Origin of the sequence: Streptomyces sp. NPDC048191 (genome assembly GCF_040652655.1) — a bacterium.
Taxonomy (GTDB): Bacteria; Actinomycetota; Actinomycetes; order Streptomycetales; family Streptomycetaceae; genus Streptomyces.
Genome location: NZ_JBEZMO010000002.1, coordinates 1 through 54,751, shown reverse-complemented (window position 1 = coordinate 54,751; position 54,751 = coordinate 1). Strand labels below are relative to the sequence as shown.

Here is a 54,751-nt window from a genome sequence, read left to right as displayed (position 1 = left end):
CACCCTCTCCGGTGGTCAGCGCCGCCGTATCGAGCTGGCCCGCATCCTGTTCTCCGACGCGGACACCCTGCTGCTGGACGAGCCGACCAACCACCTCGACGCGGACTCGATCATCTGGCTGCGCGACTACCTGAAGACCTACCGCGGCGGCTTCATCGTGATCTCCCACGACGTCGACCTCGTCGACACCGTGGTCAACAAGGTGTTCTACCTGGACGCCAACCGGTCCGCGATCGACGTCTACAACATGGGCTGGAAGCTCTACCAGCAGCAGCGCGAGGCCGACGAGAAGCGCCGCAAGCGTGAGCGGGCCAACGCCGAGAAGAAGGCCGCCGCGCTCAACGCCCAGGCCGACAAGATGCGCGCCAAGGCCACCAAGACGGTCGCCGCGCAGAACATGGCCCGCCGCGCCGAGAAGCTGCTCTCCGGCCTCGAAGAGGTCCGGATGTCCGACAAGGTCGCCAAGCTCCGCTTCCCCGAGCCCTCGCCCTGCGGCAAGACGCCGCTGATGGCCGAGGGCCTGTCGAAGTCCTACGGCTCGCTGGAGATCTTCACCGACGTCGACCTGGCCATCGACAAGGGCTCCCGCGTCGTCATCCTCGGTCTCAACGGCGCCGGCAAGACCACCCTGTTGCGCCTCCTCGGCGGCGTCGAGAAGCCGGACACCGGTGAGGTCGTCCCCGGTCACGGTCTCAAGCTCGGGTACTACGCCCAGGAGCACGAGACCCTGGACCCCGACCGCACGGTCCTGGAGAACATGCGCTCGGCCGCCCCCGACATGGACCTGGTCGAGGTCCGCAAGGTGCTGGGCTCGTTCCTGTTCTCCGGCGACGACGTGGACAAGCCGGCCGGTGTCCTCTCCGGCGGGGAGAAGACCCGTCTCGCCCTGGCGACCCTGGTCGTCTCCTCGGCGAACGTGCTCCTCCTCGACGAGCCCACCAACAACCTCGATCCCGCGAGCCGCGAGGAGATCCTCGGCGCCCTGCGCACCTACAAGGGCGCGGTCGTCCTCGTCACGCACGACGAGGGCGCCGTCGAGGCGCTCCAGCCGGAACGGATCATTCTGCTGCCGGACGGCGTCGAGGACCTGTGGGGCTCCGACTACGCGGACCTCGTCGCCCTGGCGTGATCAACTGCGTATGGATCATTCGGCTCATCCGTGATCCATCATCTGTGTGAGATCTCCTCGTATCGCGGTGTGTCGTACACGGATTTCGCGGCCGATCCCTTGCGTGCCAAGGGTTCGGCCGCTTCGCTCCGCTGACCTGGCACTTCGCGAATCCACCCGTTCGGCCCCGTCGACACCACCCGATGGAATCCCGTATTCCGCTTGTGGGGATCCCCTCCTGTCGTCACAACGATGTCTCACGGACCTTGCCGAATGGGTGGCCATCACGCCCAAGAGGGGTGATCATGAGGAGACCAGAGCGCACTTCCCATGAGGAGGCACGGGTGGCCGAGACTCTGAAGAAGGGCAGCCGGGTGACCGGCGCCGCGCGCGACAAGCTCGCGGCAGACCTGAAGAAGAAGTACGACTCCGGTGCGAGCATCCGGGCGCTGGCCGAGGAGACCGGCCGCTCGTATGGCTTCGTACACCGGATGCTCAGCGAGTCGGGCGTCACGCTTCGTGGGCGTGGCGGAGCGACCCGGGGCAAGAAGGCCGCTTCGTCCTGACTCCGGGCGGCCCATCGGCTTCGATGGTGGCCACCCGGTCGGCCTCTTCCCGGGCCCTTGAGGGGCCCGGGCGGACTCCCAGACCGGCCGGGTGGTTACTGTGCAGTCACTTACGCATGCTCACGGCATGCCCGGATGACCGCACCCATCGGAGGCGCCCCATGGCTTCGCCCGCCCAGGACCTCGCTCCTGTACTCGACAAGGACGGCGTACGGCTCACCGTAGACGACGCGCTCGCCACGGTGACGCTGACCAACCCGGCCAAGCGCAACGCGCAGAGCCCCGCCCTGTGGCGTGCGCTCACCGAGGCCGGCCGGCTGCTGCCGGGCTCCGTCCGTGTCGTCGTGCTGCGCGGCGAGGGCAGGTCCTTCTCCGCCGGGCTCGACCGGCAGATGTTCACCCCGGAGGGGATCCCGGGCGAGCCGAACTTCATCGAGCTCGCGCGCCGTGACGACGCCGGGCTCGACGCGAGCATCGCCGAGTTCCAGGAGGCGTTCACCTGGTGGCGGCGGAACGACATCGTGTCCATCGCCGCGGTCCAGGGGCACGCCATCGGGGCCGGCTTCCAGCTCGCGCTCGCGTGCGACCTGCGGGTCGTCGCGGACGACGTGCAGTTCGCCATGCGCGAGACCAGCCTCGGTCTCGTCCCCGACCTGACCGGCACGCACCCGCTGGTCGGGCTGGTCGGGTACGCCCGCGCGCTCGAGATCTGCGCGACCGGACGGTTCGTCGGCGCCGAGGAGTCCGTCGCGTCCGGGCTGGCCAACGTCGCCGTGCCCGGCGGTCAACTGGACGAAACCGTACGGGACCTGGCGGCGGCGCTGCTCGCTGCACCGCGGGACGCGGTCGTCGAGACCAAGGCGTTGCTGCGGGGTGCGGCGGATCGCACGTACGACGAGCAGCGGGCGGCCGAGCGCGCCGCTCAGGCACGCCGGCTCAGGGACTTGGCCGGCGTGGGCGAGTGAACCCTGCGGCCGACGCGGGGCGCACGCTGGCGTGGTCAGCCGACCGCCGTCACCAGCACGGCCACCGTCGGCCGGCCCTCCAGCGCGTCCCGCACGGCCGTGCGGACCTGCCGGGCCACGTCGACGGCCCGGCGGTCGGCGCCGGTCGTCAGCTCCACGCGCACGTGCCGGTGCGGCAGCGCCGCGTCGGCCGTGCGCTCCCGCACGTGAACAGCCCGGCCGAGGCCGCCGAGCGAACCCGTCAGCCCGGTCACGCCGGGCACGGACAGCGCGGCCTCGGCGGCCCTCGCCTCGTCCGGGTCCGTGGCCTCCCGCGCGGGCAGCGGTCGCGGCACCCGCACCTCCGGGACCGGCTCCTCCGAGTCCAGCAGGTCGGTCACCCGTAGATCGACCTCCGTCACCACGAGTCCGAGCCGCTCCGCCGCGGCCGTCGCCAGCGTCAGCCGCAGCCGGGACGCCACCTCCGGCAGCGGTTCGGCGGCCGTCGCCGCGAAGTCCGCCGTCAGCCGCAGCGGCCCCGGCGGCAGCGCGCTCGGGGGAGCCGGCACGACCGGCTCGGGTGCCGCGTCGGGATCGGCGAGCATGAGTCGCAGCGCGTCCAGCCGCAGTCCCGGAACCCCGTCGGACGCCGCCCGTGCCAGCACCGCACGGGCCGCGCCCTCCGTGATCCACACGCCGTCGCGTGGCCCGCCGAGCGGCAGCAGCCTGCCGAGTCCCACCTGGTGCCGTACGACCTGTGTCCACCCGTCCGCCGTCGTCATTCCTCCAGCCTGCCGTATCTCCGGCGCGCTGCCGGGGAACCATGCATACGGTAGATGGAGGACGGTCCAAGGGGACGACGAAAGGGACGTACGGCGATGACCGACATGACGACGACCCCCGAGGGCGACTTCGAACCGCAGGTTTCGACCCGCAAGACCACACGGCGCGGTGGCGGCGATCCGGCCGCCCGCGGACGGACGACCATCGCCGACGGCGTCGTGGAGAAGATCGCGGGTCTCGCGGCCCGGGACGTGGTCGGCGTCCACGCCATGGGCAGCGGCCTGGCCCGCACCTTCGGCGCCGTGCGCGACCGGGTGCCGGGTGGCTCCAAGTCGGTGACACGGGGTGTGAAGGCCGAGGTCGGCGAGGTGCAGACCGCGCTGGACCTGGAGATCGTCGTGGACTACGGCGTCGCGATCGCCGATGTCGCCCACGCCGTGCGGGAGAACGTGATCGACGCGGTGGAACGCATGACCGGCCTCGAGGTCGTCGAGGTCAACATCGCGGTCAGTGATGTGAAGCTGCCCGAGGAAGAGGACGAGGAGCCCGAGCCGCCCCGGATCCAGTGACCCGCCGAAGCCCCGACACCGCACACCCGACGAGCTGAGGAGCGCTGCATGAGCATGGCCGTGGTCGGCATGATCGCCGGGATGGCGCTGGGCTTCGCCGGGTACTTCGGCGGCTTCGGTGCCTTCCTGCTGGTGGCGGCGCTGGGCGCCGTCGGGTTCGTCGTCGGCAGGTTCTCGGAGGGCGACCTGGAACTGGGTGAGTTCTTCCGCACCCGCGACGTCCGGCGCGACCGACGGCGGTGACCCGGTGACCGCCGAGACCGGCGCGGCCCGCCCGCCGTCGGCCCTCGTACCACCGGGCGAGCGCGGCGCCACCCGGATCGCCGACCGGGTCGTGGCGAAGATCGCCGCGCAGGCCGCCCGCGAGGCCGTGCGGCCGCTGCCCGCCGACGCGGCCACCCCGCACGCCACGGTCGTCCTCCTGCACGGGTCGGCCCGCGTGCGCGTTCACCTCGAACTCGGCTACCCCGGCGACATCGGCGCCCACTGCGCCGCCGTGCGCCGTCATGTGGCCGAGCGGGTGAGCGCGTTGGCGGGCATGGAGGTGTCCGAGGTCGCCGTCCAGGTCGAACGGCTGCACCCGGCACCGCACGGGAGGGCGTGATGAGCGAGCCGCCGACGACCACCCCGGCCCTCGGCAAGGACCCCGGCACCACCCCGCCCGCCCCCGCCGAGGGAAGCGGCCGGTTCTGGTCACCGCGCCGCGTCCCGGCCGCCGTGGTCGCGGTCGTGCTGCTGGGCGGCGCCGGCCTGCTGCTGTACGACATCGCCGCGGTGCGCGCCCACCACCCCGCGATGCAGTGGCGCCGCGCACTCGCCCGGCAACTGGCCGAACGGCCCCTGGACGACATCTGGGTGCTCACCGGCGCGGCCGTCGCCGTCGCGCTCGGCGTGTGGCTGATCGCCCTCGCGGTCACGCCCGGTCTGCGCGGGCTGCTGCCCATGCGGCGCCCGCACCCCGACCTGCGCGCCGCGCTCCGGCGCGAGGCGGCGGCGCTCCTGCTGCGCGACCGGGCCGTCGACGTCACCGGGGTCCGTTCGGTCCGGGTGCGGATGCGCCGCAGGCGGGTCGAGGTCCGCGCCGTCTCGCACTTCCGTGAGCTCGACGACGTACGCGCCGACCTGCGGAACGTCCTCACGGACGCGATCGAGGGCCTCGGCCTGGCCCGCCCGCCCGCGCTGTCCCTCCGTGTGACACGGCCCGGACGGAAGGGGTGACGTCGATGCGCAGGGGTGTCCTCCACCGCGTCCTGCTGGCCCTCGCCGGCCTGGTCCTGCTCGTGCTCGGCGGCGCGGTGCTGGCCGTCGGCCTGGGCGCGCCGCCGCCGTCCTGGTGGATCCACACCGGCCCGCACGACGTGCTGCTGACCCAGGCCGAACGCACCCACTGGCGGGGCGCGAACTGGTGGTGGGCCACGGTCCTCGCGGCCCTGGCCGTCGTCGTCCTGCTCGCGCTGTGGTGGCTCACCACCGTGCTGCGCCGCCGCCGGCTGACCGACCTCGTGATCGACACCGGCGACGGCGAGTCCGCCCTCCTGCGCGGCCGGGCCCTGGAAGCGGCGCTGGCCCAGGACGCCGTGCGGCAGGAGGGCGTGGCCCACGCGGAGGTCTTCCTGCGGGGCAGCCGTACGGCACCGGCGGCAAGGGTCTGGCTCCAGTTGGAGCCGGGCGTGGACCCGGCGAAGGCGCTGCACGGGTTCACCACCCGGGCCCTGGCCGACGCGCGCCGGTCGGCGGGCCTGGCGTCGCTGCGGACGGAGGTACGCCTGAGCACCGTCAGGCACCGTGCGGAAAGGGTGACTTGAGCGCTCGTCCGGGGCCGGCCCTCAGAACCCGTGCCGCATGCCCCCGTCCACCGGCAGCATGACGCCGCTCAGATAGGACGCGGCCGGAGACAGCAGGAACGCCGCGACCTTCCCGAACTCCTCCGGCGCCCCGTACCTGCGCAACGGGATCCGGGACTCGTTCGCGGCCCGGGTGGCCTCGGGGTCCGCGGACAGACCGTCCAGCTCCCGCACGCGATCGGTGTCGATCCGTGCCGGCAGCAGCCCCAGCACCCGGATCCCGCCCGGCCCCAGCTCGTCCGCGAGGGACTTGGCGAACCCGGCGAGTCCGGGCCGCAGTCCGTTGGAGATGGTCAGCCCCGGAATCGGCTCGTGCACCGACCCGGACAGCACGAAGCCGATGACCCCGCCCGGCTCCAGCTCGGCCGCCGCCGCCCGCGCGAGCCGTACCGCACCGAGGAACACCGACTCGAACGCGTCGCGCCACTGCTCGTCGGTGTTGTCCGCGACGAACCCCGGCGCCGGACCGCCCACGCTCACCAGCACGCCGTCGAACGCGCCGAAGTGCTCACGGGCGGCCGCGATCAGCCGCTCCGGCGCCTCGGGGTCGGCGTTGTCCATGGCCACGCCCACCGCGTTCGGGCCCAGTTCGGCGGCGGCCTCGGCCACCCGCTTCCCGTCCCGGCCGCTGATCACGACCCTCGCCCCGTCGGCGACGAGTTCCCGCGCGGCGGCGTTGCCGAGCCCGCGGGTCGCCCCGGTGACGACGTACACCCGGTCCTTCAGTCCAAGATCCATGGCCCCTATCCTGCCTGGTCGTCCCCGAAGAGCGTGAGGGCGGTGTTCACCAGCCCGATGTGACTGAAGGCCTGCGGGAAGTTGCCCAGGTGGCAGCCGTCGACCGGGTCGTACTCCTCGGCCAGCAGGCCCACGTCGTTGGCCAGGCCCACCAGGCGGTCGAACAGCTCCCGCGCCTCCTCCTTCCGGCCGGTCATGTACAGGGCGTCGGCCAGCCAGAAGGAGCAGGCCAGGAAGGCGCCCTCGCCGCCCGGCAGCCCGTCGATCACCGAGTCCTCGGTGTCGTAGCGGCGCAGGAAGCCGCCGTGCCCGAGGTCGTCGCGGATCGCGTCGACCGTGCCGACGACCCGCGGGTCCTTCGGCGGCAGGAAGCCGACGCGCGGGATGAGCAGCAGCGACGCGTCGAGTTCACGGGAGCCGTAGTACTGGGTGAAGGTGTTGCGCTCGGGGTCGTACCCTTTCTCGCACACCTCCTGGTGGACCTCGTCGCGGAGCCTGCGCCAGCCCTCCAGGTCACCGTCGAGGTCCTCGTACCGCTCCAGCGTCTTCACGGCCCGGTCGGCGGCCACCCACACCATCACCTTGGAGTGCACGAACTGCTGCCTGCCGCCGCGCACTTCCCACAGGCCCTCGTCCGGCTGCCGCCACGCCGACTCCACGAAATGCATCAGCGAGCGCTGCATCGCCCACATGTGCGGCCGCGCGGACAGGCCCGAGTCGCGCGCCAGCGCGAGCGAGTCCATCACCTCGCCGTACACGTCGAGCTGGAGCTGGTCCACGGCGCCGTTGCCGATGCGTACGGGGGTGGAGCCGGAGAAGCCGGGCAGCCAGGGCAACTCGGTCTCCGGCAGCCGTCGCTCGCCCGCGACGCCGTACATGATCCGCAGGTCTTCCGGGTTGCCCGCGACCGCGCGCAGCAGCCAGTCGCGCCAGGCGGAGGCCTCGTCGTGGTAGCCCGCGGTGAGCAGGGCGCCGAGGGTGAGGGTGGAGTCGCGCAGCCAGCAGTAGCGGTAGTCCCAGTTGCGCACGCCGCCCGGCTGCTCCGGCAGGGAGGTGGTGGCCGCGGCGACGATCCCGCCGGTGGGGGCGTAGGTGAGGGCCTTGAGAGTGATCAGGGAGCGGACGACCGCGTCCCGGTAGGGGCCGTGGTAGCGGCACTGCCGGGCCCACCGCCGCCAGTCCTCGACGCTGCTCTCCAGGGACTCGCACGGGTCGTTGAGCGGCGGCCGGCGCTCGTGCGACGGGTGCCAGGTGAGCACGAACGCGACCCGGTCGCCCTCGGTGACGGTGAACTCCGAGTGGGTGCCGAAGTCCTCGCCCCAGGTGCGCACGGCCGGCTCGGCGCGCAGCCAGACCGAGTCCGGCCCCGCGACCGCCACCCGGTGCCCGTCCGAGCGCCGCACCCACGGCACGATCGAGCCGTAGTCGAAGCGCAGGCGCAGGGTGCTGCGGACGGTGACCCGGCCGCCGACTCCTTCGACGATGCGTACGACGTCGGGGGTGCGGTCGCGCTGCGGCATCAGGTCGGTGACGCGGACCGTGCCGTCCGGGGTCTCCCACTCGGTGTCCAGGACGAGGGTGTCGGTCCGGTAGGCGCGGCGCGTGCAGGTGCCGGCGCCCTCCGGGGCGATCCGCCAGAAGCCGTGGTCATCGCCGCCCAGCAGCCGGGCGAAGCAGGCGCCGGAGTCGAAGCGGGGCAGGCACAGCCAGTCGATCGAGCCGTCCTTGCCGACCAGCGCGGCGGTCTGCTCGTCACCGATGAGAGCGTAGTCCTCGATGCGCGCGTTCACGGGATCCGGCTTCCCGGCGGACCAAGGGGCCAATCAGGTGGTGCGCCGGGGGAGTGACGCGCCCGTCCGCGTGGTCAGACGGCGGCCGGTTCCGTCTCCTCCGGCTTGGGCTCCGCCGCGGCCTCCTCCTGGTCGCGGATCTCCCGCCGGACCAGGAACCACCAGCCGACCGGGACACCCGCGGCGAACAGCCACCACTGGATCATGTAGGCGTAGTTCAGCGGGGCGTCCTCGCTGCCGGGGTCGGAGATCTGCTCCGGGGAGCCGCCCCTGGGCGTGGGTGCCGTCTGTTCGACGTAGCCGCCGAGCACCTGCGCACCGAGCCGGTGCGCCTCCGCCGTGCTGTTGATCAGCATGACCTGCCGGTCGGGGAGGCCCCGGACGTTCTTGATGCCACTCGCCGCGGTCGTCTCGTCGACCATCAGCCGTCCGGTGACGGTGGTCCGGCCGGACGGCGGGGCGGGGATCTTCGGGAAGGCGGTCTGTGCCCCGTCGGCGGGGATCCACCCGCGGTTGACCAGCAGCACCCTGCCGTCCGTGAGGACGAACGGGGTCAGTACGTGGAAGCCGACCTCGTTGTCGGAGTTGGTCCGGCGCCGGACCACTTCCTCCCTGGCGGTGTCGAAGGTGCCGGTCGCGGTGACCGTGCGGTACCGCTCGGTGCGGGTCACGGCGTGCCCCGGTGAGGTCAGCCTCTCGACCGGGACCGGCTTGGCGTGCAGCGCCGAGGAGACCAGGTTGTTGCGCGCGGTGCGCTCCTCGTAGCGGTGCTTCTGCCAGAAACCCAGCTTGATCATCGTCGGGATCAGCGCGATCGCGACGAGGGTGAGGATGACCCACTGCAGGGACAACAGGAAGCGGTAGCGGTGCACCCCACGACGGTACCTCCGCGCCATGGGGTGCATTCAGGCGGGTACCGGGTCACACCCGGTCGACGATTCCGACCTTTCCCTCGGCGCGGGCGCAGTGCGCCCCGCAGTACCACTTGCCGTCGGCCTCCACCCCCTGGCCGATGATCTGCACCCGGCAGTGCTCGCAGATGGGGGCCATGCGGTGGATCGCACAGGAGAAGCAGTCGAAGACGTGTACCGAGCCCTGTGCGTGGACCTCGAAGGACATTCCGTAGTCATTGCCGCAGACTTCACATTTCGCCATGCGCCACAGGGTGAGCCGTCGCCGGGGCCAGGGCGAGCCCGTTCCGGGTGAGTCGTGTGCCGATCACTCATTCGTACGATCACTCTTCGGCGGGCTCGACATCGCGCAGCAGTTGCCCGAACGCGGCCTCGTCGACGACCGGTGTGCCGAACTGCCGCGCCTTGGCCACCTTCGACGTGCCCGAGTCGGGGTCGTTGGTCACCAGCAGGCTGGTCAGCCGGGAGATGCTGGACGCCACGTGCAGTCCGGCCTCGGTGGCCCGGTCCTCCAAGAGCTCACGGTCGACCGAGGTGTCCCCGGAGAAGGCCACCCGCATGCCCTGTTTGAGGCGTTTGCCGTCCTCGTACCGCCCAGGGTTGGGATAGGGGCATGCGGGCCTTTTGCGGGAGGGGCGCCAACCGCCCGTGCGGTAGCCGCCGTAGCCGCCGGACGACTGCCGCGGCACCGGACGGTCCGACCACTCCGTCAGCGGCCGGCACTCCAGCAGCGGCAGCCGCACGCCGCCCGCCGCCGCGGCCCGCAGACTGGGCCGGAACGCCTCCGCCAGCACGCGCGCGTCGTCCAGCGCGTGGTGCGCCCGCTGCTGTACGACCCCGTAGTGCGCCGCCAGCGACTCCAGCTTGAAGTTGGGCAGCGGCAGGCCCAGCTCCTTCGACAGCGCGATGGTGCACAGCCGCTGACGCACCGGCGCCTCCCGCTTCGCGCGCGCGTACTCCCGCGCGATCATCTGCCAGTCGAAGACGGCGTTGTGCGCGACCAGCACCCGGCCGTCCAGCCGGGCCGCGAACTCCTCGGCGACGTCCGTGAAGAGCGGCGCCCCTTCGAGCACCTCGCTCGTCAGGCCGTGTATCCACACGGGTCCCGGATCCCGCTCCGGGTTGACCAGCGTGTACCAGTGGTCCTCGACCTCGCCGCGCTCGTCCAGCCGGTAGACGGCGGCCGAGATGATCCGGTCGTCCCGGGCCAGGCCGGTGGTCTCCACGTCAACGACCGCGTATCCCTTCGGATACGCGGCCGGCCACTGGGTGGGGGAGGACACTGCGGTCGCACGGTCTTCGAGCATGGTCACTGAGGATACGGGCCACGACTGACACTCCTGACCTTCAGGGCGGTCCACGGACCGCCGGACTGCTCGGCCGCTCGAACCCCGCACGCGCGTGCGCTCGTATCCGTGCCTCTCAGCCGCCCGGGCCGGACCGCCGCGAGGGTGAGCGGTCCGCCGGCGCCAGCAGGGCCCGCACCAGCGCTCGTACGGCCGTCTCGAACAGCCGGTCGCTGTCCACCGGTCGGGCCAGCGCGCGCGCCAGCGCGGGGTCGCCCCCGGCGCTCTCGGCACTCCACAGCTCCTGCTCGCCGGGGTGCTGTGCCGGGGCCCGCTCGCGATTGCGTTCCACCAGCACATGCCCGACGACCTGGAACTGCACGGCCCGTACGAACTCGGCGGCCCTGATGCCGCGCAGCCCGGCGGCGTGCGCCTCGCCCACGAGGACCCGCTGGGCGGGCAGGAACATCCGCTCGGTCAGCCCCCGCTCGTGCACCAGCGCCACCAGATGCGGATGGCCGCGCAGTTGCCGGCGCAGGGCGTGCGCCACGCCGACCACGCGCTCCTCGGGTGTGACCCCGGACGGGCGGATCTCACCGAGCTCGGCCACGGTCCGCTCCACGAGGGCGTCGAGCAGCGCCTCACGGCCGCCGACGTGCCAGTAGATCGACGTCACGGCGGTGCCCAGCTCCGCGGCGAGCCCCCGCATGGTGAGCGCGTCCGGCCCGTGCCGCTTCACGAGTCCGGCGGCCGCGTCCAGCACGGCCTCCCGGGTCAGCGCGCTTCTCGTGCCGCTCGTCATGATCCCCCCGACTCCCGTCCGCACGCGTGCCTTTACCCCGCACGGAGACTGCTGTAACTGTGTTACAGGTGACGGTCCGTCAGGAGAAGGGCGGTACGGCGTATGGCACGCGTACGGTACGGAGCACGGACCGAGCGGGAGATCGCCGCCACGCGCACCGCGAGCGCGCGGATTCCCGGCGTCTGGTCCACCGGGGTGGTGGCCGTCTGGGAGACCGACCCGGACGCGGTCGCCGCGGTCCTGCCCCCACCGCTGAAGCCCACCGGCAGTCCGCTCGTCCGGGTGAACATCAGCAAGGTCGACCTGCCCGGATACCCGCTCGGCGCGGGCTCGTTCGCGGTCGCCGCCGCGCACGGCACGGTCGAGGGCTGGTACCCGCTGGTCATGCCGATGACCCACGAGCGCGCCCTCACCGGCGGACGCGAGGTGTTCGGCGAGCCGAAGAAGCTCGGCGAGGTGACGGTCGAGCGCGACGGCCCCGGCGTGCACGCGGCCCTGGCCCGGCACGGCGTCGCGTTCGTCGAGGTGCGCGGCACGGTGAGCGGGGAGCTGCCCGTGCCCGAGCCCGCCCGCAGGACCGACTTCTACTTCAAGTTCCTCCCCGCCGTGGACGGTTCCGGCTTCGACACCGGCCCGGTGCTGGTGCACTGCGTGCGCCACGAGGAGGTGCGCCGGCTGGAGCGGGTCGCCGGGGAGGTCGTCCTGCGCGAGTCGGCGTACGACCCCGTGGCCGACCTTCCGGTGCTGCGGCTGCGTGAGATCACCGTCGGCGAGAAGACCAGCGACCAGAGCGGCCGGGTCGTCGAACAGGTCGACGCGCGGGCCCTGTTGCCCTACCTCCACCAGCGCTACGACGATCCGCTGCAGATCCTCGACGCGCCGCCCGAGGGGAGCGCCTGATGGACCTCGGAGCCGGGCAGGTCGCCGTCGTCACGGGCGCCGCGAGCGGGATCGGGCTCGCGATGGCCCGGCGGTTCGCCGCCGAGGGGCTGAAGGTGGTCCTCGCCGACGTGGAGGAGGCCGCGCTCGGCAAGGCGGCGGCCGCCCTGCGCGCCGAGGGCGCCGACGTGCACGCGCGCGTGGTCGACGTCGGCGAACGCGCCCAGGTCGTGGAGCTGGCCCGGGCGGCGTACGACACCTACGGCGCCGTGCACGTCCTGTGCAACAACGCCGGCGTCGGCTCGGGCGCCGAGGGCCGGATGTGGGAGCACGACCCCAACGACTGGCGGTGGGCCTTCGCCGTCAATGTGTGGGGGGTCTTCCACGGCGTCCAGGCGTTCGTGCCCAGAATGATCGAGTCGGGTCAGCCCGGTCATGTCGTCAACACGTCCTCCGGCGACGGCGGCATCGCACCCCTCCCGACCGCCTCCGTGTACGCGGTCACCAAGGCGGCCGTCGTCACCCTGACCGAGTCCCTGTACGCCCACCTGAAGGCCGAGCACACGCGCGTGGGCGCCTCCGTGCTCTTCCCCGGCCCCCACATGCTGCGCACCGGCCTGTGGGAGTCGCACCGCAACCGACCCGCCCGCTACGCCAAACAGCGCCCGCGCACGACCCCGTACCGCAGCCTCGGCCAGTGGGAGGCGGCGATGCGCGCGGCCGGCGAGGAGGTCCGCTTCACGCCCGTCGAGGAGGTCGCCGAGCTGGTGGTGGACGGCATCCGCGCCGACCGCTTCTGGCTGCTGCCCGCGAGCGAGCACAGCGACGCCCAGATCCGCGCCCGGGCGCGGTCGATGCTGGACCGGGCGAACCCGTCGTACCTCGAAAGCTTCGTCCTGGACTGAGAGGGGGCCGTGATGAGCACCGACGACCCGTACCTGATCATCTCCTCCGACTGTCACGCCGGGCTGCCCACCGAGGAGTACCGGCCCTATCTGGAGTCCCGTTTCCACCGGGACTTCGACGAGTTCCTCGCGGGCCGTGACCGGCGCCGCGAGGAGATGACCCGGCTCGGCATCCGCAACGAGGCGTTCGCCGACCGGTGGTTCCGGGACAACGAGGAGGGCCTGCGCGGCGGCTGGGAATCCGCACAGCGCCTGAAGGAGCTGGACGGGGACGGCGTGGCCGCCGAGGTGGTCTTCCCCGACGCGGACGCCGTCGACAGCCGTACCGCGGCCCCCTTCGGTGTCGGCCTCGGCCTGTCCGGCGACCAGGACCCGGAACTCGGCATGGCGGGCGCGCGGGCGCACAACCGCTGGCTCGCCGAGTTCGTCTCCGAACACCCCGAACGGCACTGCGGAGTGGCCCTGCTGCCGGTCACCGGAGAGGTGTCCGAGGTCGTCGCCGAGGTCCACCGGGCCCGCGAGTCCGGTCTCGGCGCCCTGATGATCCCGGCGATGTGGGCCGGCAAGGAGCCGTACCACGACCGCCGTTACGACCCCGTGTGGGCGGCCGCCGCCGAGTGCCGCATGCCCGTGCTCACCCACTCCGGCGCCGCCCCGCGCGAGGAGTACGGCGACCACCTCGGCATCTATGTGAGCGAGGTGACCTGGTGGCCGGCCCGGCCGCTGTGGTTCCTGCTGTGGTCCGGCGTTTTCGAACGCCATCCGGGCCTGCGCTTCGGGGTCGCCGAGTCCGGGTGCTGGTGGCTGCCGAACCTGCTGTGGTTCATGGACCGCCTGTACCTCGGCGCGCACGGCGGCAAGAAGCTCTCCCCGTTCGAGGAGCTGAAACGCCCGCCGCACGAGTACCTCGACCGGCAGGTGTTCGTCTGCGCCACCAACACCAAGCGGCGCGAGCTGGCCCAGCGCTACGAGATCGGCGTCGACAACATCCTCTGGGGCAGCGACTTCCCGCACCCCGAGGGCACCTGGCCCGACACGCGCGCATGGCTGCGCCGCACCTTCCACGACATCCCCGTCACCGAGACCCGCCGCATGCTCGGCCTCGCCGCCGCCGAGGTCTTCGGCTTCGACGTCGACGAACTGGCGCCGCTGGCCCGCCGCATCGGCCCGACCCCGGCCGACCTCGGCCAGCCGGACGACCAGCCGGCCGTCGAGGCGTCCTGGGCCCGTTCCCGCGAGACGGGCCGGCACTGGCTGACGGACAACGACTTCCCGGTACTGGGGAGGGTCCGGTGAACGACGACCGCTACACGGTGATCTCCGCCGACTGCCACGCCGGCGCCGACCTCCTCGACTACAAGCCGTACCTGGAGAAGCGGTACCACGACGACTTCGACGCCTGGGCCGCCACCTACGTCAATCCCCACGAGGACCTGCTCTCCGACTCCGCCGACCGGAACTGGAACTCCGAGCGGCGCCTCGCGGAGCTGGAGGCGGACGGGATCGTGGCGGAGGTGATCTTCCCGAACACCATCCCGCCGTTCTTCCCGTCGGGCTCCCTCATGGCCCCGCCACCCGGCCCCGAGGACTTCGCGCGCCGCTGGGCCGGGCTGCGCGCCCACAACCGCTGGCTCGCGGACTTCTGCGCGGCCGCGCCGGGCCGCCGGGCGGGCGTCTTCCAGATCCTGCTCGGCGACGTCGAGGAGGCCGTCGAGGAGATCCGGTGGGCCGCCTCGGCGGGCCTGAAGGGCGGTCTGATGCTGCCCGGCACCCCGCCCGGCTCCGGGCTGCCCGAGCTGTACTCGCGGACGTACGACCCGGTCTGGGCCGCGTGCGCGGAGCTGGGCCTGCCCGTGAACCACCACGCCGGCTCGGCCTCCCCGCCGCTCGGTGAGGAACCGGCCGCACGCGCGGTGTTCATGGTGGAGACGACCTGGTTCTCCCACCGCGCCCTGTGGCACCTGGTGTTCGGCGGTGCCTTCCGCCGTCACCCGGAGCTGAGACTGGTCCTGACCGAACAGGGCTCGGGCTGGATTCCCGGCGTGCTCGGCATGCTGGACTACTACCACGGCCGTCTGGTCGCGGCCGCCTCGCGGGCCGACACCGCCGAGGCGAAGTTCGGCGTCGGCCTGGCCGACGGCATGGGCGCGCCGCCCTCGCAGGTGTGGCGGGACAACTGCTTCGTGGGAGCCAGTTTCATGCGCCCGCACGAGGTGCCGCTGCGGGACCGCATCGGCGTCGACAAGATCATGTGGGGCAGCGACTACCCGCACGACGAGGGCACGCATCCCCACACCCGCGAGGCCCTGCGGTTCGCCTACGCGGGCGTTCCGCGTGCGGAGGTCGCGGCCATGCTCGGCGGCAACGCGGCCCGCGTCTACGGCTTCGACCTCGCCGTCCTCGACCCCGTCGCGGCGAAGGTGGGGCCCGCGGTGACCGAGGTCGCCGAGCCGCTGACCGAACCCCCGGCGGACGCGACCAGTCCGGTGTTCGCCCGGGGCGCCTCGCTCCGGGTCTGGTGACGGCGGGCGGACCGGCCGGTGAGCGTCGGTGTGGCAGCGGCGGCCCCGGGGGTGGGATCCTCCCTGCTGTGACGCAACCCACCCACGACGAGGCCCACGGGGGTGCGCTCGGCTCGCGGCTGAACTGGCTGCGGGCCGCCGTGCTCGGCGCGAACGACGGCATCGTCTCCACCGCGGGAATCGTCGTCGGTGTGGCCGGCGCGACCCAGAGCCGGTCCGCCCTGCTCACCGCCGGGCTGGCCGGCCTGCTCGCCGGGTCGATGTCCATGGCGGCGGGCGAGTACGTCTCCGTCTCCACCCAGCGGGACTCCGAGATGGCGGCGCTGGCCGTGGAGAAGCGGGAACTGCGGGAGCAGCCGGAGGCCGAGCTGCGGGAGCTGACCGCGCTGCTCCAGGAGCGCGGCCTGTCCCGCGAGGTGGCCCGCGAGGCCGCCGAACAGCTCACCGCGCGGGACCCGCTGCAGGCGCACGCGCGCGTGGAGCTCGGCATCGACCCGAACGAACTGACCAACCCCTTGCACGCGGCCTGGGCGAGCTTCCTCGCCTTCACGGTGGGCGCGCTGCTGCCGCTGCTGGCCATCGTGCTGCCCCCGGCCGGCCTGCGGCTCGGTGTCACCGTCGGCTCCGTGCTGGCGGCGCTCGTCCTCACCGGATGGACCAGCGCCCGGCTCGGCGCGGCGGACCCGGGGCGGGCGGTACTGCGCAACGTGGTGGGCGGGGCGCTGGCGATGGCGGTCACCTATGCGGCGGGCCGCCTGCTGGGCGCGGCGGGCGTCTGACCCGCGCGGGGACCTGGGCGGCAAGGGGAGCCGGCGGTGCCGAAGGGGCACCGCCCGCACGCTCCTGCCCTCGGCGCGCGGTCCGCGCGGGCGGCGGCGTACCGTGAGGCTGCGCTCGACCACCCCCAGAGCGGCACCGTACGACCCCGCACGAGAAGGATCCTCGCCATGCGCGCCACCACCATCCACGCCCCGTACGACATGCGCGTGGAGGACGTGCCCGACCCCGTGGTGGGGGTGCCCACCGACGCCGTGGTGCGCGTGCTGCGTGCCTGCATCTGCGGCAGCGACCTGTGGGCCTACCGCGGCGAGGCGGCCCGGCAGCCGGGCCAGCGCATCGGGCACGAGTTCCTCGGCGTCGTCGAGGAGACCGGCTCCGAGGTGGCCACCGTCCGGCGCGGTGACCTGGTGGTGGCGCCGTTCATGTGGTCCGACGGCGTCTGCGACTACTGCCGCGAGGGCCTGACGACGTCCTGCGAGCACGGCGGTTTCTGGGGCTCCGTCGGCTTCGACGGCGGCCAGGGCGAGGCCGTGCGCGTGCCCTTCGCCGACGGCACCCTCGTCCGGCTGCCGAAGGACGCGGCCTCCGACGACCACCTGCTCTCCGCCCTGCTGACCCTCTCCGACGTCCTCGGCACCGGCCACCACGCGGCCCTCGGCGCGGGCGCCCGCCCCGGCGCCACGGTCGCTGTCGTCGGTGACGGCGCGGTCGGCCTGTGCGCCGTCCTCGCCGCCAAGCGGCTCGGCGCCGAGCGGATCATCGCGCTCGGTCGGCACGAGGTCCGCACCGACATCGCGTGCCGCTTCGGGGCCACGGACGTCGTCGCCGAGCGCGGGGACGCGGCCGTGGAGGCCGTCCGTGCGCTCACCCGCGGCCAGGGCGCGCACGCCGTGGTGGAGGCCGTCGGTACGGAACAGTCGATGCGGACGGCCGTCGGCATCACCCGTGACGGCGGCGCGATCGGTTTCGTGGGCGTGCCGCACGGCAGCGGCACCGGCCTCGACCTCGGCGTCATGTTCGACCACAACATCGCCCTGCGCGGCGGCGTCGCCCCGGTCCGCGCCTACATCCCCGACCTGCTCCCCGACGTCCTGAACGGCACGATCGACCCCTCCCCGGTGTTCGACATGACCGTCGGCATCGAGGGCGTGCCCGAGGGCTACAAGGCCATGGACGAGCGCACCGCCCTGAAGGTGCTCGTCACCAACGACCGATAGCCGGTCACGACCAGCGGATCGGCAACGGCAGCGCCGTCAGCAGCCCCGACACCGCGACGACCGCGCCCAGCGCGACCACCTCGGCCCGCGCGGGCACGGACGCGGTCAGCGGGTCGGCCGCGCGGCGCAGCCGGATCCGCGCCCACAGGGCGAGCAGCGCGACGGCGGCGACCAGGACCACCTTGGCCACCAGGGTGCGTCCGTACGCCGTCGTCGTCAGCTGCTCCAGGACCGTGGCCGGCGGCATGCGGCGCAGCGCACTGCCCACGCCCGTCGCGGTGACGGCCGCGAGCAGGACGGCCGCCACGCGCGCGTAGCGGCCGAGGAGCGCGGCCCCGGCCGGGCCGCGGCGCCACAGCCGGATCATCCGCAGGGTGTGCAGCAGGCCACCGGTCCACAGGGCCGCACACGTCAGGTGCACCGACGTCAGAGCGGAGCCGAGCAGCGGGCTCTGCTCGGTCGTGGGGTGGGCGCGCAGCGCCTCCGCCGCCACCACCGCGGCCAGCGGCCACACCTGTGCCGCCTTCCGCCGGGAGCACGCGCACAGGGCCGCCGCCAGAAAGGCGTTGACCTCCAGCAGGGCCACCTTGCCCTCGCGCGAGCCGTACAGGCCGCCGACGTCGATCTGGCCGGGACTGTGCGGGACCAGATCGCCGGCCGACACCACCGAGGCGAGCGCCAGCGCGGCCACGAGACCGGCGGCCGTGGTGAACGGGGCCCAGCTGCGCGGCCGTTCGGGCGGGACGCCGGGCAGACGGCGGGCGAGCCGGTGCACGAACAGCTCGCCGAGGGGCACGCTCAGGGCGGCGAACAGCACCGCGCGCAGCAGCCCGATGCCGCCGGTCCCCGGCGCGGCGGCCTCCCCGGTGCCGTGCAGCGCCGCCGACGGCCCGAGCAGGGGGATCAAGGCACCCGGCGCCACCAGGGCCAGCAGGGCGACGGCCCGTCCGGCGCCCGAGCGCCGGACGGGGCCCTCTTCGTCGGTCGCCTCGGCGGCCGGTCGTAACGAGCTCACCCCGTGATCTTCGCCAGCCGCCGCAGAACCGGGCAAGTCCCGGAAAACAACTGGCAGTACGGAATTCCACGGACACGTACGTTTCCGGCCGCCCCGGCGCTCACCGCCAGCGGGCGCCGTCCGACCCCCACGGCACCGGGGGCCGCGCCCAGTCGGCGGGGCCGCCCGCGAAGGACACCGGTGGCAGCGCGTGCCGCAGCCGGCCCAGCGGACCGTCCGTCTCCGCCAGCCAGGCGTCCGGGCCCGCGTACGGCGCACCCGCGGCCGCGGTCGGCCGGATCCCGTCGGTGAGCCAGTGCGCGGTCCGGGCCAGCGCCAGCCGCACCCACCGGCCGCCCCCGTCGTACGACTGCTCGGTCAGCGCCCGCAGCACGGCCGCCGCCAGGAGGTAGCCGGTGCCGTGGTCCAGGGCCTGCGCGGGCAGCGCGCCGGGCTCCCCGGCCGAGCCCTCGGTCGCCGCGATGCCGGTCGCGACCTGCACCAGGCTGTCGAAGCCGCGCCGCCCGGCCCAGGGACCGTACGCCCCCCAGGCCGAGACCTGCGCCACCACCAGCCCGGGCCGGCGCGCGAACAGCGCCTCGGGGGAGAGCCCGAACCGGTCGAGGGCGCCCGGCCGGTAGCCGGTGACGACGACGTCGGCCGAGGCCAGCAACTCCTCGAAGGTGTCGCGGTCGGTGCCCAGGTCGAGCGTGGCGGACCGTTTCCCGAAGCCCGTGTCGGCGTGCTGGTCGGGCAGTTCGGGCAGCCAGGGGGCGTCCAGGCGGAGCACGTCCGCGCCGAGCAGGGCGAGGGTGCGGGTGGCGACCGGGCCGGCCAGGACCCGGGTCAGGTCCAGCACGCGCAGCCCGGCGGCGGGCAGCAGGGGAGCGGCCGACGGATCCAGCGGTGCGAGTGCGCGCGCGGGTGCCGCGGTGGCCCGCTCGCGCTCGACGAGGGGCCGGGCGGCCACCTCGGCGGCCTGCTCGTGCGCCTGCCACTCCTTCGGGGTGCGCAGGGCCACGGTGAGACCGCCGCCGGCATGGACCGCGTCCTCGGCCTCCAGCGCGGACAGTCCGGCGAACCGGGCGGCCACCGCCTCCACCGAGGCGTCCGCCGGCAGGCCCAGCGCGCCGAGCAACCGGGCCCGGTGATGCGGGTAGTTGGCGTGGGTGCGCACCCAGCCGTCGGCCGTCCGCCAGAACCGCGACAGCGGCGCGAAGGAAACCGGAGCCCGCCCGTCGACCAGCAGGTTCCGTTCGCTGTGGAAGGCGGCCGCCACGGCGCCGTCGTCGACCCGGACGCCGGGCACCTCGGCGCGGCCCGCCCGGCGGGCCGCGAGTTCCGCGGCGGCCAGCGCGCAGGCGCCGACACAGGCACGGGCGAGCTCCTGTACGGGAAGGCGCGCCTGGAGCGCGCCCTCCCGCACCACGGTGGTGAGCCGCGTGAGACGGGCGGGATCGCCGCCCAGAGCGGACCACGCGAACTTGATAGCAGTCATGACTGCACTATGCAGTATTGACTGAATCAAGATATGGAGGAGCCGCCTCTACCCGGTCACCGCGGCCAGCGCGTCCGCCGTGCCGAAGCCGTAGAAGCCGTTGTAGTTCCTCGCCCCCTCGCACACCGCGTCGACCTTGCCGTCACCGTTGATGTCGTACGGGTCCGTGCACGGCGTGGCGTGGGCCTCCGCGTACAGCAGCGCCTTGACGAGCGAGGCCGGAGCGTGCGGATGGGTTGACTTGATCAACGCGGCGACGCCGACGACGTGCGGCGTCGCCATCGACGTACCGGCCATGTAGCCCCACTTGCCGCCCGGCAGCGGGCCCAGGATGAGACCGCTGGTCGCCGGGGGCTCCGGCTTCTGGTAGGCGGTCGAGTCGCCGCCGGGTGCGGCGATGTCGATCACACCGAGGCCGTAGTTGGAGAAGGACGACTTCAGGCCCTTCGCGCCGGTCGCCGCGACCGTCACGACACCCGGCAGCTGGGTCGGTATGTCGTAGCAGGTGTGCGGGTCGATCACGCGGTCCGACGGGGTGCCGTCGTTGGGGGAGACCGGGTCGGTGATCGAATGGGACGCGAGGTCGTAGTTCTCGTTGCCCGCCGCCGCGACGTTGACCGTGCCCTTCTTCTCCGCGTACCGCGAGGCCCGGGTGATGGCGTCCACCAGCGCCTTCTGGTCCGGGTCGGTGGTGCAGTTGAAGTACCACGGGTCGGTGTAATAGCTGTTGTTGGTCACGTCGACGTGGTGCTCGGCCGCCCACACGAAGCCGCAGACGACGGCCTCGGTGTAGAAGTACCCGTCCGGGTTGGCGACCTTGATGCCGGCCACCTTCACACCCGGCGCGACGCCCGTGATGCCCACGCCGTTCTTCGCAGCCGCGATCTCACCCGCCACGTGTGTGCCGTGCGGGCTCTCCGACGCGCTCGGACGCCAGGCGCCGTCCGTCGTGTCGGGCTTGCCGGAGACGCAGTTGGCGGACGCCGCGCGGTCGAAGTTGGGCGCGATGTCGGGGTGGGTGTCGTCGACGCCGGTGTCGATGACCGCGACCGTGACGTCCGGGCTGCCCAGGGTCTTCTCGTGCGCCTTGTCCGCCCTGATGGCCGGCAGGTCCCACTGCAGTGGCTCCAGCGGGTCCTGTCCGCCGGTGGCCTCGGCCTCGGCCCCGGCCACCTGCTCGGCGCTCAGCACCTTCGGGGTGCCGACGTCCGTGGTGGACTGGGCGGGCAGCGGCGCGTTGCGCGTGGCACCGGCCGAGTCCACCCCGCGCACCGCGCGGATCTCCTCGGCGAAGTCCGGATTGGCGGAGTGGGCGACGATCACACCGATCCGGTCGTACGCGATCACCACCGAACCACGGGCCTCGGTGATCGCCTTCTGCACGTGCGCCGAAACTCCGTTGCCCGGGCGGACGTTGACGACGTAGCTGAGCACGGGCCCGTCGGCGGTGGCCGTCGGGGTGGTGGTGTCGGCCGCGGAGGCGGTGACGTTCGGCAGGAACGCGAGTGCCGTGGCCAGGGCCATCCCGGCCGGGACGGCGAGGGCGCGGCGGTAGCGCGACTTGGGCGCTGTCATGGGTCAGTTCTCTCCAGTTCGTTCGCGGTACGAGCGTGCCGTGCGGGAAGTCCGGGAGGGACGCGGCTGCTTGACGGGCCAGGTGCCGGCTACTCGACCGCACGCAGCGCGTCGACCACGCCGAAGCCGTAGAAGCCGTTGACGCGTGTGCCGCCGACGCAGGTCGCGTCCACGACCCCGTCCCCGTCGCCGTCGTACGGGCCGCTCGGGCAGCCCGGGTTGTCCGCCTCGGCCTTCAGCAGTGCCTGCAACTGGGCCGGAGTGGCGTGCGGATGCGCCGACTTCAGCAGCGCGGCGACCGCGGCCACGTGCGGGGAGGCCATGGAGGTGCCCTGGAGGAAGCCGTACTGGCCGCCCGGCAGCGTGGACAGGATGCGGCCGTTCTTCGACGGCGTGTCCGGGATCTGGTACTTGTCGCCGCCCGGCCCCGCCACGTCGATCACGCCCTGGCCGTAGCTGGAGTAGTACGACTTGGCGCCCTTCACGCCCACCGCGCTCACGGTCACCACACCGGGCAGCTGGGTCGGCACGTCGAAGCACTCGTGCGGGTCGACCGTGCGGGTGGTGGCGGTCGAGTCGTCGGGACTGGAGTCGTCCGTGAGCGCGTGCGCGTCCAGGTCGTCGTTGGAGTTGCCCGCCGAGGCCACGTTGAGCGTGCCCTTGCGCTGTGCGTACAGCTGGGCCCTGTTGACCGCGTCAACGATGGCACGTTGATCCGGGTCGTCCATGCAGTTGTACATCCACGGGTCAACGTAGTAGCTGTTGTTGGTGATCTGGATGCCGTGGTCGGCGGCGAACACGAAGGCGCAGACCACGCTCTCCGGGTAGAACAGCTGGGTCGAGTCCGGCTGGGCCACCGTGATGCTCGCGACCTTCACGCCCGGCGCCACACCGGCCACGCCTATGCCGTTGCGGGCCGCGGCTATCTCACCGGCCACATGGGTGCCGTGGTAGTGGTCGGCGTCCGCCGGGCGCCACGCGCCGTAGGTCGTGTCCGCCTTGCCGCTCACACAGTTCGCCGACTGGGCGGCGGAGAAGTTCGGGGCGATGTCCGGGTGGGTGTCGTCGACGCCGGTGTCGATGACGCCGACGGTCACGCTCCTGCTGCCCGGGTCGATCCGGGCGGCCTTGTCGGCGCCGATCGCCCGCAGATCCCACTGGTCCGCCTCGAAGGGCTCCTCGCCCGCCGTGGCGCCGCCCGCGAGCTTCGCGGCCTGGGCCTTCGACAGGACCTGGACCGCGCCCTCGTCGGTCGTCCCCGCCGCACTCAGCGGCGCGGTGCGCGTGGCGCCCGCCGATTCGACCCCGCGCACCGCCCGCATCCGCGCGGAGAAGTCCGCGTTCGCGGAGTGCGCGACGATCACACCGATCTTGTCGTAACTGGCCACGACGGTACCGCCGTTGCGGACGATCTCGCGGCGCACCGACTCGATCGTGCCGTGATCCGTACGGGTGTTGACCACGTACGCGAGGTTCGGTCCGTCGTCCGCCGCCCGCGCCGCCCGGGCCGCGGCGGGCGCCGCGGACGCCGCCGTCGGCAGGAAGCCGAGCGAGGCGGTCAGCGACAACACGACGGGCACGGCGAGCGCGAGCCGGCGTCTGGAACGCAGATGAACCATGGGATCTCCACTTCATCCGGATACGAAACCGCCCGAGACACAGGTGGTTCTCGGGCAGGTACATGACGGGGTGGTGCAGGCAGAAGCTATCTCCACGGCTCACCGGACAGCAATGACTTGGCAATGGCTCTCCCAGACCGCTTGCGAAACAACTCATAGGACTTGAACCGGTTCTCGCGTGGCGCCGTGGACCTCGGACAGGGAGCGCCAGCACGATCGAGCTCCCCGTCCGTCATCGCATTCGCAACGCGAGGAGACTCCGTGGCCACCGAGACACCGCCCCCCGCGACACCGGGGGTCCCACTTCCGTCCACCGAGGAGTTCGCCGAGGTGCAGCACAGCGCGGAGTTCGGTGAACTGCGCCGCGCCCACCGTTCCTTCGCCTTCCCGCTGACCATCGCCTTCGCCGCCTGGTACCTGCTGTACGTGCTGCTGTCCAACTACGCGGGCGGCTTCATGGGCACCAAGGTGGCCGGCAACATCAACGTGGCCCTCGTCCTGGGCCTCGCCCAGTTCCTCACCACCTTCCTCATCGCCTGGTGGTACGCGCGGCACGCCGCCGCCAAGCTCGACCCCAAGGCGGAGGCCATCAAGTCCCGGATGGAGGGCGGCGCATGATCCCCGCAACGCACACCCTGCTCGCCGCCGGCGAGGCGAGCCAGCACCGGCCGCTGATCATCACGCTGTTCGCGGTGTTCGTCGCCGCGACCCTCGTCATCACCGTCTGGGCGGGCCGCCAGACCAAGGACGCCGCCGACTTCTACGCCGGGGGACGCCAGTTCACCGGTTTCCAGAACGGTCTCGCCGTCTCCGGCGACTACATGTCCGCCGCGTCCTTCCTCGGCATCGCCGGCGCCATCGCCCTCTTCGGCTACGACGGCTTCCTGTACTCGATCGGCTTCCTCGTCGCCTGGCTCGTCGCCCTGCTGCTGGTCGCCGAACCCCTGCGCAACTCCGGCCGCTACACCATGGGCGACGTGCTGGCGTACCGCATGCGCCAGCGCCCTGTGCGCACGGCGGCCGGCACGTCCACCATCGTGGTCTCGATCTTCTACCTGCTCGCCCAGATGGCGGGCGCGGGCGTCCTCGTCTCCCTCCTCCTGGGCATCACCAGCGACGGCGGCAAGATCGGCATCGTCGCCCTGGTCGGCGTCCTGATGATCGTGTACGTCACGATCGGCGGTATGAAGGGCACCACCTGGGTCCAGATGGTCAAGGCCGTGCTGCTGATCGCGGGCGCCCTGCTGCTGACCTTCCTGGTCCTGCTGAAGTTCCACTTCAACATCTCCGATCTGCTCGGCAGGGCCGCCGACAACAGCGGGAAGGGCTCCGCGTTCCTGGAACCGGGCCTGAAGTACGGCGCCACCGGCACGACGAAACTGGACTTCATCTCGCTCGGCATCGCCCTGGTCCTGGGCACCGCGGGCCTGCCGCACATCCTGATCCGCTTCTACACCGTGCCCACGGCCAAGGCCGCGCGTAAGTCCGTCATCTGGGCGATCGGCCTCATCGGCGCCTTCTACCTGATGACCCTCGCCCTCGGCTTCGGCGCGGCGGCCCTGATCAAGCCGGACGAGATCATCGCCTCCAACAAGGCGGGCAACACGGCGGCCCCGCTCCTCGCGCTGCACCTGGGCGGCGTCGACTCCGACTGGGGCGCCATCCTGCTCGCCACCATCTCGGCGGTCGCCTTCGCCACCATCCTCGCGGTCGTGGCGGGCCTGACCCTGGCGTCGTCCTCGTCCTTCGCCCACGACATCTACGCGAACGTCATCAAGCGGGGCCGGGCCACCGAGAAGCAGGAGGTCGGCGCCGCCCGCTGGGCGACCGTCGGCATCGGCGCGGTCTCGATCGTCCTCGGCGCCCTGGCCCGCGACCTGAACGTGGCCGGCCTGGTCGCGCTGGCCTTCGCGGTCGCCGCCTCCGCCAACCTGCCGACGATCCTCTACAGCCTGTTCTGGAAGCGGTTCACCACCGCCGGCGCCCTGTGGTCGATCTACGGCGGCCTGGTCACGGCGGTCGGCCTGGTGCTGTTCTCCCCGGTGGTCTCCGGCAGCCCGGCCTCGATGTTCCCCGACGTCGACTTCCACTGGTTCCCGCTGGAGAACCCCGGCATCATCTCCATCCCCGTCGGATTCCTGCTCGGTGTCGTGGGCACCTTGCTGTCGAAGGAGGTTCCGGACGCCGGCAAGTACGCCGAACTGGAGGTGCGCTCCCTGACCGGCACCGGAGCACACTGACGTTCCTACGACGGCCGCGTCGTGAAGGCGCTGTAGGGTCCTACGACGCGGCCGTGCCCCACCTCGTCGGATCGGGCCGCTGTCTATGTCGGCGGCGTCACGTAGGCTCGCCCATGACGGAACATAATGGCTCGGGATCGAGGGAGGGGGCCACGTGCTCATCGACACCTACGGCCGGGTGGCCACCGACCTGAGGGTCTCGCTGACCGACCGCTGCAATCTGCGCTGCACGTACTGCATGCCCGAGGAGGGCCTGCAGTGGCTGGCCAAGCCCGATCTGCTCACGGACGACGAGATCGTCCGCCTCATCGACATCGCCGTGCGGACGCTCGGCATCGAGGAGGTCCGCTTCACCGGCGGTGAACCCCTGCTGCGCCCGGGCCTGGCCGGCATCGTCGAGCGGGTCGCGGCCCTGTCCCCGCGCCCCCAGATGTCCCTCACCACCAACGGCATCGGGCTCAAGCGCACCGCGGCCGCCCTGAAGGCCGCCGGCCTGGACCGGGTCAACGTCTCGCTGGACACCCTCCGCCCGGACGTCTTCAAGACCCTGACCCGCCGCGACCGCCACAAGGACGTCCTCGAAGGCCTGCAGGCCGCGCGCGAGGCAGGCCTGACCCCGGTCAAGGTCAACTCGGTCCTGATGCCGGGCCTGAACGACGACGAGGCCCCCGACCTGCTCGCCTGGGCGGTGGAGCACGACTACGAGCTGCGCTTCATCGAGCAGATGCCGCTGGACGCCCAGCACGGCTGGAAGCGCGACGGCATGGTCACCGCCGGCGACATCCTCGCCTCCCTGCGCACCCGCTTCGACCTCACCCCCGAGGGCTCCGACGCGCGCGGTTCCGCACCGGCCGAGCGCTGGCTGGTCGACGGCGGCCCGCACCGGGTCGGCGTCATCGCCTCGGTCACCCGCCCCTTCTGCGCGGCCTGCGACCGCACCCGCCTCACGGCCGACGGCCAGATACGCACCTGCCTGTTCGCGACCGAGGAGACCGACCTGCGCGCAGCCCTGCGCTCCGACGCGCCGGACGAGGAGATCGCCCGCATCTGGCGGCTGGCGATGTGGGGCAAGAAGGCGGGGGCGGGCCTGGACGACCCGTCGTTCGTGCAGCCGGACCGGCCGATGTCCGCGATCGGCGGTTAGGCCCCTTCGGGCTCCTGCCAGTCCGCGAACCTCACCACGTCCTTCAAGAACCCCCGCACCCCCAGGAACTGCGAAAGATGCTCGCGGTGCTCCTCGCAGGCGAGCCAGGTCTTGCGCCGCTCCGGGGTGTGAATCTTCGGGTTGTTCCACGCCAGCACCCATACGGCAGCGGCTCGGCACCCCTTGGCGGAGCAGATCGGTGTCTCGTCACTCACAGGTTCGTCTCACAGAAAAGGGGCCGGAACAAGGCGACGCCGAGCAGCCACGGGGGGAGCTGCCCGGCGTCGGTCCGTCGCTCCGACGGGGGATGCGGAGCGCGTACGCAGTATGTCACGGGTACCCCGCCGCCCGGCACCGGAACTGCACGATTGATCTGAGCTTTTCTTGAGCTTGACGGCCGGCGGCATTCCGCTTCCGCCACGTCCGCCGGGGTCACACGGCGTCGGGCCGCTCACCGCCCGCCGCCGTCGGACGGGCCGCCGCATCCTCCGGAACGGATTCCGCCCGCGCCTCCTCGGCCCGTGGCGCGGTGATCATCGGCGGGGTCGGCGCGGTGATGAACGTCGAGGGGAGGGACGGCGGCCGCTCCCGGCCGGCGTTCGCGATCACGACGGCGATATAAGGGAGCAACGCACCGGCCACGAGGGCGACGACGGCGACATAGCGCTCGACGTTCCACAGGGAGACAGCGAGGATCACCGACGCCGTGCGGATCGTCATCGAGATGACATACCGCCGCTGCCGGCCCCGCACGTCCTCGGCCAGACCCGTCCGGGCGCCGGTGATCCGGAACACCTGGACGCCGCCCCCGTGCTGTTTCCGCATCACATTCCACCATCCGCCCGCATCGGACACTCCCCGGCCTTTCCACGTTACGCCGCGGCTGCGCCGCCTACGAGACCGGGTCGGCCGCTGCCTGCGGTAACGCCGTCGGCCCTGCCGCGCACGGGGTAACCCGACATGCGCCGTACGGCCCATCCGCCCACACTGGCCGTAATGCTCACGTCGAGCCGTACGAGGAGGCAGCCATGGGCTGGTTGTGGGCGATCATCGTGGGATTCGTGCTGGGTGTCATCGCCAAGGCCGTCATCCCGGGGAAGCAGCACAGCCCACTGTGGCTGACCACCATCTGCGGCATTCTCGGCGCCATCGTGGGCAACGCGGTGGCCCGCGCCGTGGGCGTCGCCTCGACCCGCGGCATCGACTGGAGCCGCCACATCTTCCAGCTGGTGGCCGCGATCATCATCGTCGCGGCGGTCGACGCCCTCTACATGGCGACCCTGGGGAAGCGGAAGCAGGAGAGAGCCGGAGCCTGAAAGCGCTCTGGAGCGCGGCGCCCCGAATGGGGCGCGAGGCCGTACCGATGTGCGGCTCCGCCGGGGGCGTGAGCAGCCACGACGAAGCCGCACTCCGCGGACCCCCCACGCCCCGACGGCGTTATCCGGCCACAACCTCCACCGCGGCAAGGTTCTTCTTCCCCCGCCGCAGCACCAGCCACCGCCCGTCCAGCAGCTCCCCGGCCGACGGCACCGCGTCCTCGGAAGCCACCTTGACGTTGTTCACGTAGGCGCCCCCCTCCTTCACGGTCCGCCGCGCCGCGGACTTGCTGGCCACCAGACCGACCTCGGCGAACAGGTCCACGACCGGACCCAGCTCGGCGACCTGGATGTGCGGCACCTCCGACAGGGCGGCCGCCAACGTCCGCCCGTCCAGCTCCGCCAGCTCGCCCTGCCCGAACAGGGCGCGGCTCGCGGCGATCACCGCGGCCGTCTGGTCGGCGCCGTGCACCAGCGTCGTCAGCTCCTCGGCGAGCGCACGCTGTGCGGCCCGCGCCTGCGGACGCTCCTCGGTCTGCCGCTCCAGCTCCTCGATCTCCTCACGGGACCTGAAGCTGAAGATGCGCAGGAACTTCGAGACGTCCCGGTCGTCGGCGTTGACCCAGAACTGGTAGAACGCGTACGGCGTCGTCATCTCGGGGTCCAGCCACACCGTGCCGGACTCGGTCTTGCCGAACTTGGTGCCGTCCGCCTTGGTGATCAGCGGGGTGCCGAGCGCGTGCACCACGGCGTCCTGCTCGACCCGGTGGATCAGGTCCGTGCCCGAGGTGAGGTTGCCCCACTGGTCGCTGCCACCGGTCTGCAGCGTGCAGCCGTACCGCCGGAACAGCTCCAGGAAGTCCATGCCCTGCAGGATCTGGTAGCTGAACTCGGTGTAGCTGATGCCCGCGTCGGAGTTCAGGCGCCGGGACACGGCCTCCTTCGCGATCATCTTGTTGACCCGGAAGTGCTTGCCGATGTCCCGCAGGAACTCGATCGCCGACAGGCCCTGGGTCCAGTCCAGGTTGTTGACCATCACCGCGGCGTTCGGGCCGTCGAAGTGCAGCAGCGGCTGGATCTGGGCGCGCAGCCGCTCCACCCAGCCCGCCACCACCTCCGGTGCGTTCAGCGTGCGCTCGGCCGTGGGCTTCGGGTCGCCGATGAGACCCGTGGCACCGCCGACCAGCGCCAGCGGCCGGTTCCCGGCCTCCTGGATGCGGCGCATCGTGAGGATCTGCACCAGGTTGCCGAGGTGCAGGCTGGGCGCGGTCGGGTCGAAGCCGCAATAGAACGTGACGGGGCCGTCCGCGAACGCCTTGCGCAGTGCGTCCTCGTCCGTGGAGAGGGCGATGAGCCCACGCCACTTCAGCTCGTCGACGATGTCCGTCACGGTTCTCGTGTCTCCTTGGTGATCTTCGGGCAGCCGGGTGACACCCGACTACGAACGCCTACGAGGTTATACGCCCTGACTGACAGAGCTCATGTTGAAATCCGGGATGCGCAGCGCGGGCATCGCGGCCCGGGTGAACCAGTCGCCCCACTCGCGCGGCAGCGTCTTCTCCGTGCGCCCCGCCTCCGTGGCCCGCCGCAGCAGGTCCACCGGCGACTCGTTGAACCGGAAGTTGTTCACCTGCCCGGTGACCTCGCCGTTCTCCACGAGGTAGACGCCGTCGCGGGTCAGGCCCGTGAGCAGCAGCGTCGCCGGGTCGACCTCGCGGATGTACCACAGGCAGGTCAGCAGCAGCCCGCGCTCGGTGTCCGCGACCATCTCCTGGAGCGAGCGGTCGTCACCGCCGTCCAGGATCAGGTTCCCGAGCACCGGGGCGACCGGCAGTCCGGTCAGGCCCGCGCTGTGCCGGGTGGTGGTCAGGTGCTTGAGCACACCCTCGCTGATCCACTCCGTGGTGCGGGTCGGCAGCCCGTTGTCGAACACGGACTGGTCGCCACCGGAGGAGTGCGCGACCACGAAGGGCGGGCACTCCAGCCCGGGCTCGTTCGGGTCGCTGCGCAGGGTCAGCGGCAGCTCGGCGAGCCTCTCGCCCACGCGCGTGCCACCGCCCGGCCTGGAGAACACCGTGCGGCCCTCGGCCGCGTCCCGGCCCGAGGCCGACCACAGCTGGTAGATCAGCATGTCCGCCACGGCCGTGGGCGGCAGCAGCGTCTCGTAGCGGCCGGCGGGCAGCTCCACCCGCCGCTCGGCCCAGCCGAGCCGTACGGCCAGCTCGGCGTCGAGCGCGCCCGGGTCCAGGTCCTTGAAGTCCCGCGTGGAGTGGCCCGCCCACGCCGAGCGCGTGCGGTCCGGGGACTTGGCGTTCAGCTCCAGCGTGCCGGTGGGCTGGTCGTGCCTGAGCCGCAGCCCGGTGGACGTACCCAGGTACGTCGACACCAGCTCGTGGTTGGCGAAGCCGTACAGCTCGCGACCGCCCGCACGCGCGCGTGCGAACGCCTCGCCCAGCGCCGGCGCGAAGTCCGCGAAGACGGCGGAGGAGGTCTCGGCCGGCGCGTCCGTGAAGTCCGGCGACGCCGGTGCGTCGCCCACCAGCGGCTGCGCGTCCTCGGCCGGCCCGGCCCCCCGCGCGGCGGTCTCGGCGGCCCGCACCAGCGGCTCCAGGTCCTGAGCGGTGACCGCCGAGCGCGAGACGACACCGGAGGCGGTGCCCTCCTTGCCGTCCACGGTCGCGATCACGGTGAGCGTACGACCGCGCGTCACCCCGTTCGTGGTGAGCGCGTTGCCCGCCCAGCGCAGGTTGGCGGTGGAGTGCTCGTCGGCGATGACGACGCAGCCGTCGGCCCGGGACAGCGCCAGCGCCCGCTCGACGATCTCGTGGGGCTTGTTCGTACGGGCGCTCATCGACCGGCCTCCTGCGTGGTGTTGAGGATGTTGACGCCCTTGAAGAGGGCCGACGGGCACCCGTGCGACACGGAGGCCACCTGCCCCGGCTGGGCCTTGCCGCAGTTGAAGGCGCCGCCGAGGACGTAGGTCTGCGGACCGCCGACGGCCGACATGGATCCCCAGAAGTCGGTGGTCGTGGCCTGGTACGCCACGTCCTTCAGCTGCCCGGTGATCCGCCCGTTCTCGATCCTGAAGAAGCGCTGCCCGGTGAATTGGAAGTTGTAGCGCTGCATGTCGATCGACCAGGACCGGTCGCCGACCACGTAGATGCCCCGGTCGACCCCGCCGATCAGGTCCTCGGTGGACAGCCCCGCCGGGTCCGGCTGGAGTGACACGTTGGCCATGCGCTGCACCGGCACGTGCGCGGGGGAGTCGGCGTACGCGCACCCGTTGGACCGGTCGAACCCGGTGAGCCGCGCGATCCGCCGGTCCAGCTGGTAGCCGACCAGCGTGCCGTCCTTCACCAGGTCCCAGGACTGCGCCGCGACGCCCTCGTCGTCGTACCCGATGGTCGCGAGACCGTGCTCGGCGGTGCGGTCGCCGGTGACGTTCATCGACTCGGAGCCGTACTTCAGCTTGCCCAGCAGGTCGAAGGTGGCGAAGGAGGTGCCGGCGTAGGCGGCCTCGTAGCCGAGCGCGCGGTCCAGCTCGGTGGCGTGACCGATGGACTCGTGGATGGTCAGCCACAGGTTGGAGGGGTCGACCACCAGGTCGTACAGGCCCGGCTCCACGCTCGGCGCCCGCATCTTCTCGGCGAGCAGCTCCGGGATCTGCTCCAGCTCCTCGTCCCAGTCCCAGCCGGTGCCCGTCAGGTACTCCCAGCCCCGCCCGACCGGCGGCGCGAGGGTCCGCATCGAGTCGAACTCGCCGCTGGACTCGTCCACGGACACCGCGGTCAGCTGCGGGTGCAGCCGCACCCGCTGCTGGGTCGTCACGGTCCCGGCGGTGTCGGCGTAGAACTTGTTCTCGTGCACGGTGAGCAGCGAGGCGTCCACGTGGCTGACGCCGGTCGCCGCCAGCAGCCGCGCGCTCCAGTCCGCCAGCAGCGCGGCCTTCTCCTCGTCGGGCACCGAGAAGGGGTCGATCTCGTACGACGACACCCACGTGCGGTCCGCGTGCACCGGCTCGTCGGCCAGCTCCACCCTCTCGTCGGATCCCGCCGCCCTGATGACCTGCGCGGACAGCTTGGCCATGGCCACCGCCTGCGCGGCCACCTTGGCGGCCGCGTCCATGCTCAGGTCCACCCCGGAGGCGAAGCCCCACGTGCCGCCGTGCACGACCCGCACCGCGTACCCGAGGTCGGTGGTGTCCGACGATCCGGCCGGCTTGGCGTCCCGCAGCCGCCAGGACGCGCTGCGCACGCGCTCGAAGCGGAAGTCCGCGTGCTCGGCCCCCAGGGCACGCGCGCGGGCGAGCGCGGCGTCGGCGAGGGCCCGTAGGGGAAGCGCCGTGAAGGCTTCGTCGATGGAATGAGGCACGGAGGTCTCCCTGCTGTCGTGGCCTGTCGGGTCGATGATGTCGTGGGAGCGGCCGGTGGACCACAGGTTTCGGGTCCGGACCCCGGTCGTTCTGTAGGGATCCGACAGCGACACCCCCGAGCCACTGTCGGTGCCCGATTGCCCGCGGGCGTGGCCGTACCGATAGGTTTTCGATGAAGCCGCCTGTCATCCAGTGTTCGGGCGGGTTGTCGGACTTCTGCAGACCGCTATCGAAAGGGTGATCCGTTGAGCCGCTCGGTTCTCGTCACCGGAGGCAACCGGGGCATCGGCCTCGCCATCGCCCGCGCATTCGCCGACGCCGGCGACAAGGTCGCGATCACGTACCGGTCGGGCGAGCCGCCGGCCGACTTCCTCGCCGTCAAGTGCGACATCACCGACCCCGAGCAGGTGGAGCAGGCCTACAAGGAGATCGAGGAGCAGCACGGCCCGGTCGAGATACTGATCGCCAACGCGGGCGTGACGAAGGACCAGCTGCTGATGCGCATGTCCGAGGAGGACTTCACCTCGGTCATCGACACCAACCTCACCGGCACCTTCCGCGTCGTCAAGCGCGCGAACCGCGGCATGCTGCGCGCCAAGAAGGGCCGCGTCATCCTGATCTCGTCCGTGGTCGGCCTGCTCGGCTCGGCGGGCCAGGCGAACTACGCCGCCTCCAAGGCCGCCCTGGTCGGCTTCGCGCGTTCCCTCGCCCGTGAGCTGGGCTCGCGCAACATCACCTTCAACGTCGTCGCGCCCGGTTTCGTCGACACCGACATGACCAAGGTGCTCAGCGACGAGCAGCGCCAGAGCATCGTCTCCCAGGTGCCGCTCGGCCGTTACGCGCAGCCGGAGGAGATCGCCGCGACGGTGCGGTTCCTCGCCTCGGACGACGCTTCGTACATCACTGGAGCCGTCATCCCCGTTGACGGCGGACTGGGAATGGGTCACTGATCACCATGAGCGGAATCCTCGAGGGCAAGCGCGTCCTGATCACCGGTGTGCTGATGGAGTCCTCCATCGCCTTCCACGCGGCCAAGCTGGCCCAGGAGCAGGGTGCCGAGATCATCCTGACCGCGTTCCCGCGCCCCACGCTGACCGAGCGCATCGCCAAGAAGCTCCCGAAGCCCACCAAGGTCATCGAGCTGGACGTCACCAACGACGAGCACCTCGGCCGGCTGGCCGACATCGTCGGTGAGGAGCTCGGCGGCCTGGACGGCGTCGTGCACTCCATCGGCTTCGCGCCGCAGGACGCGCTCGGCGGCAACTTCCTCAACACGCCGTTCGAGTCCGTGGCCACCGCCATGCACGTCTCGGCTTACTCCCTGAAGTCGCTGACCATGGCCTGCCTGCCGCTGATGCAGAACGGCGGCTCGGTCGTCGGCCTCACCTTCGACGCCCAGTACGCCTGGCCCCAGTACGACTGGATGGGCCCGGCCAAGGCCGCCCTGGAGGCGACCAGCCGCTACATGGCGCGCGACCTGGGCAAGCAGAACATCCGCTGCAACCTCGTCTCCGCGGGCCCGATCGGCTCCATGGCCGCCAAGTCCATCCCGGGCTTCGCCGAGCTGGCCTCCGTGTGGGACTCCCGCGCCCCGCTGGAGTGGGACCTGAAGGACCCGGAGCCGGCCGGCCGCGGCATCGTCGCCCTGCTGAGCGACTGGTTCCCGAAGACGACCGGCGAGATCATCCACGTCGACGGCGGCCTGCACGCCATCGGTGCGTGACCGCTTCCGCCGAGGCGTGACCGACGGCCGGGGCCCGCACCCTTCGGGGCGCGGGCCCCGGTCGTGCCGGGAGGGCGTGGAGCCGGGGCGGGGGAGTGGTGGACCGCGGGGCGGGGCAGGGCGGGGCGCCGCGGAGACTGCGCAGGCCAGGGCGCGGAGCGTCACTCTTTCGGCCCACCGGCCGGGCGCCCACCGGCCGGGGCGGCGCACCCTGGATTACGCGTCCACACACGCGTCCCTCCGCAGCCCGGCCGAGGAGGTCCCCTTGTGCGCCTGTCCCGCAGCCTGGCCCCGGTGACCGTGGCCGTGGCCCTCGTGCTCTCCCTGCCGTACGACGCGATGCCCTACGCGCGGGTGGGCGACGCGAAGCCACCCGCGCCGAGCCTCTTCGGGGCCGCCTGCCGTACGGCCGTCCGCGGCTCCCACGTGGTGGCCTACTGCCACAACCCCTATGTCGACACCGATCGCGTGCGTCTGCACATCGAGTGCGCCCGCTGGTGGGACATCGACACCGACAGCGCGCCGGTGGACACCGGGCCCGCCCTGACCGTACGGCTCACGGGCCGCTGCTGGAAGGAAGTCCGCTCGGTGTGGATCAGCCACCAGAAGGAGCACTGAACCGGCCCGGCCGGCACAGGAAGGGATAGCTCGCGGCCTCGGTGGCCGCCGCCTCCGCGTCCCCGGTGCGGATCGCGTCCACCAGGCGCCGGTGATCCATGTGGGTCTCCGGCGTCAGCTCCGCGCCCACGTCGGCGCGCAGCCAGTCCCGCAGCACCTCGCCCAGGTCGGCGTACATCGCCGTGATCACGTCGTTGTGCGAGGCGGCCACGACGGCGAGGTGGAAGGTGGCGTCGGCGGTCACGAAGGCCTCCGCCTCGCCGGTGTCCCAGGCCACCTCACGCCGCTCCAGCAGGGCGTCCAGCTGCTTGAGGTCCTTCTCGGTGCGCCGCTCGGCGGCCAGTTTCGCCGCGGCGGACTCCAGCGCGGCACGCAGCTCCGCGATGTGCCGGGGGTCGGCGCCGGCGAACCGGCGGTGCATCACACCGGCCAGCTCGCTCGTGGCGACCACATAGGTGCCGGAGCCCTGCCGGATGTCGAGCAGCCCGTTGTGGGCGAGCGCGCGGACGGCCTCGCGGACGGTGTTGCGGGCGACGCCGAGCTGCTCGACCAGTTCCGGCTCCGTCGGGATGCGCGAGCCGACCGGCCACTCGCCGGAGGTGATCTGGCCTCGCAGTTCGGCGATGACCTGCTCGGACAGCGCCGAACGGCGCGGGTGGCTCAGGGGCATGGCACACCTTCGCACGATGGGCCCGGGTCCAGACGTCCCGGGGATGGACAACCAATCATCCCATGATTCTATGATGGGGGCATGGCACGTGAGGAAAGCCCGACAGTGGAGACCCGTACGGCGATGTCACCGACCCCCCGCGGTACGGCCGCGGCGACGACCGCCCCCGAGACGACCCCCGGCGCCGGCGGCAGGCGCGCGTGGGCGGTCCGGCTGGTGATCGTCGGCATCGTGCTGTCCGCGCTGAACCTCCGCCCGGCCATCACCAGCCTCGGCGCGCTCCTGGAGGAGGTCCGCGACGGGCTCGGCATGAGCGGCGGCGTGGCCGGACTGCTCACCTCCGTGCCCCCGCTGTGCTTCGCGGTCTTCGGGGTCACCGCCCCCCGGCTCGCCCGCCGCTTCGGTCCGGCCGCCGTGGTGTGCGCCGGCATGGCCGCCATCACCGCGGGCCTGCTGATACGGCCGTATCTCGGCAACACGGCCGGATTCCTCGCCGCCAGCGCGCTCGCCCTGATGGGTATCGCCGTCAGCAACGTGCTCATGCCGGTCATCGTCAAGCGCTGGTTCCCCGACCGGGTCGGCTCCATGACCGGTCTGTACTCGATGGCCCTCGCCCTCGGTACCTCCCTCGCCGCCGCGGTGACCGTGCCCCTGACGGACGCCCTGGGCGGCGACTGGCGGTCCGGCCTCACCGTGTGGGCCGCCCTCGCGGGCGCCGCCGTCCTGCCCTGGCTGCCGCTCGTCCGTGACCGTGGCGGCGACATCGCGCCCGCCCGGCCGCGGGAGCGTGCGACGGAGCGACGGCACGCCCCCGAGGAGCACACACCGCTGCGCATCACCCGCAGCCGTACCGCCTGGGCGCTCGCCGTGTTCTTCGGCCTCCAGGCCACCGCCGCCTACATCACCATGGGCTGGATGCCGCAGATCTTCCGGGACGCCGGCGTCCCGGCCGGCACCGCGGGCGTGCTGCTCGCCGTCACCATGGTGATGGGCGTGCCGCTGGCCTTCGTCATCCCGCGCGTCGCCACCCGGCTGCCCCACCAGGGGCCGATCGCGCTGGCCCTGGGCGTGTGCGGCCTCGCCGGTTACGCCGGCCTGTACCTCGCGCCCGCCGCCGGCGCCTGGGCCTGGGCTCTGCTGCTCGGCGTGTCCAACTGCGCCTTCCCGCTGGCCCTCACGATGGTCGGCATGCGGGCCAGGAGCGGCCCGGGCGTGGCCCAGCTGTCCGCCTTCGCGCAGAGCACCGGCTACCTGATCTCCATTCCCGGCCCGCTGCTGGTCGGCGTGCTCTACCAGCAGAGCGGCGGCTGGGGAATGCCGATCGCCCTCATGGCGGGCCTGATGCTGCCGCAGATGGTGGTGGGCTTCCTGGCGGGCCGCGACCGCACGGTGGAGGACGAGGCGGCGGCGCGCTGACCCCCGCGGTCGGCGGCCCGGGGGAAGGGTGCGAGACTGGGCGCATGCAGCCTGTGCTCGACCCGAACCCGCAGAACGGCCAGAAGAAGATGCTGCTCGTCTTCGGCGCGTTCCTCGCCATCTTCGTGATCATCGCCGTCATCGCGACCCTCGCCTCCCCCTGACGGCCGCATCCCGGCACCGGCGGATGGTGGGGCTGGCCCCACCATCCCCTAGGGGGTAAGGGTCAGGGTCAACTGGGTGGAAGTCCGGATGGGTTGGCGGCCCCGGATTCCGTAGCTTCGAGATGTGACCGCACGACAGGGTCACTCACCCGCTCGAAGACCCACGGAGGCGATCATGTCGGCCCGCACCCACTCCCGGCCCCACCCGGCGACCACGGGCGGCGTCGACATGCGGCTGCCCTGGTGGGCGCTCGCCCTGCCCGCGCTCGCCTTCGTCGCGCTGCTCGCGCTGATACTGAACCCGTCGGACGCCCACGCGGCGAGCGGCGACCCGGCGATCACGCACCTCTTCGAGCGCGCCCAGCAGCTCCTCGCGCGCTGACCCGGAGTCTTCGTGCACCGGTGAATCCGCATGTCAACTCCCTGCGCCGCATGGCCTGTTTCATGCGAAGCTGGGTTTCATGAGCGCCGCAGAACCTCGCAGGATCATCCTCTTCCGCCATGCGAAAGCCGACTGGCCACAGGTGTCCGACCATGAGCGCCCGCTCGCCGAGCGGGGCCGCATGGACGCCGCGGTCGCCGGACGCAAGCTGGCCGACTCCGGTATCACCCTCGACCTGGCCCTGTGCTCCACCGCCACGCGGACCCGCGAGACCTGGAAGCTCGCCGTCCACGAGCTGGCGCACCGTCCCAGGACCGTGTACGAGGAGCGGGTCTACGACGCCTCGCCCGGCGAGCTGATCGCCGTGCTCAACGAGATCCCGGACGAGGTGCGGAACGTGATCCTGATCGGCCACAACCCGGGCGTCCACGGCCTGGCCGACATCCTGTCCGGCGCGGCCGAGGGCGACGCCCGCGAGCGGATGAACCGCCGCGGCTTCCCCGCGGCCGGCTTCGCGCTGCTGTCCTTCGACGGCCCCTGGAAGAGCCTGGAACCGGGCGTGGCCACGCTCACGGACTACTGGGCGCCCACCGAGTGACCTCACCCGTGTACGTCGAGGGCCCGGCACCGGTGCGGTGCCGGGCCCTCGCCCGTCCGGCTCGCGGGGGCCGGCTCAGCGCTCGTCGTGGGTGTCGGCCGTCTCGACCTCTTCGCGGGTGACGCCCAGCAGATACAGGACCGTGTCGAGGAAGGGGAAGTTCACCGCCGTGTGCGCGGCCTCGCGGACCACCGGCTTGGCGTTGAAGGCGACGCCCAGACCGGCCGCGTTCAGCATGTCCAGGTCATTGGCGCCGTCACCGATCGCCACCGTCTGCGACAGCGGCACCCCGGCCTCCGCGGCGAACCGGCGCAGCAGCCGCGCCTTGCCCGCGCGGTCCACGATCTCGCCGGTGACCCGGCCGGTCAGCTTGCCGTCGACGATCTCCAGCGTGTTGGCCTGCGCGAAGTCCAGGCCCAACCGTTCCTTCAGATCGTCCGTGACCTGGGTGAAGCCACCGGAGACGACACCGACTTGGTAGCCGAGCCGCTTGAGCGTGCGGATCAGGGTGCGCGCGCCCGGCGTCAGCCGGACCTCGTTGCGCACCTTCTCCACCACGGAGGCGTCCAGTCCCTTGAGCAGCGCCACGCGCGCGTGCAGCGACTGCGCGAAGTCCAGCTCCCCGCGCATCGCCGCCGCCGTCACCTCGGCGACCTCGTCCTCGCAGCCGGCGTGTGCCGCGAACAGCTCGATGACCTCGTCCTGGATCAGGGTCGAGTCCACGTCCATCACCACGAGCCGCTGCGCGCGCCGGTGCAGCCCCGCCGACACCACGGCCACGTCGACACCGAGTGCCGCCGCGTCCGTCGCCAGGGCCGTGCGCAGCGGCTCGGTCTCCACACCGGAGACGGCGAACTCCACGGCCGTCACGGGGTATTTGGCGAGGCGGAAGATACGGTCGATGTTGCCGCCGGCCTTCGCGATCCGGTCGGCGATGGCGGCCGTCGACTCGGCGGTCAGCGGATGGCCGAGGACGGTCACCAGCGAACGCCCGAGGCCGCGCGGCTGGTTGTCGCCGTGCCCCGAGATGATCTCCGCCTGCATCTTCATCGACTCGGCCCAGCTGTGCACGGTGGCCCTGAGGTCGCCCTCCAGGCCGGCCGGCGGCTGGGTGACCAGCGCGCACAGCACCAGGCGGCCCCGCGTGACGACCTGCTCGATGTCGACCACGTCGACGAGGTAGGCGGCGAGGGTGTCGAAGAGGCCCGCCGTGATGCCCGGCCTGTCCCTGCCGAAGATCTTGACAAGGAGGGTGGGGACCTCGGGGGTCTGTGCGGCGGAGGTCTGCGAAGCGCTCATGGTGTCACCACCGTATCCGGCACCCAGTGCCGTCCGTCGCCGAGGTCCGCCTGACGGACACGGAACAATGGATGTCGCGCCGGTGTCAGGGATCTTGCCACTGGGAGACACCGTGCCCCCGCTCCCACGCGGCGACCCGGCCCTCACCACGACTGTGCCACGAGATGCCCCACCGAGCAGTCCGAGACCGCACCGGCGAGGCTTCGGGCCTCCTGCCGGTACCCGTGGCCGGCGGGAGCGGGGGAGCCGGCGGCGCCGTGCCGTGCCGTCCAGCCCTGGCGTGCGATCACCGGACCGGGTGGTGGGGATGCGGGGGCGGGTGGGGCGGAAGCCGGGCGGTGGGGATGCGGGGCGGAGCGGCCGGATGCCGGGCGGGGCGTCACACACGCCGTCCCCGCGACCGCCACTCTCCTGGCCCCGTCGGCTGTGGGGAGGTCCTCCGGCACGGGAGGTCCTCCGGCACGGGAGGTCCTCCGGCACACGGCGGCCGGTACGGCGTACTCGGCGCACGGTCCCCACACCGTAGACGCAGCGACCGTACGACGAGAACCGCTGCGCGCCCCCTGCCGGGAGAGGAGTTCGGGGGTGGGACGGCAACTCCGGCCGGCCGCAAGGATCGTAGCGGGACGTCGACGAGCCCCCCGAGTGGCCTGATGTCGATGGCGGTGTGCGGCCACAGGTGCTTGTCCCTGTCGCCGGGATTACCACTCTCCGGACCGGTTTCAACCCTGCCGGCGCGGAGAGTTGAAGCGCGCGGACGCGCCCGTGACAAGGCCCGGGTTTCGGTCAGAGGGCCGAGCCTGAAATAGTTCCCCACGATGTTCGACATCCCTAGACTCCCTGCGATGGGGGAAATTCGGGGGACAACTCAGTGGGGCATGGAGTGCCGGAACTCGTACTGGAATCAAACGGACGGACCTGGACGCTCGACCCGTCCAGGCCCTACACCCTCGGCCGCGATCCGCAGGGTGACATCGTCTTCGACGACGCCAGGGTGTCCTGGCGGCACGCCACGGTCAGCTTCAACGGCCGCAGTTGGGTCATCGAGGACCATGGCAGCACCAACGGCACATTCGTGCAGGGTCGGCGGATCCAGCAGGTGGAGATCGCGCCGGGCGCGTCGCTGCACCTCGGCAACGCGACCGACGGACCGCGGCTGAACCTCTCCGGGGCCGCGGTCGGCGAGCAACAGTCGGCGCCGTACGCCGCGCAGGGTGCCGGCGCGCCCGGCTGGGCCCAGCCGGCCGCGCAGCAGGCGCCCGCGCAGCCGCAGGCCCCGGCTCCGCAGCAGGCCGTACCGCACCAGGCGCCCGCGCAGCCGCAGGCCCCGCAGCAGGGCTGGCAGCAGCAGGCGCCGGCGTTTCCGCAGCAGCAGGCGGCACCCGCCGAGCAGTACGTACAGAAGGCGGCCGGTGGTGGCGCGGGGGCGCCGCCGGTCCACGGCGACCGCAGCCCGACCACCTTCCACCAGTTCGCCGTCGGCCGGGTGATGCGCATCGGCCGTGCCCTGGAGAACGAGCTGGTCGTCTCCGACCTGCAGGTCTCCCGGCACCACGCCGAGTTCCACGCCACACCCGACGGCCGCCTGGAGATCCGCGACCTCGGCTCGCACAACGGCACCTACGTCAACGGCCAGCCGATCCCCAAGGGCGGCTCGGTGCAGCTGGGCCCGGCCGACATCGTCGGCGTCGGCCACTCCACCTTCCGGATCGTCGGCGACCGGCTCGAGGAGTTCGTCGACACCGGTGAGGTCTCCTTCTCCGCGCGCCATCTGACCGTCACGGTCGACGGCGGCAAGCAGATCCTGAAGGACGTCTCCTTCGGTGTCCCGGAGAAGTCGCTGATCGCCGTGATCGGCCCGTCGGGCTCCGGCAAGTCGACCCTGCTCAAGGCGCTCACCGGCTACCGGCCGGCGAACCAGGGCGAGGTGCTGTACGACAACCGCAACCTGTACAAGCAGTTCGCCGAGCTGCGCCAGCGCATCGGTCTGGTTCCGCAGGACGACATCCTGCACAAGGAGCTGACCGTCAAGAAGGCCCTGAAGTACGCGGCCAAGCTGCGCTTCCCGGCCGACACCACGGCGCAGGAGCGCGACGCGCGTATCGAGGAGGTGCTGCGCGAGCTCAAGCTCGACATCCACAAGGACAAGAAGGTCACCTCGCTCTCCGGCGGCCAGCGCAAGCGCGTGTCCGTGGCCCTGGAACTGCTGACCAAGCCGTCCCTGATCTTCCTGGACGAGCCGACCTCCGGTCTCGACCCGGGCATGGACCGCGATGTCATGCAGCTGCTGCGCGGCCTCGCCGACGACGGCCGCACCGTCCTTGTGGTCACGCACTCGGTGGCCGAGCTGGCGCTGTGCGACAAGCTGCTGGTGATGGCGCCGGGCGGCTCGGTGGCCTACTTCGGCCCGCCGGAGGAGGCACTGAACTTCTTCGGCTACGACAGCTGGGCCGACGTCTTCTCCGCTTTCGAGAACTACCGCGACTACGACTGGGCGGGCCGCTGGAAGGGCTCGCAGCACTACCAGATGTACGCGGCGGACGTCGACTCCGTCGCCCCGCAGTCGGTCCACCACATGCCTCCGCCGCAGGCCATCAAGCCGCCCAAGCCGCAGGCCTGGGGTTCGCAGCTGCTGACCCTGATCCGCCGGTACGTGTCGGTCATCGCCTCCGACCGGGGCTTCCTGCTGCTGAGCGTGGTCCTGCCGGCGGTTCTCGGCGCGGTCAGCCTGCCGATCCAGCACAACCGCGGTCTGAGGGTCAACGCGGCGATCAACCCGCAGACCGGCCTGCACGTCCCCAACGGAACCGCCACCACCGTGCTGCTGATCCTCGCGGTCGGCGCGTGCTTCGCGGGCGCCGCGAACTCCGTGCGTGAGCTGATCAAGGAACGGGTGATCTACGAGCGGGAGCGGGCGACCGGCCTGTCCCGGTCGGCGTACCTGATGTCCAAGGTGGTCGTGCTCGGCGCCGTCACCGTGCTCCAGGGGCTGCTGGTCGGCCTGATCGGCTTCTCCAGCCGTGACCTGCCCGACCAGGGACTGATCCTGGGCGGCTCGACCCTGCTGGAGCTGTGCCTGCCGATCATGGCCCTCGGCTTCACCTCGATGATGGTGGGCCTGGTGATCTCCTCGCTGGTCAAGACCGCCGAGAAGACCATGCCGCTGCTGGTGATGTTCGCGATCATCCAGGTCGTCTTCACCGGCTGCCTCTTCACCCTGCACGGCACGCTCGGTGTGAACGAGCTCTCGTACCTGATGCCGTCGCGCTGGGGTGTGGCCGCCGCCGGCACCACGCTGGACTTCAACAACATCGCCCCGAACACCGACGACCCGGGCAGCACCGACCCGCTGTGGAACCACACGGCCGGCGCCTGGGGCATGGACATGATCATCCTGGTCCTGCTCGGTGTGGTCTGCGGCTTCTTCGTGGCCCGCTTCCTGCGCCGCCACGAGCCGGAGGTCATGCGCAAGTAGCGGCGCCCACGACAAGGCCGAAGGGCGGCACCCCGTGCTGGGGTGCCGCCCTTCGGCGTACGTCGTTCAGAGGTCTCGCGCCAGGCCTCAGTACGCGCTGTTGACGTTGTCCATCGAGCCGTACCGGTGGGCGGCGTAGTTGCAGGCGGCGGTGATGTTGGCGACCGGGTCGTAGATGTTCCACGACGTACCGGGCACGTGGTACGCGTTGAAGGTGGGCTGGATCACCTGCAGCAGGCCCTTGGACGGGATGCCGTTGATGGCGTTGATGTCCCAGTTGTTGATGGCCATCGGGTTGCCCGAGGACTCCCGGATGATGTTGCGGTGCACACCGCTGTAGGAGCCCGGGATGTTGTGCTGCTTCATGATGTCCAGCGCCTGGCGGATCCAGCCGTCCAGGTTGTTGGGGTACGTCTTGGCGGCGGTCAGCTCCATCCGCGGGCGCTGGGCGGAGCGGCTCGCGGCCGCCTTGGCGGCGCGGTCCTGCGCGGCCTTCTTGGCGGCGGCGTCGGAGGCGGCCTTCTTCGCGGCCGCGGCGGCGCGCTGCTTGGCGACAGCGGCGTCGGCGGCCTTCTTCTGCGCGGCGAACGTGTCCAGCTTGACGCTCTGGTCGGCGAGCTGGTCGGTGACCGTGCCCTTGACGTTCTTCAGCGTCTTGCCGGCGGCGACCTGGTCGGTGGTGGCCGGGGCGCCGGTGGTGACGGTGTCGGCGCTGCTCGGGACGGCCGAGACGACCAGGGCGGCGGTGCCGAGGGCAGCGACACCGGCGAGGGCGATCTTGTGCTGCTTGGTCAGACGACTATGAGCACGGTTGAGCATGTTCTTGGGCATGGCGTGATGGACCTCTTCGTTGGCGCGGAGGTCGCTCCTGCGTCCGCCGGGGGAATCGGCTCCTCCCGCACGAACGCCGGGGGCGGGTAACCCACGGCGCTGAGCGACGGGAGCAATTCTTAGCTGGCGCAAAATGCCCAGGCAAAGGTGTGACGTACGATCCGGGGTAGTGGATCGCCGAAGGGCAAAACGGGACAGACTGGACCGTCTGCCCCGTTCATGCCGGGATGGTTTATCTCCTATGCCCGCTCGTACGTGATGTGGGCCCTATGCGCGGGCTCACATCGGAGACGCAACGGTTTCACCAACAGTTGCCAACGCAACGCTCTGTGTGAGGGGCCTACTCCGGAAGGATGAGATGCGTGTCGCCGAACTCGTGCCACAGGTAGAGCCCGCGCAGCGCCTCCTCGTAGGCACGGCCGACCGCGTCCTGCCCCGCGACCGCCTCCAGCATCAGCAGGTGCGAGGCCCCGGGTTCGTGCAGCCCGGTCAGCAGCCCGTCCACCACCCGCACCCCGCGCTCGGGAGTCACGACCAGATCCGTCCAGCCCCCGGCCGCCCGCACCACCCCGTCGGGTCCGGCCGCCGACTCCACGGCCCGCACGGCCGTCGTACCCACCGCGATCACACGACCGCCCGCCTGTGTCCCACCATGCTTCTCCACAAGCACTTCGCGTCCGTTCTGATTCCCCTTCGCCGCGTTGATCAGCCGCGCCGACGCCGCCGGCACCGCGAAGCGCTCCGGATACGGCGGCTCGTGCGCCTCCGCCGACGACACCCCCGTGTGCAACGTGACCGGCGCGAACCGCACCCCCCGGCTCACCAGCTCCGCCACCAGGCGCGGGGTGAAGGGGCGTGCCGCGCTCGGCATCTCCGCACTGCCCGCCCCGTCCGGCGACGGCAGCGCGAACACCGTCTGGTACACCGGCAGCGGCTGGTCCCGCTCCGTATGGGAGTAGCGAATGGGCCGCCCGTGGGCGTGCAGCAACGCGAGGACGTCCCCGCCCGCCCGGGCCCACCACAGCCGCTGCCCGCCCGGGCTCAGCGGCTCCTGAAGCACCAGCCGCTCCGCTCCCGGCAGCACCACCTCCATACCCGCACGCGTGCCCGTACGCGCGCGCGTGGTGCCCCGCGCGTCCGGTTCCCGCAGTTCGACCGCCCACCGGCCGTCGTCCCCGAGCGTGGAGAAGTGCACCACCACGCGCGCGTGCCCGACCCGTCCGTCCACCGCGGCGGCCAGCGTCGGCGAGGTGTTCACCACCAGCAGGTCCCCGGCCCGCAGCAGCCGCGGCAGCTCCGGGAACCCGTGATGTGTCACCCGTGTCCCACGCGACACCAGCAGCCGTACGGCGTCCCGGCCCAGGCCCGGACCGCGCTGCTCGGCGGGCACGCGCGCGGAGAGCTCCTCCGGAACCCGTACCGCTGGGGTCACAGCTCCTCCAGCAGGGCCGGCGCCGCGTACCGCCCGCTGGCCGGCCGCTCGTCCAGCAGCCGCAGGAACGCCGGTACGACGGCGTCCGGCGCCGGACGCGGCTCGGGATCGTCGGGTACGGCCGCCGCGTACAGGCCGGTCGCCATGTCGCCCGGATCCACGGCCCACACCCGCAGGCCGGGCTCCTCCACGCCCAGCACCGCCGCGAGCTGGTCCAGGGCCGCCTTCGAGGCGCCGTAGCCGCCCCACGTCCCGTACGCCTCGGCCGCCGCGTCCGAGCTGACCGTGATCACCGTGCCGGCCGGCGACTCCCGCAGCAGCGGCAGCGCCTCACGGACCAGGCCCAGCGCGGCCACCACGTTCACCTCCAGCGCCCGCCGCAACCCCTCCAGCGGCAGCTCGGCCAGCCGTACCAACGGCTCGGCCCCCAGCACGCTCGCATTGCTCACCAGCAGATCGAGACCGCCCAGCCGCCGCGCGGTCGCCACCAGCGCCGCCCGGTGCCCGGCGTCCGTCACATCGCCGGCCGGCGCCTCCACGCGTGTGCCGTACCCGGCGACGCTCTCCGCCGCCTCCTCGAGGGCCCCCGCACCGCGGGCGTCCAGCACCAGGTCCCAGCCGCGCGCGGCCAGCGCCCCGGCGAGCGCCCGCCCCAGGCCCTTCGAGGCCCCCGTGATGATCGCTACCGGCATGACCACCGTCCCCTCGCCTTCCCCACGTGGATCACCGCCGTCCGTCGGGCGGTGACGTCACCGTAGGAACGGCACCGGACCGGCCGCCTCGGCCGCGGGCCGCAAAGGAGAGGGGCCCTTCGGCGTACACCGCACGCCCCGGCCGGGGGACCTACACCGGCCGCCCTAGGACCAGCGGACCGGGCCCCTTCGCCGCGGGTCCGATCCGCTTGTCATACCCCGCCGGTACCGTGAGGACATGAGTCAAGGCCCCCGGTCCGGCCTCGCCGCGATCAGTTCCGCGCTGCTGGCCATGAGCAGGCACCTGGAGGTGCGCGACGTCCTCAAGACCATCGTCGCCTCCGCCCGCGAGCTGCTCGACGCGCAGTACGCCGCCCTCGGTGTCCCCGACGACCACGGCGGCTTCGCCCAGTTCGTCGTCGACGGCGTCAGCGACGCCCAGTGGAAGGCCATCGGACCGCTGCCCCGCCAGCACGGCATCCTCGCCGCGATGCTGCACGAGGCCCGCCCCGAACGCCTCGCCGACGTGCGCAAGGACCCCCGCTTCGAGGGCTGGCCGGCCGCGCACCCGGAGCTGGCCGACTTCCTCGGCCTGCCCATCCGCGACGGCGACGAGGTCATCGGCGCCCTGTTCCTGGCCAACAAGAACTGCCCGAAACCAGAGGGGAGTTGCGGGTTCACCGAGGAGGACGAGGACCTGCTCGCCATCCTCGCCCAGCACGCCGCCATCGCCCTCACCAACGCCCGGCTCTACGAGCGCAGCCGCGAACTCACCATCGCCGAGGAACGCTCCCGCCTCGCCCACGAACTCCACGACGCGGTCAGCCAGAAGCTCTTCTCGCTGCGCCTGACCGCCCAGGCCGCGGCCGCCCTCGTCGACCGCGACCCCGCCCGCGCCAAGGGCGAACTGCACCAGGTCGCCGCGCTCGCCGCCGAGGCCGCGGACGAACTGCGCGCCGCCGTGGTGGAACTGCGCCCCGCCGCCCTGGACGAGGACGGCCTGGTCGCCACCCTGCGCACCCAGACCCAGGTCCTCGACCGCGCCCACTCCGCGCGCGTGACCTTCACCAGCGACGGCTTCCGCGCCCTGCCCGCCGCCCAGGAGGAGGCCCTGCTCCGGGTCGCCCAGGAGGCCCTGCACAACGCGCTGCGCCACTCCGGCGCCGCCCACGTCGACGTGAGCGTGAAGCGGCGCGGCTGCGGAGCCGTCCTGCGCGTCACCGACGACGGGGACGGCTTTGACCCCAAGGCCGTCCGCCGGGCCGGCCGGCATCTGGGCCTGGTCTCGATGCGGGACCGCACGAGCGGGGTCGGCGGCACGCTGACCGTGGAGTCGGTGCCCGGCAAGGGCACCACGATCGAGATGGAGGTCCCCGGTGGCTGACCCGATCAAGGTGCTGCTCGTCGACGACCACCAGGTCGTCCGCCGGGGACTGCGCACCTTCCTGGAGGTGCAGGACGACATCGAGGTCGTCGGCGAGGCCGCCGACGGCTCCGAGGGCGTCGCCCGCGCCGAGGAACTGCGGCCGGACGTCGTCCTGATGGACGTCAAGATGCCGGGCACGGACGGCATCGACGCCCTGCGCAGGCTCCGCGAACTCGACAACCCCGCGCGCGTGCTGATCGTCACCAGCTTCACCGAGCAGCGTACGGTCGTGCCCGCCCTGCGCGCGGGCGCCGCCGGATACGTCTACAAGGACGTGGACCCCGACGCCCTCGCCGGCGCCATCCGCTCCGTGCACGCGGGCCACATCCTGCTCCAGCCGGAGGTCGCCGGCGTCCTGCTCTCCCAGGAGGAGGCCAACTCCGGCCAGAGCAGAGGCGGTTCGCTCACCGACCGGGAGCGCGAGGTGCTCGGCCTGATCGCGGACGGCCGCTCCAACCGCGAGATCGCCCGCGCCCTCGTCCTGTCCGAGAAGACCGTCAAGACGCACGTCTCCAACATCCTGATGAAACTCGACCTCGCCGACCGCACCCAGGCCGCGCTGTGGGCCGTACGGCACGGCGTGACCGGCTGAAACGCCCTCCCCAACGCCTCGCCGCGGCCTTCACTCACGGCGACACGGAGGGTTACGGCCCGGACCGAGATTCATACCGTCGTGGGAATGTCACCCGGATGGCGCACCCTCCGGCGATCTCCGCCGTTCTTCAGTGCGTGCCGCGGCGAACCGCCGCGGTGACCGCCTAGGAGGGGTTGAAAGTGAAGAACCTGAAGAAGGCAGCGGCCGTGGCGATGGTGGCCGGCGGGATCGTGGCCGCCGGCGCGGGGATGGCCTCTGCCACGACCGGCGGCTCCGTGGCGGCCGGCGAGGCCCACGGCTCCCCGGGCGTCGTCTCGGGCAATGTCGTTCAGGTGCCGGTGCACATCCCGGTGAACGCGGTCGGCAACAGCGTGAGCGTCATCGGCGCGCTGAACCCGGCCTTCGGCAACCTCGGCCTCAACCACTGAGGTCCGGCCCGCAGCGACCACAGGCCCCCCGGTGCCCACCGGGGGGCCTGTCCTGCATCAGCGCCTTTGATCAGCGCGCTCCACGCCCCCGTTCCTCCACGATGGAGTTGTACGCCGCCACCTGGGCCCGCCGGGCCGTCCGTTCAACGGGCCGCAGGGCTTCCGCCCGCGCCGCCATCTCGCTGGAACTGACCGCACCCCCGTGCCCGTTGCCGTACGCCAGCGAGACCAGCAGGGCGACCCGCTGCGCCAGCTCCAGCACCCGCACCGCACGCGGCGGATACCCCGGCGCCAGCACCTCCCGGCCGCGCTCGGCCCGTGCCCGGTACGCGTCGATCGCCGTCTCCGCCACCGGGCCCGACCCGGCGACGTCCAGCTTCGACAGCACCTCGGTCGCCTCGCGCAGCGCCTCCGCCAGCTCCCGCTCGGCCTCGCCCAGCGACGGCACGTCGGCGGGCGGCGCCTCCCGCACCGGCAGCACCTGCCAGACCACCTCGGCATGTACATCACCCTCGGGCCCGGCCTCGTACGCCTGAGGCACCAGACCGAACGCGGCACCGAAGCAGACCACCGCCTCCTCGGCCTCCAGCGCCCGCGCATTGAACTCCGGCGGCCCGCTCAGCCCCAGCGGATGCCCCGGCGCCGGCAGCGCGACCCGCAGACCGGTCACCCCCAGCGCCCGCAGCCGCCCGAACGCGAGCGTGAGCCCGACCGGCGCGGACTCCCCGGGCAGCCCCTCCACCCGGTGCACCGTGTCTTCGCCCACAATGGCGAGCGCGGCGTCATCCGGTGAGACAAGTCCGGCCAAAAGGGCATTTCCCCAAGCGGCAAGGCGTCCTGAACGCGGTTCCGAGAGCATGCCCCCACCCTAAGGACCGGACCGAGGGAATGGAGCGGGGCACTCGTGGCGTAGATTTCATAAGGGCTGCGCCCGCAGGCGCGGCGGACCGAGCCACAGGCGTACGCGACCAGCCGAGACCGGCCACACTGCAAGGGGAGACAACGCGCTCATGAGCGATGTTCTGGAGCTTCAGGACGTATCCGTGGTCCGCGAGGGCCGGGCTCTGGTGGACCAGGTCTCCTGGTCGGTGAAGGAGGGCGAGCGGTGGGTCATCCTCGGCCCCAACGGCGCCGGCAAGACCACCCTCCTGAACGTCGCCTCCAGCTACCTCTTCCCCAGCAAGGGCACCGCCACCATTCTCGGCGATACCCTCGGCAAGGTCGACGTCTTCGACCTGCGCCCCCGCATCGGTGTGGCCGGCATCGCCCTGGCCGAGAAGCTCCCCAAGCGCCAGACCGTCCTGGAGACCGTGCTCACCGCCGCCTACGGCATGACCGCCCACTGGCAGGAGGAGTACGACGAGGTCGACGAGCAGCGCGCCCGCGCCTTCCTCGACCGCCTCGGCATGAGCGACTACGTCGACCGCCGCTTCGGCACCCTCTCCGAGGGCGAGCGCAAGCGCACCCTCATCGCCCGCGCCCTGATGACCGACCCCGAGCTGCTCCTCCTCGACGAGCCCGCCGCCGGCCTCGACCTCGGCGGCCGCGAGGACCTGGTCCGCCGCCTCGGCCGCCTCGCCCGCGACCCCATCGCCCCCTCGATGATCATGGTCACGCACCACGTCGAGGAGATCGCCCCCGGCTTCACCCACGTCCTGATGATCCGCCAGGGCAAGGTCCTCGCCGCCGGCCCGATCGAGCTGGAGCTGACCTCCCGCAACCTCTCCCTGTGCTTCGGTCTGCCGCTCGTCGTCGAGCAGGTCGGCGACCGCTGGACCGCCCAGGGCCTGCCCCTGTCCTGACCCCGCCGCGCCCGTCTGCGCGCCCTGTCCGCCGCTCGGCCCCACCCCTACCATGACCGTGTGAACGACATCGACGCATGGGTGTGGTGGCTCGTCGGCGCGGCGGCGCTCGGAATCCCGCTCGTCGTCACCGCCATGCCGGAGTTCGGCATGCTCGCGGTCGGAGCCGTCGCGGCCGCGATCGCCGCGGGACTCGGCTTCGACGCCGTCGTCCAGGTCCTCACCTTCGTCGTCGTCTCCGTGGCGCTCATCGCCGTCGTCCGCCCGATCGCGGCCCGGCACGGCAGACAGCGTCCCCAACTCGCCACCGGTGTCGACGCCTTGAAGGGCAAGCAGGCGGTCGTCCTGGAACGCGTCGACGGTTCCGGCGGCCGCATCAAGCTCGCCGGAGAGGTGTGGTCCGCGCGCTCCCTCGACACCGGGCGCGCCTACGACGTGGGCCAGGAGGTGGACGTCGTGGACATCGAAGGAGCCACCGCCATCGTCATCTGAGGCATCATGCCCACGAGTTGGGCGATGGTCTGTCAGACTCGACCAGCAAGATCTTCTACAGACACGAGATCTGCCGAAGGCGCCCAGGCGGAGAGGGGTACGGGGAACACGATGGAACCGGTCATCATCGTCCTGATCATTCTGGTGGTGTTGGTCTTCATCGCCCTGATCAAGACCATCCAGGTCATCCCACAGGCCAGCGCCGCCATCGTCGAGCGCTTCGGCCGCTACACACGCACACTGAACGCGGGCCTGAACATCGTGGTCCCGTTCATCGACACCATCCGCAACCGCATCGACCTGCGCGAACAGGTCGTACCCTTCCCGCCGCAGCCGGTGATCACCCAGGACAACCTGGTGGTCAACATCGACACGGTCATCTACTACCAGGTGACGGACGCGCGGGCGGCCACCTACGAGGTCGCCAGCTACATCCAGGCCATCGAGCAGCTCACGGTCACCACGCTCCGCAACATCATCGGCGGCATGGACCTCGAACGCACCCTGACCTCCCGCGAGGAGATCAACGCGGCCCTGCGCGGTGTCCTCGACGAGGCGACGGGCAAGTGGGGCATCCGCGTCAACCGCGTGGAACTCAAGGCCATCGAACCGCCGACCTCCATCCAGGACTCGATGGAGAAGCAGATGCGCGCCGACCGGGACAAGCGCGCCGCGATCCTCACCGCCGAAGGCACGCGCCAGGCCGCCATCCTCACCGCCGAGGGCGAGAAACAGTCCCAGATCCTGCGCGCCGAGGGTGAGGCCAAGGCCGCCGCCCTGCGCGCCGAGGGCGAGGCCCAGGCGGTCCGTACGGTCTTCGAGGCCATCCACGCCGGCGACCCCGACCAGAAGCTCCTGTCCTACCAGTACCTGCAGATGCTACCGAAGATCGCCGAGGGCGACGCCAACAAGCTCTGGATCGTCCCCAGCGAAATCGGCGACGCCCTCAAGGGACTCTCCGGCGCGATGGGCAACTTCGGCCCCCTGGGCGGCGGCGGTCAGGGCAACGGCGGCGCCAACGTCCCCGCACAGAACAACGGCCCGAGCACAGAACGCCGCGAGAAGCCGAGCATCGACTGAAGCGCGTCGTACCTCAAGGCGTACCTCAAAGGGGCTCACCTTCCTCAGGAAGGTGAGCCCCTTTCACACCACCCTATGCGGCGCTCTGCCCCAGCCACGCCGGCAACGCCTCGAAGTCCTCCTGCCGCAGAGCCAAGAGCATCGCGTCCGCCGGCGTCGGCTCGAACGGCTCCCGCAGCAGCTCCATACCGGCCTGGGCCGGAGTCCGGTCGGCCTTGCGGTGATTGTCCTCCGCACACGCGGCAACCGTGTTCAGCCACGTGTCCTGCCCGCCCTGCGCCCGCGGCAGCACGTGGTCCACGGTCGTCGCCCTGCGCCCGCAGTACGCGCACCGGTGCCGGTCCCTGACCAGCACACCCCGCCTCGACCACGGAGCCTGTCTTCGGAACGGCACCCGTACGTATCTGCATAGCCTGATCACCCGGGGCGCCGGTATGTCCACATCGGCACCGCGCATACGCAGTTCGGGATGGGCCTGCTCGACGACGGCCTTGTCCTGGAGCACCAGAACGACGGCTCGATTCAACGTCACCGTCGACAGCGGCTCGAAGCTCGCGTTCAGCACCAGCGTGTCCCGCATCCAGCCCACCTCCTGTGCGCACCTGCCCACCCCCCGGCGGGCTTGGATCAACTCTGGACGGGCGCGCCGAGATGGACAACGCAATAAAAAATGCCCGCCTCCGATCACTTCCAAGACCGGAGGCGGGCAAACGTTCAATGAACGCTTGGCTGAATCACGGCGCTGCGCTCAGCCCCGCGCGGGGTTCTCGTACTCACCGATGAGCTGCGCACGCGCGATCGCGTGGAACCGCAGATTGAAGCCGACGACGGCCGGCGACACGTCCGAGTCCGGGCCCAGCTTCTCCTGATCCACGGCGTACACCGTGAAGACGTACCGGTGCGGACCGTCCCCGGGAGGCGGCGCGGCACCACCGAAGTCCTTCGTCCCGTAGTCGTTGCGCACATGCACCGCGCCCTCGGGCAGGCCCTCGAACTTGCCGCTGCCCGCACCCGCCGGCAGCTCCGTCACAGAGGCCGGGATGTCGAACAGGACCCAGTGCCAGAACCCACTGCCGGTCGGCGCGTCGGGGTCGTAGCAGGTCACGGCGAAGCTCTTGGTCTGAGGCGGGAAGCCCTCCCAGCGCAGCTGCGGAGAGGTGTTGCCCTCCGCATGGACCTGGGCGCTCCCCAGCGTCGCGCCCTCCTCGATGTCCGTGCTCGTCACCGTGAACGATGGCACGGGCGGATGGAAGTCGTGGGGGAGCGGCCGCCGCTTGAGCTCGGTCACCTCGGTACCTCCTGATCGATGATCTGGAACCAGCAGTTCCCGAGCCTAGAACCAGTTGCGCCTGCTGCCGACCTCGGACAGCCACTGGTTCAGGTATGCCGCCCAGTCGGTCCCCTGCCAGTCGTGCTGCCCCACCTGGAAGGACCGGTAGGTGTCCGAACCCTCGCTGAACAGACCCGGCTTCTTGTCCATCTCCAGCACGACGTCCATCGCGTGCTCGTCGGCCACGAAGCTCAGCTCGACCTGGTTCAGACCCCGGTACTGCGACGGCGGGTGGAACTCGATCTCCTGGTAGAACGGCAGCCGCTGCCGCGTCCCCCGGATGTGGCCGCGCTCCATGTCCGCGTTCTTGAAGCGGAAGCCCAGCTGGATGAAGGCGTCCAGGACCGCCTTCTGCGCCGGCAGCGGGTGGACGTTGATCGGGTCCAGGTCGCCGGAGTCCACGGCACGCGCGATCGCCAGCTCGGTCGTCACGCCGATGTGCATCCCGCGCAGCGCCTGCCCGTCGATCATCGTGACCGGCGTCTCCCAGGGGATCTCCAGGCCGAACGGCACCGCGTGCACGGCACCCGCCTGCAGCTCGAAGGCACCACCGAGCCGCACCTTCGTGAACTCGATGTCCTGCTTGTACTCCTGGTCGTCGCGCTCCACCTCGACCTTGGCCTGCAGACCGACGGACAGACCCTCGATCTCCTGGTTCACGGACCCGCCCTGGATCCGCACCTCACCCTGGACGACACCGCCCGGCACGACATTGACCTCGGTGAGCACCGTCTCGACCGACGCCCCACCGGCCCCGAGGCTCGCGAGCAGCTTCTTGAACGCCATTGACTCTCCCTTTACGAAGGACCCTCGACCCCTACAAACGCGATCCGCTCCCGAGCGGTTCCGCAGGGGCGGTGCCCCGTCTGCACTACCCTCGGACGCCATGATCGCGCCCCCGGACCGTACGCCACTGCCCAGAGCGTTCTTCGACCGCCCGGTTCTGGAGGTGGCGCCGGACCTGCTCGGCCGCATCCTGGTCCGTACGACCCCCGACGGCCCGATCGCCGTCCGCCTCACGGAGGTCGAGGCGTACGACGGCCCGAACGACCCCGGCTCACACGCCTACCGTGGCCCCACCGCCCGCAACGGGGTGATGTTCGGTCCCCCCGGACACGTCTACGTCTACTTCACCTATGGCATGTGGCACTGCATGAACCTCGTCTGCGGCCCCGAGGGCCGCGCGAGCGCCGTGCTGCTCCGCGCGGGCGAGGTCGTCGAGGGCACGGAACTGGCCCGCAAACGGCGGCTTTCGGCCCGAAACGACAAGGAACTGGCCAAAGGCCCGGCCCGGCTGGCGACGGCCCTGGAAGTCGACCGAGCCCTGGACGGCACTGACGCGTGCACCCCCGGCGAGACCCCGCTGCGGATGCTGACCGGGACGCCGGTAGCCCGTGACCTGGTACGAAGCGGCCCCCGCACCGGAGTCGCCGGCGAGGGCGGCGACGGCGACATCCATCCCTGGCGTTACTGGGTGGCGGGCGACCCGACGGTGAGCCCCTATCGGGCCCATGTGCCGAGGCGCCGCCGAAGTTGACGCGTCCCACGAAGGTGCGTAATGTATCCCGAGCCGCTGAACCGGGTACGGCGATCGCCTGCAGCCGGAGCGGCCAACCCACTACCTAGCTAGAGCCCCTCAGCGGGGTCGCTTCTGGCGCGCTCGCGTGCCCGAATTCGAACTCGCGAGACTCGATTATGAGTCGCCGAGGAAATGAGCTAACGTAGTGAATGTCGAAAGGGCGGACGGCGAAAGCCGAAAACCCCGAGACAATCCCGCCGACCGGGAATCGGACGCCGAAAGGATCTGATAGAGTCGGAAACACCGAAGGGAAGCCCGGAGGAAAGCCCGAGAGGGTGAGTACAAAGGAAGCGACCGTTCCTTGAGAACTCAACAGC

At 71.8% G+C, this 54,751-nt stretch carries 58 protein-coding genes (1 of these 58 cut by a window edge); 33 read left to right on the top strand and 25 right to left on the bottom strand.

The features are described from left to right. From AB0D93_RS03250 to AB0D93_RS03240, 3 genes are all read left to right on the top strand, one after another. Positions 1-1,129 carry the 3' portion of an ABC-F family ATP-binding cassette domain-containing protein gene (locus AB0D93_RS03250; protein WP_362112077.1) on the top strand. It extends 470 nt beyond the left edge of the window, so the window shows 1,129 of its 1,599 coding nt (coding positions 471-1,599); the start codon falls outside the window, past its left edge; it ends in the stop codon at positions 1,127-1,129. A 323-nt stretch (positions 1,130-1,452) separates the two neighbouring features. Beyond that, positions 1,453-1,674, top strand: a complete 222-nt coding sequence (locus AB0D93_RS03245; protein ID WP_004002281.1) for a helix-turn-helix domain-containing protein — start codon at positions 1,453-1,455, stop codon at positions 1,672-1,674. Between the two features lie 161 nt (positions 1,675-1,835). Continuing rightward, complete coding sequence (locus AB0D93_RS03240; protein WP_362112074.1) at positions 1,836-2,639, top strand: enoyl-CoA hydratase/isomerase family protein; 804 nt, start codon at positions 1,836-1,838, stop codon at positions 2,637-2,639. 35 nt (positions 2,640-2,674) lie between these two features. Here the strand turns inward: AB0D93_RS03240 and AB0D93_RS03235 are convergent, their stop codons facing one another. After that, positions 2,675-3,400, bottom strand: coding sequence for a nucleopolyhedrovirus P10 family protein (locus AB0D93_RS03235; protein WP_362112071.1), 726 nt, complete (start codon positions 3,398-3,400; stop codon positions 2,675-2,677). A 96-nt stretch (positions 3,401-3,496) separates the two neighbouring features. Between AB0D93_RS03235 and AB0D93_RS03230 the strand changes: the two genes are divergently transcribed. The 5 genes from AB0D93_RS03230 to amaP are packed head-to-tail and all read left to right on the top strand — an operon-like array spanning position 3,497 to position 5,775. Then, positions 3,497-3,970 carry an Asp23/Gls24 family envelope stress response protein gene (locus tag AB0D93_RS03230; RefSeq protein ID WP_362112068.1) on the top strand — a complete coding sequence of 158 codons (474 nt, stop codon included), beginning with the start codon at positions 3,497-3,499 and terminating at the stop codon, positions 3,968-3,970. Between the two features lie 48 nt (positions 3,971-4,018). Further along, positions 4,019-4,213, top strand: a complete 195-nt coding sequence (locus tag AB0D93_RS03225; protein WP_362112064.1) for a hypothetical protein — start codon at positions 4,019-4,021, stop codon at positions 4,211-4,213. A gap of 4 nt (positions 4,214-4,217) precedes the next feature. Beyond that, entirely contained in the window at positions 4,218-4,574 is a 357-nt protein-coding gene (locus AB0D93_RS03220; RefSeq protein WP_362112061.1) for a hypothetical protein, read from the top strand. After that, on the top strand, positions 4,574-5,188 hold the full coding sequence (locus tag AB0D93_RS03215; RefSeq protein ID WP_362112058.1) for a DUF6286 domain-containing protein: 615 nt from the start codon (positions 4,574-4,576) through the stop codon (positions 5,186-5,188). Before AB0D93_RS03220 ends, AB0D93_RS03215 begins: the two co-directional genes overlap by 1 nt. A 5-nt stretch (positions 5,189-5,193) precedes the next feature. Further along, positions 5,194-5,775 (top strand): alkaline shock response membrane anchor protein AmaP, encoded by a 582-nt coding sequence (gene amaP, locus AB0D93_RS03210; RefSeq protein ID WP_362112055.1) that lies wholly within the window; start codon positions 5,194-5,196, stop codon positions 5,773-5,775. Positions 5,776-5,796: 21 nt separating this feature from the next. On the opposite strand, the gene AB0D93_RS03205 is transcribed toward amaP, so the two are convergent. The 6 genes from AB0D93_RS03205 to AB0D93_RS03180 all read right to left on the bottom strand — a co-directional run bounded on the left by AB0D93_RS03205 (position 5,797) and on the right by AB0D93_RS03180 (position 11,341). Continuing rightward, on the bottom strand, positions 5,797-6,552 hold the full coding sequence (locus tag AB0D93_RS03205; protein ID WP_362112052.1) for an SDR family oxidoreductase: 756 nt from the start codon (positions 6,550-6,552) through the stop codon (positions 5,797-5,799). Between the two features lie 5 nt (positions 6,553-6,557). Continuing rightward, complete coding sequence (locus AB0D93_RS03200; protein WP_362112049.1) at positions 6,558-8,342, bottom strand: glycoside hydrolase family 15 protein; 1,785 nt, start codon at positions 8,340-8,342, stop codon at positions 6,558-6,560. A 74-nt stretch (positions 8,343-8,416) separates the two neighbouring features. Then, the gene (locus AB0D93_RS03195) at positions 8,417-9,238 is read right to left on the bottom strand and encodes an SURF1 family protein (protein WP_362112046.1); all 822 of its coding nucleotides are present in this window, start codon (positions 9,236-9,238) and stop codon (positions 8,417-8,419) included. 25 nt (positions 9,239-9,263) lie between these two features. Continuing rightward, a complete protein-coding gene (locus AB0D93_RS03190; protein WP_362112043.1) occupies positions 9,264-9,497 on the bottom strand; it encodes a hypothetical protein in 234 nt (77 codons plus the stop codon). Between the two features lie 79 nt (positions 9,498-9,576). Beyond that, a complete protein-coding gene (locus AB0D93_RS03185; protein ID WP_362112040.1) occupies positions 9,577-10,560 on the bottom strand; it encodes a DEDDh family exonuclease in 984 nt (327 codons plus the stop codon). 115 nt (positions 10,561-10,675) lie between these two features. After that, the gene (locus tag AB0D93_RS03180; protein ID WP_362112037.1) at positions 10,676-11,341 is read right to left on the bottom strand and encodes a TetR/AcrR family transcriptional regulator; all 666 of its coding nucleotides are present in this window, start codon (positions 11,339-11,341) and stop codon (positions 10,676-10,678) included. A 102-nt stretch (positions 11,342-11,443) separates the two neighbouring features. Here AB0D93_RS03180 and AB0D93_RS03175 point away from each other — a divergent pair, with 102 nt between their 5' ends. The 6 genes from AB0D93_RS03175 (at position 11,444) to AB0D93_RS03150 (ending at position 17,644) form a co-directional block, all read left to right on the top strand. Continuing rightward, positions 11,444-12,241 carry an acetoacetate decarboxylase family protein gene (locus AB0D93_RS03175; RefSeq protein ID WP_362112034.1) on the top strand — a complete coding sequence of 266 codons (798 nt, stop codon included), beginning with the start codon at positions 11,444-11,446 and terminating at the stop codon, positions 12,239-12,241. Further along, entirely contained in the window at positions 12,241-13,125 is an 885-nt protein-coding gene (locus AB0D93_RS03170; protein ID WP_362112031.1) for an SDR family NAD(P)-dependent oxidoreductase, read from the top strand. The genes AB0D93_RS03175 and AB0D93_RS03170 overlap by 1 nt, the downstream gene beginning before the upstream one ends. Before the next feature lie 12 nt (positions 13,126-13,137). Next, positions 13,138-14,421 carry an amidohydrolase family protein gene (locus tag AB0D93_RS03165; protein WP_362112028.1) on the top strand — a complete coding sequence of 428 codons (1,284 nt, stop codon included), beginning with the start codon at positions 13,138-13,140 and terminating at the stop codon, positions 14,419-14,421. Further along, positions 14,418-15,647, top strand: coding sequence for an amidohydrolase family protein (locus AB0D93_RS03160; protein ID WP_362112024.1), 1,230 nt, complete (start codon positions 14,418-14,420; stop codon positions 15,645-15,647). The genes AB0D93_RS03165 and AB0D93_RS03160 overlap by 4 nt, the downstream gene beginning before the upstream one ends. Positions 15,648-15,715: 68 nt before the next feature. Beyond that, the gene (locus AB0D93_RS03155) at positions 15,716-16,426 is read left to right on the top strand and encodes a VIT family protein (protein ID WP_362112021.1); all 711 of its coding nucleotides are present in this window, start codon (positions 15,716-15,718) and stop codon (positions 16,424-16,426) included. Positions 16,427-16,594: 168 nt separating this feature from the next. Beyond that, on the top strand, positions 16,595-17,644 hold the full coding sequence (locus AB0D93_RS03150) for a zinc-dependent alcohol dehydrogenase family protein (RefSeq protein WP_362112018.1): 1,050 nt from the start codon (positions 16,595-16,597) through the stop codon (positions 17,642-17,644). A gap of 4 nt (positions 17,645-17,648) precedes the next feature. Here AB0D93_RS03150 and AB0D93_RS03145 read toward each other — a convergent pair whose 3' ends face one another. The 4 genes from AB0D93_RS03145 to AB0D93_RS03130 form a co-directional block, all read right to left on the bottom strand. Beyond that, positions 17,649-18,659 carry a CopD family protein gene (locus AB0D93_RS03145; RefSeq protein ID WP_362112015.1) on the bottom strand — a complete coding sequence of 337 codons (1,011 nt, stop codon included), beginning with the start codon at positions 18,657-18,659 and terminating at the stop codon, positions 17,649-17,651. A 100-nt stretch (positions 18,660-18,759) separates the two neighbouring features. Continuing rightward, positions 18,760-20,136 (bottom strand): CoA transferase, encoded by a 1,377-nt coding sequence (locus AB0D93_RS03140; RefSeq protein WP_362112011.1) that lies wholly within the window; start codon positions 20,134-20,136, stop codon positions 18,760-18,762. Positions 20,137-20,184: 48 nt separating this feature from the next. After that, on the bottom strand, positions 20,185-21,711 hold the full coding sequence (locus AB0D93_RS03135) for a S8 family serine peptidase (protein WP_362112007.1): 1,527 nt from the start codon (positions 21,709-21,711) through the stop codon (positions 20,185-20,187). An 89-nt stretch (positions 21,712-21,800) separates the two neighbouring features. Beyond that, positions 21,801-23,330: a S8 family serine peptidase gene (locus AB0D93_RS03130; protein ID WP_362112004.1), complete on the bottom strand. Its 1,530-nt coding sequence runs from the start codon at positions 23,328-23,330 to the stop codon at positions 21,801-21,803. A 261-nt stretch (positions 23,331-23,591) separates the two neighbouring features. Between AB0D93_RS03130 and AB0D93_RS03125 the strand changes: the two genes are divergently transcribed. From AB0D93_RS03125 to moaA, 3 genes are all read left to right on the top strand, one after another. Further along, the gene (locus AB0D93_RS03125) at positions 23,592-23,948 is read left to right on the top strand and encodes a DUF485 domain-containing protein (RefSeq protein ID WP_362112001.1); all 357 of its coding nucleotides are present in this window, start codon (positions 23,592-23,594) and stop codon (positions 23,946-23,948) included. Then, a complete protein-coding gene (locus AB0D93_RS03120; protein WP_362111998.1) occupies positions 23,945-25,570 on the top strand; it encodes a cation acetate symporter in 1,626 nt (541 codons plus the stop codon). Before AB0D93_RS03125 ends, AB0D93_RS03120 begins: the two co-directional genes overlap by 4 nt. 154 nt (positions 25,571-25,724) lie before the next feature. Continuing rightward, on the top strand, positions 25,725-26,714 hold the full coding sequence (gene moaA, locus AB0D93_RS03115) for a GTP 3',8-cyclase MoaA (protein ID WP_362111995.1): 990 nt from the start codon (positions 25,725-25,727) through the stop codon (positions 26,712-26,714). Here moaA and AB0D93_RS03110 read toward each other — a convergent pair. Together AB0D93_RS03110 and AB0D93_RS03105 are read right to left on the bottom strand one after the other, a co-directional pair. Further along, positions 26,711-26,929: a hypothetical protein gene (locus AB0D93_RS03110; RefSeq protein WP_362111992.1), complete on the bottom strand. Its 219-nt coding sequence runs from the start codon at positions 26,927-26,929 to the stop codon at positions 26,711-26,713. The genes moaA and AB0D93_RS03110 overlap by 4 nt on opposite strands. A 217-nt stretch (positions 26,930-27,146) precedes the next feature. After that, positions 27,147-27,539, bottom strand: a complete 393-nt coding sequence (locus AB0D93_RS03105; protein ID WP_362111989.1) for a DUF3099 domain-containing protein — start codon at positions 27,537-27,539, stop codon at positions 27,147-27,149. Positions 27,540-27,742: 203 nt separating this feature from the next. On the opposite strand from AB0D93_RS03105, the gene AB0D93_RS03100 reads away from it, so the two are divergent. Beyond that, positions 27,743-28,030 carry a GlsB/YeaQ/YmgE family stress response membrane protein gene (locus AB0D93_RS03100; RefSeq protein ID WP_362111986.1) on the top strand — a complete coding sequence of 96 codons (288 nt, stop codon included), beginning with the start codon at positions 27,743-27,745 and terminating at the stop codon, positions 28,028-28,030. Positions 28,031-28,151: 121 nt separating this feature from the next. Here AB0D93_RS03100 and tyrS read toward each other — a convergent pair whose 3' ends face one another. The 3 genes from tyrS to AB0D93_RS03085 all read right to left on the bottom strand — a co-directional run bounded on the left by tyrS (position 28,152) and on the right by AB0D93_RS03085 (position 32,401). Then, on the bottom strand, positions 28,152-29,420 hold the full coding sequence (gene tyrS, locus AB0D93_RS03095) for a tyrosine--tRNA ligase (protein ID WP_362111983.1): 1,269 nt from the start codon (positions 29,418-29,420) through the stop codon (positions 28,152-28,154). Between the two features lie 66 nt (positions 29,421-29,486). Beyond that, positions 29,487-30,881 (bottom strand): TldD/PmbA family protein, encoded by a 1,395-nt coding sequence (locus AB0D93_RS03090; protein ID WP_362111980.1) that lies wholly within the window; start codon positions 30,879-30,881, stop codon positions 29,487-29,489. Continuing rightward, a complete protein-coding gene (locus tag AB0D93_RS03085) occupies positions 30,878-32,401 on the bottom strand; it encodes a TldD/PmbA family protein (RefSeq protein ID WP_362111977.1) in 1,524 nt (507 codons plus the stop codon). Before AB0D93_RS03085 ends, AB0D93_RS03090 begins: the two co-directional genes overlap by 4 nt. A 246-nt stretch (positions 32,402-32,647) precedes the next feature. On the opposite strand from AB0D93_RS03085, the gene fabG reads away from it, so the two are divergent. The 3 genes from fabG (at position 32,648) to AB0D93_RS03070 (ending at position 34,743) form a co-directional block, all read left to right on the top strand. Then, positions 32,648-33,352 carry a 3-oxoacyl-[acyl-carrier-protein] reductase gene (gene fabG, locus AB0D93_RS03080; protein WP_362111974.1) on the top strand — a complete coding sequence of 235 codons (705 nt, stop codon included), beginning with the start codon at positions 32,648-32,650 and terminating at the stop codon, positions 33,350-33,352. Positions 33,353-33,357: 5 nt separating this feature from the next. Continuing rightward, positions 33,358-34,125: an enoyl-ACP reductase FabI gene (gene fabI, locus AB0D93_RS03075; RefSeq protein WP_362111971.1), complete on the top strand. Its 768-nt coding sequence runs from the start codon at positions 33,358-33,360 to the stop codon at positions 34,123-34,125. A gap of 267 nt (positions 34,126-34,392) precedes the next feature. Then, positions 34,393-34,743 (top strand): hypothetical protein, encoded by a 351-nt coding sequence (locus AB0D93_RS03070; RefSeq protein WP_362111968.1) that lies wholly within the window; start codon positions 34,393-34,395, stop codon positions 34,741-34,743. On the opposite strand, the gene AB0D93_RS03065 is transcribed toward AB0D93_RS03070, so the two are convergent. Continuing rightward, positions 34,721-35,413 (bottom strand): FadR/GntR family transcriptional regulator, encoded by a 693-nt coding sequence (locus tag AB0D93_RS03065; protein ID WP_362111965.1) that lies wholly within the window; start codon positions 35,411-35,413, stop codon positions 34,721-34,723. The two genes, AB0D93_RS03070 and AB0D93_RS03065, sit on opposite strands and share 23 nt — an antisense overlap. Positions 35,414-35,494: 81 nt before the next feature. Between AB0D93_RS03065 and AB0D93_RS03060 the strand changes: the two genes are divergently transcribed. The 4 genes from AB0D93_RS03060 (at position 35,495) to AB0D93_RS03045 (ending at position 37,973) form a co-directional block, all read left to right on the top strand. Continuing rightward, positions 35,495-36,829, top strand: a complete 1,335-nt coding sequence (locus AB0D93_RS03060; RefSeq protein WP_362111961.1) for an MFS transporter — start codon at positions 35,495-35,497, stop codon at positions 36,827-36,829. A 44-nt stretch (positions 36,830-36,873) separates the two neighbouring features. Continuing rightward, positions 36,874-36,993: an SGM_5486 family transporter-associated protein gene (locus tag AB0D93_RS03055; protein WP_362111958.1), complete on the top strand. Its 120-nt coding sequence runs from the start codon at positions 36,874-36,876 to the stop codon at positions 36,991-36,993. A 175-nt stretch (positions 36,994-37,168) separates the two neighbouring features. Next, positions 37,169-37,375: a hypothetical protein gene (locus AB0D93_RS03050; protein ID WP_362111955.1), complete on the top strand. Its 207-nt coding sequence runs from the start codon at positions 37,169-37,171 to the stop codon at positions 37,373-37,375. Positions 37,376-37,454: 79 nt separating this feature from the next. Continuing rightward, entirely contained in the window at positions 37,455-37,973 is a 519-nt protein-coding gene (locus tag AB0D93_RS03045; RefSeq protein ID WP_362111952.1) for a histidine phosphatase family protein, read from the top strand. Between the two features lie 75 nt (positions 37,974-38,048). Here AB0D93_RS03045 and serB read toward each other — a convergent pair whose 3' ends face one another. Beyond that, entirely contained in the window at positions 38,049-39,272 is a 1,224-nt protein-coding gene (gene serB / locus AB0D93_RS03040; RefSeq protein ID WP_362111949.1) for a phosphoserine phosphatase SerB, read from the bottom strand. An 883-nt stretch (positions 39,273-40,155) separates the two neighbouring features. Between serB and AB0D93_RS03035 the strand changes: the two genes are divergently transcribed. Next, positions 40,156-42,747 carry an FHA domain-containing protein gene (locus AB0D93_RS03035; RefSeq protein ID WP_362111946.1) on the top strand — a complete coding sequence of 864 codons (2,592 nt, stop codon included), beginning with the start codon at positions 40,156-40,158 and terminating at the stop codon, positions 42,745-42,747. An 87-nt stretch (positions 42,748-42,834) separates the two neighbouring features. Here AB0D93_RS03035 and AB0D93_RS03030 read toward each other — a convergent pair whose 3' ends face one another. The 3 genes from AB0D93_RS03030 to AB0D93_RS03020 all read right to left on the bottom strand — a co-directional run bounded on the left by AB0D93_RS03030 (position 42,835) and on the right by AB0D93_RS03020 (position 45,702). After that, positions 42,835-43,578, bottom strand: a complete 744-nt coding sequence (locus AB0D93_RS03030) for a transglycosylase SLT domain-containing protein (protein ID WP_362111943.1) — start codon at positions 43,576-43,578, stop codon at positions 42,835-42,837. A 340-nt stretch (positions 43,579-43,918) separates the two neighbouring features. Then, a complete protein-coding gene (locus tag AB0D93_RS03025; RefSeq protein ID WP_362111940.1) occupies positions 43,919-45,010 on the bottom strand; it encodes an S-adenosylmethionine:tRNA ribosyltransferase-isomerase in 1,092 nt (363 codons plus the stop codon). Further along, on the bottom strand, positions 45,007-45,702 hold the full coding sequence (locus tag AB0D93_RS03020; RefSeq protein ID WP_362111937.1) for an SDR family oxidoreductase: 696 nt from the start codon (positions 45,700-45,702) through the stop codon (positions 45,007-45,009). Before AB0D93_RS03020 ends, AB0D93_RS03025 begins: the two co-directional genes overlap by 4 nt. A gap of 238 nt (positions 45,703-45,940) precedes the next feature. Here AB0D93_RS03020 and AB0D93_RS03015 point away from each other — a divergent pair, with 238 nt between their 5' ends. The 3 genes from AB0D93_RS03015 (at position 45,941) to AB0D93_RS03005 (ending at position 48,151) form a co-directional block, all read left to right on the top strand. Then, complete coding sequence (locus AB0D93_RS03015; RefSeq protein ID WP_362111934.1) at positions 45,941-47,086, top strand: GAF domain-containing sensor histidine kinase; 1,146 nt, start codon at positions 45,941-45,943, stop codon at positions 47,084-47,086. Beyond that, a complete protein-coding gene (locus tag AB0D93_RS03010) occupies positions 47,079-47,720 on the top strand; it encodes a response regulator transcription factor (protein WP_362111931.1) in 642 nt (213 codons plus the stop codon). Before AB0D93_RS03015 ends, AB0D93_RS03010 begins: the two co-directional genes overlap by 8 nt. A gap of 182 nt (positions 47,721-47,902) precedes the next feature. Further along, complete coding sequence (locus AB0D93_RS03005; protein ID WP_362111928.1) at positions 47,903-48,151, top strand: chaplin; 249 nt, start codon at positions 47,903-47,905, stop codon at positions 48,149-48,151. Positions 48,152-48,221: 70 nt separating this feature from the next. Here AB0D93_RS03005 and AB0D93_RS03000 read toward each other — a convergent pair whose 3' ends face one another. After that, positions 48,222-49,010, bottom strand: coding sequence for a hypothetical protein (locus AB0D93_RS03000; RefSeq protein ID WP_362111925.1), 789 nt, complete (start codon positions 49,008-49,010; stop codon positions 48,222-48,224). A 151-nt stretch (positions 49,011-49,161) separates the two neighbouring features. Here AB0D93_RS03000 and AB0D93_RS02995 point away from each other — a divergent pair, with 151 nt between their 5' ends. The 3 genes from AB0D93_RS02995 to AB0D93_RS02985 all read left to right on the top strand — a co-directional run bounded on the left by AB0D93_RS02995 (position 49,162) and on the right by AB0D93_RS02985 (position 51,525). Next, positions 49,162-49,953: an ABC transporter ATP-binding protein gene (locus AB0D93_RS02995; RefSeq protein WP_362111922.1), complete on the top strand. Its 792-nt coding sequence runs from the start codon at positions 49,162-49,164 to the stop codon at positions 49,951-49,953. A gap of 60 nt (positions 49,954-50,013) precedes the next feature. After that, positions 50,014-50,445, top strand: coding sequence for an NfeD family protein (locus tag AB0D93_RS02990; protein ID WP_362111919.1), 432 nt, complete (start codon positions 50,014-50,016; stop codon positions 50,443-50,445). A gap of 111 nt (positions 50,446-50,556) precedes the next feature. Continuing rightward, the gene (locus AB0D93_RS02985) at positions 50,557-51,525 is read left to right on the top strand and encodes an SPFH domain-containing protein (protein ID WP_362111916.1); all 969 of its coding nucleotides are present in this window, start codon (positions 50,557-50,559) and stop codon (positions 51,523-51,525) included. Positions 51,526-51,598: 73 nt separating this feature from the next. On the opposite strand, the gene AB0D93_RS02980 is transcribed toward AB0D93_RS02985, so the two are convergent. The 3 genes from AB0D93_RS02980 to AB0D93_RS02970 all read right to left on the bottom strand — a co-directional run bounded on the left by AB0D93_RS02980 (position 51,599) and on the right by AB0D93_RS02970 (position 53,641). Then, positions 51,599-52,105: an HNH endonuclease gene (locus tag AB0D93_RS02980; protein WP_362111913.1), complete on the bottom strand. Its 507-nt coding sequence runs from the start codon at positions 52,103-52,105 to the stop codon at positions 51,599-51,601. A 168-nt stretch (positions 52,106-52,273) separates the two neighbouring features. Continuing rightward, positions 52,274-52,813, bottom strand: a complete 540-nt coding sequence (locus tag AB0D93_RS02975; protein ID WP_362111910.1) for a YbhB/YbcL family Raf kinase inhibitor-like protein — start codon at positions 52,811-52,813, stop codon at positions 52,274-52,276. 45 nt (positions 52,814-52,858) lie between these two features. Next, on the bottom strand, positions 52,859-53,641 hold the full coding sequence (locus AB0D93_RS02970; RefSeq protein ID WP_362111908.1) for a sporulation protein: 783 nt from the start codon (positions 53,639-53,641) through the stop codon (positions 52,859-52,861). Between the two features lie 100 nt (positions 53,642-53,741). Here AB0D93_RS02970 and AB0D93_RS02965 point away from each other — a divergent pair, with 100 nt between their 5' ends. Then, positions 53,742-54,392: a DNA-3-methyladenine glycosylase gene (locus tag AB0D93_RS02965; RefSeq protein WP_362111905.1), complete on the top strand. Its 651-nt coding sequence runs from the start codon at positions 53,742-53,744 to the stop codon at positions 54,390-54,392. Positions 54,393-54,751: the final 359 nt, after the last annotated feature.

Excerpts from the sequence above, each read along its gene's own strand:
- AB0D93_RS03060 (WP_362111961.1), top strand. The coding sequence starts at position 35,495 with ATGGCACGTGAGGAAAGCCCGACAGTGGAGACCCGTACGGCGATGTCA.
- AB0D93_RS03195 (WP_362112046.1), bottom strand. The coding sequence starts at position 9,238 with ATGGCGCGGAGGTACCGTCGTGGGGTGCACCGCTACCGCTTCCTGTTG.
- AB0D93_RS03130 (WP_362112004.1), bottom strand. The coding sequence starts at position 23,330 with ATGGTTCATCTGCGTTCCAGACGCCGGCTCGCGCTCGCCGTGCCCGTC.
- AB0D93_RS03030 (WP_362111943.1), bottom strand. The coding sequence starts at position 43,578 with ATGCCCAAGAACATGCTCAACCGTGCTCATAGTCGTCTGACCAAGCAG.
- AB0D93_RS03120 (WP_362111998.1), top strand. The coding sequence starts at position 23,945 with ATGATCCCCGCAACGCACACCCTGCTCGCCGCCGGCGAGGCGAGCCAG.
- AB0D93_RS03230 (WP_362112068.1), top strand. The coding sequence starts at position 3,497 with ATGACCGACATGACGACGACCCCCGAGGGCGACTTCGAACCGCAGGTT.
- AB0D93_RS03055 (WP_362111958.1), top strand. The coding sequence starts at position 36,874 with ATGCAGCCTGTGCTCGACCCGAACCCGCAGAACGGCCAGAAGAAGATG.
- amaP (WP_362112055.1), top strand. The coding sequence starts at position 5,194 with ATGCGCAGGGGTGTCCTCCACCGCGTCCTGCTGGCCCTCGCCGGCCTG.
- AB0D93_RS02985 (WP_362111916.1), top strand. The coding sequence starts at position 50,557 with ATGGAACCGGTCATCATCGTCCTGATCATTCTGGTGGTGTTGGTCTTC.
- AB0D93_RS03180 (WP_362112037.1), bottom strand. The coding sequence starts at position 11,341 with ATGACGAGCGGCACGAGAAGCGCGCTGACCCGGGAGGCCGTGCTGGAC.
- AB0D93_RS03020 (WP_362111937.1), bottom strand. The coding sequence starts at position 45,702 with ATGCCGGTAGCGATCATCACGGGGGCCTCGAAGGGCCTGGGGCGGGCG.
- AB0D93_RS03170 (WP_362112031.1), top strand. The coding sequence starts at position 12,241 with ATGGACCTCGGAGCCGGGCAGGTCGCCGTCGTCACGGGCGCCGCGAGC.
- AB0D93_RS03235 (WP_362112071.1), bottom strand. The coding sequence starts at position 3,400 with ATGACGACGGCGGACGGGTGGACACAGGTCGTACGGCACCAGGTGGGA.
- AB0D93_RS03185 (WP_362112040.1), bottom strand. The coding sequence starts at position 10,560 with ATGCTCGAAGACCGTGCGACCGCAGTGTCCTCCCCCACCCAGTGGCCG.
- AB0D93_RS02995 (WP_362111922.1), top strand. The coding sequence starts at position 49,162 with ATGAGCGATGTTCTGGAGCTTCAGGACGTATCCGTGGTCCGCGAGGGC.
- AB0D93_RS03015 (WP_362111934.1), top strand. The coding sequence starts at position 45,941 with ATGAGTCAAGGCCCCCGGTCCGGCCTCGCCGCGATCAGTTCCGCGCTG.
- AB0D93_RS03050 (WP_362111955.1), top strand. The coding sequence starts at position 37,169 with ATGTCGGCCCGCACCCACTCCCGGCCCCACCCGGCGACCACGGGCGGC.
- AB0D93_RS03225 (WP_362112064.1), top strand. The coding sequence starts at position 4,019 with ATGAGCATGGCCGTGGTCGGCATGATCGCCGGGATGGCGCTGGGCTTC.
- AB0D93_RS03045 (WP_362111952.1), top strand. The coding sequence starts at position 37,455 with ATGAGCGCCGCAGAACCTCGCAGGATCATCCTCTTCCGCCATGCGAAA.
- AB0D93_RS03000 (WP_362111925.1), bottom strand. The coding sequence starts at position 49,010 with ATGCTCTCGGAACCGCGTTCAGGACGCCTTGCCGCTTGGGGAAATGCC.
- AB0D93_RS03190 (WP_362112043.1), bottom strand. The coding sequence starts at position 9,497 with ATGGCGAAATGTGAAGTCTGCGGCAATGACTACGGAATGTCCTTCGAG.
- serB (WP_362111949.1), bottom strand. The coding sequence starts at position 39,272 with ATGAGCGCTTCGCAGACCTCCGCCGCACAGACCCCCGAGGTCCCCACC.
- fabI (WP_362111971.1), top strand. The coding sequence starts at position 33,358 with ATGAGCGGAATCCTCGAGGGCAAGCGCGTCCTGATCACCGGTGTGCTG.
- AB0D93_RS03140 (WP_362112011.1), bottom strand. The coding sequence starts at position 20,136 with ATGACTGCTATCAAGTTCGCGTGGTCCGCTCTGGGCGGCGATCCCGCC.
- AB0D93_RS03150 (WP_362112018.1), top strand. The coding sequence starts at position 16,595 with ATGCGCGCCACCACCATCCACGCCCCGTACGACATGCGCGTGGAGGAC.
- AB0D93_RS02965 (WP_362111905.1), top strand. The coding sequence starts at position 53,742 with ATGATCGCGCCCCCGGACCGTACGCCACTGCCCAGAGCGTTCTTCGAC.
- AB0D93_RS03105 (WP_362111989.1), bottom strand. The coding sequence starts at position 27,539 with ATGCGGAAACAGCACGGGGGCGGCGTCCAGGTGTTCCGGATCACCGGC.
- AB0D93_RS02980 (WP_362111913.1), bottom strand. The coding sequence starts at position 52,105 with ATGCGGGACACGCTGGTGCTGAACGCGAGCTTCGAGCCGCTGTCGACG.
- AB0D93_RS03240 (WP_362112074.1), top strand. The coding sequence starts at position 1,836 with ATGGCTTCGCCCGCCCAGGACCTCGCTCCTGTACTCGACAAGGACGGC.
- AB0D93_RS03205 (WP_362112052.1), bottom strand. The coding sequence starts at position 6,552 with ATGGATCTTGGACTGAAGGACCGGGTGTACGTCGTCACCGGGGCGACC.
- AB0D93_RS02970 (WP_362111908.1), bottom strand. The coding sequence starts at position 53,641 with ATGGCGTTCAAGAAGCTGCTCGCGAGCCTCGGGGCCGGTGGGGCGTCG.
- AB0D93_RS03175 (WP_362112034.1), top strand. The coding sequence starts at position 11,444 with ATGGCACGCGTACGGTACGGAGCACGGACCGAGCGGGAGATCGCCGCC.
- AB0D93_RS03165 (WP_362112028.1), top strand. The coding sequence starts at position 13,138 with ATGAGCACCGACGACCCGTACCTGATCATCTCCTCCGACTGTCACGCC.
- AB0D93_RS03215 (WP_362112058.1), top strand. The coding sequence starts at position 4,574 with ATGAGCGAGCCGCCGACGACCACCCCGGCCCTCGGCAAGGACCCCGGC.
- AB0D93_RS03100 (WP_362111986.1), top strand. The coding sequence starts at position 27,743 with ATGGGCTGGTTGTGGGCGATCATCGTGGGATTCGTGCTGGGTGTCATC.
- AB0D93_RS03090 (WP_362111980.1), bottom strand. The coding sequence starts at position 30,881 with ATGAGCGCCCGTACGAACAAGCCCCACGAGATCGTCGAGCGGGCGCTG.
- AB0D93_RS03065 (WP_362111965.1), bottom strand. The coding sequence starts at position 35,413 with ATGCCCCTGAGCCACCCGCGCCGTTCGGCGCTGTCCGAGCAGGTCATC.
- AB0D93_RS03135 (WP_362112007.1), bottom strand. The coding sequence starts at position 21,711 with ATGACAGCGCCCAAGTCGCGCTACCGCCGCGCCCTCGCCGTCCCGGCC.